We start from the raw sequence: 57,671 nt of genomic DNA, 5'->3' as shown, positions 1-57,671 counted from the left end.
GATCTTTCGAATGGCATCGACTGTCGAAGCACTTTTCCCACTTTGAGAAACAGCGATGACTGTGTCAACTTCTTCTGACAATTTCCCATAATGATTAAAATGATAAGGTTCTTGGATATCCACAGTGATATCTCCATAGCTTTCTAGTGCCGGCTTTGCAGCAAGACAAGCATTATACGAAGAACCTGTCGCCAGAATCAGAACGTGTTGCATGTTTTGATAAGACACATGAAGTGACGAATCATTCTTTTCAAGAATCGCTGATAAAGCTGTTTTTTCTTCATGAATATAATCAAGCATTGTGACCATCTTGTTCTCTCCTTTTCTAAAAGATACCAATCCATGAACCAGCAATCCCAAAAATAGCTAATCCAATCAAAATCATCAATGGTTTGACTTCTTTTTTCAATAAATAAAAGACTGCTCCAAAGGCACCTAAACTTAAAATATGAGGAACGATATCATCAAAAATACTTTGGATCGTGACGGCATTTTCACCTGTTCCGATTTTCAAAAGAATATTGATATCGATCATCGTCGCAGTCATCCCGCCAACTACCATCAATCCAATGATTGAAGCACCTAACGTCAAACTTTCCATCATTCCGTTTGCTTGGATTTTCTTTAAAAATCCAGTACCTAGTCGATAGCCCCAACTTGTTGCCAAGTAACGAAACAAAACATGAGGGATATTGAAAATCAAAAGGAATAAAATTGGTCCTAAGATATTTCCTTGTAGTGCTAGCGAAGTCCCAACACCCGTCGCAATCAAACGCAACGTTCCCCAAAAGAATGAATCGCCTAACCCTGCTAAAGGACCCATTAGTGAGGTCTTGATACTATCGATAGCTGTTACATCAAACTCTGGGTCATTTTTATTTTCTTCTTCCATCGCTGCATTGATCCCTAAGATCAGGGTCACGATATGTGGTGTCGTGTTAAAAAATTCTAAGTGTCGTTTAAGCGCTGCTGACATTTCTTCTTTAGTATGATAGAGCTTTTTCAAGATGGGAATGATGGCAAAGACATAGGCCATATTCATCTGTCTTTCATAGTTCCATGAAAATTCCATTTGAAATGAGCGCCAAAAGACCTGATTCAATTCTTTTTTGGTCACTTTGTGTTCTTCTTGATTAGAAGTCTTCATCCTCTTCTACCTCCCCTGCTGAAGTTTGAACGGATACTTGACGTACGTTCATGATATTGACGACAATGACGGCTAAGATCGCCCCAAAGATGGCAATACCTGTTACTGGAATCTCTAAGTAAGCTGCTACAGCAAAGCCTAAAAAGAAATAAGGTGCTACTTTTTTATTGATCAATAAACGTGCCAGCATGGCAAATCCAAGTGCTGGAATCAACCCAGTTGCAACGGTCAAGCCGTTTTGCACAAAATCTGGTATTTTCGCTAAGAGATTCCCGATCGTTTGACTTCCGACTAAATAAGAAATCATGACTACCAGACCAAGCATCAATGACAAGCCGAAACCAGCTAGTAAGTGCATGTGTTCGACCCCTTTATAATTCCCATCCTCCGCATAACGATCTGCTCTGTGGTTCATGATCGGAATCAATAGTCCTAAATAAACATTTTTTAAAATAAGGGTAAGTGTCGCAATTGGTAAACCTAATAGTAATGCTGTTTCTGTTCCTGCTCCTGCAGTAATGGCAAATGCAGTTCCTAAGATTCCACCGGTCACAACGTCTGGTGGAATCGATGCTCCAACTGAAAATGAACCAATAAAAGCTAATTCCAAAGTTGCTCCCATAATAATACCTGTTTTTACATCTCCCAAAACAATCCCTGTAAATAATCCCGTTACGATCGGACGAGAAAGCAGGGAAGTTCCTAACGCATACTCTGATTGCGCAATAAAGGCAACCAGACCTAAAAGAATTGCTTGTAGGATCATCTTTTATTCTTCCTTTCTCATAAGACTTCCTTTGCTGCTATTTTTTTATCTGCTGGTACTTGACGAATTTCTACTTCTATCCCATCAGCGATCATTTGTTCCAACAATTTTTCTTCTTCAGGTAATACGTTGACCGCTTTACCTAGACTCCGCGTTCCTTCCTTTGCTTTAATCCCACCTAAATTGATTTGCTTGATCTGTGGACAAGCTTTTGCTAATTGATACGCATCTTTCACAGACTCTACTACGATAAATAGTTTATATTTATCCGTTACGCCACTTTGTAATGCAGCGATCGAATCTTCAATCGATTTGATCACTAGTTTCACTCCTTGTGGCTTTGCCAGCTTAATGGTTGTTTTGCGTATTTCATTGTTTGGCACATCATCATTTGCGATCAAAATACAATCTGCCCCAATTGATTGTGTCCAAGAAAAAGCGACTTGACCATGCAATAAACGATGATCGACTCTTGTTAAAATAATCATTTCCAATCCCTCCTAAAATTCTTCTTCTTCCATTTTTTTTTCGATACTTTCATTACAAAATTGGATCATTTCTTTTGAATCATTCAATACCTGATGGATCAATTCAACGATTGAATCAGCTGTCTCAATTTTTGTGGCAATCTCAATCAACAATGGCAGATTCAAACCAGCAATCAAGTAGATATTCGGTCGGTTAATGTACTGCAAAAATTCATTGTTTACACTGCCACCAAATAAGTCAGTGATGATAATCAACTCTTGCCCTTGATGATCGTTGATCAATTGCTGCACTGATTTTGCTAAATCAAACGTTTCAGTTCCATAGCAATCTAACGCTAGGATCGAATGCGTTTTACCAAAAATAAGTTCCAAAGAATCTAAAATCCCTGAAGCAAAACGTCCATGGGAGGCTAGAATAATTGTTCTTTCCATGTTTCCACCTCTTTCTTACTCTCACTACAAATAAAGCAAGATACGTGCCAACATAGTGGCGGTATCTTGCTTACGATTAAAATTCTTCTTCTGAGCCTATTTTATCCTCTACATTTTCGAGAATATCATAAATATAAGCGACTTCTGATGGTGGGATCGTGACACTATAATGTTCTTCGATGACACTAAATGCTTCTTTGATTCGATCCAAGGTTTCTTTTTGACACTGTAACAACTGTTCTTGACCATGGTAACTTTCAATCGGGATCTGCCTGATCAATCGCTCGATCAAACAACTGACATGGACAAAAAGGGCGATCTTTTGTGGCGTCGTGATGTTCTTATCAAAACGCATCTCCAATTCACGCATAAACAACTCGATTTCTGTCATCACTTTTTCTGTATCAAGGATCGTCACCGACTCCAGTACTTTTTCTAATGAAAAATTTCGGACAAATTGCTGATCAAAGTTAGCTTGTTCTTTCAATGAAAAAATAGGAGCCAGCCATTGAACAAGTTCATCCATTTTCTCTCCTGAAATCAATGACTCTAACGAAAGATATGGCATCGTGTCGATTTGAGGATTCGTTGTCCCAATGATGCCAATCACATCGTACATCGAAAAAACCGATTCCGTTAATTTTCTTTGTGTTAATACTTGGTATTCATAAGGGATGATTTTAAGTGCGCTGTTTGCTGGTAAACTTTTTTCAAGTAGTTCACTCATATGGACAGCCGTTCCGATCCCCGTCATGCAAGTGATCAGTAATGCTTTTTGTTTATTTTTTTGAGGGTAAATGATCGTCCACTCTGCTTCCAAGGAGGCCACCGCTTCCTTGACTATTTCTTCCAGATCAGTCATTTTTTGCATTTTTTCTCCAATACTGATAACTAATGGTGTTGTCACATTATTCAAAATAACGATTGGGGCAAAGACCTGATCTTTGAATAGTTGATGGATTTCTTTTAGCGAGCCCATATCAACTAAAATAATCAGTCCATTAGAGATATCATGACGATTACTGTAATCGATCATTTCATCCGCAATTTGTTGGGGTGTCACATCTAAGGGCATATCAAAGGATTCAAACAGATCATTTCCCAACAGTCGATTAGCGACGTTTGCCATACTACTAGCGGTAGCATAACCATGAGCAGCAATGATTGCTTTAGGCACACTTTGTTCTTTTGTCCATTTCGTCCGTCTCAAATAGATCGTTAATAAAATATGATCTAATAAAGTAACTTCTAAATCTAACTTAGCTTGTGTCAATTCCAAGATCCGATGGGCGTAGTGATAGTTTGCTGGATACATTAGTTCTAACTGGCGGTCTAGTTCCTTGATCAATTGTTCGATTTCTCCATCTTCTGGTAACCACTTTACTGTGCTTCTTTGATAGAGATAATAACTTAGCGCATAGACGCTGTTACCATCAAACTTGATCTGATAGGCACTTTCCATTTGTTTTAGCGTTTCTCGAATGGAGTGCAACCAGTAGACTAGTAGTTCATGTTTTTCTTGGCGACTCGTTTCAAAGAGTAAAAAATCAAATAAATAAACGACTTCTTCTTTTAATTTTTCCTCACAGTTACTTACTGTTGCGCCATTTTTCTTAAAGGTCAATAATAGTTGTTCAAAGCAGCGGATCATTCGCTCCTGTTCTGGTTGTCTTTTTTCAACCAAATGAGCTAATTCTTTTTTCTCAGTGATCCACACAGCTGATTGGGCTGGACTGTCTTGATGGGGAACCTTCAAAAGATATCTTTGTAAATGTTGGAGTTTGATCGATAGGCTCTCTTCCTCTTTTTGTTCAGCGAATGCTTTGGCTACAGCTACTTTTACGCTATTTTTCAATTCACCGATGTTTCCCGAAAAACTTTGGTTCGTCAATAATGACAGCACTTGACCACTCACTTTCATTGGTCGCTCGATTTTTCTTTGTTCATTTAAGAAAAAAGAATAAATCAGCTCCAATCGTTCTTCTTTTCCACGAGCACGTAAAGAAGGCAGATCAATCTTAAAAGGAATCCGACGCATAAAAGTGGGCAGAAAATGTTTGGTGACTTCTTCAGTCGTAGCAAAGAAGAGCCGAACATCGACTTTTTTCCCCTGATTCGTTTCTCCCATTCGATAAATAATCCCTTGATCCAGATACGTAAACAATTTTTCTTGTCCTTCAGGGCTAAGTCGATGAACTTCATCTAAAAATAATAATCCCCCATCGGCTGCCTCAAAAGCGCCAACCTTATCTTGTGTCGCACCGGTGTATGCTCCACTGACATGTCCAAATAAATTACTCGTCAACAATTCTGGATTGTCGGCATATTGGGCACAATTTAACGTCACGAAAGGCGCATTTTCTGGTAAGAGATCATGTTCTAAACAGTATTGATAAACGATATTGACTAAGAAGCTTTTCCCTGTACCACTTTCTCCAGTTAATAGCACAGGTAGCCCACCATCTGGATAAAAAAGAGCTGTTTTGATTTGTTCAATGCTTTCTTTCAAGCTTGCTTCGTGACCGATCACTAAAGAAAAAAGATCTTTACTTCTTGAAAAAATAGGCTGTTCAGCCCTAATTTCTTCAGTTGAGGCATAATACGTTTTACTTAAAGCAAAAAATTGCTGTTCAAAAGCCATTTTATGAAAGTAATAGACCGGACGAGAATTGATCTTAACCAAAATGCCAGCTTCATTTAATTGATTAAGATAATGACTGACCGTATTACGTTTCACTTTAAAGTATGCTGCTAAATATTTCGCTGTAAAAACATCACTTAATTGTGCTAAATCGATAAATGCCGTTTGATTTTCTAAATAATCTTGGATTTCTTCTTTTAACATTCTCTCACCTCTTCTCCATCATAGGAAACGCATTCATTTTGTCAATAGCTATTTTTATCTAAAAAGAAGGAGAAACAAACGAGATTCGTCAATGACTTTTTTTGCTAATTCACTTCAAAGTTTCATTTATGAAAAGGCTTATTCACTTTTCATTCTAAATTTCATAAGATACAATGTGAGAGTACCTACTTATACATAGGAAAGTACTCGTTTAAGACAAAGGGTCATCAATGTAAAATAGACAGAAATTTCTTGCAACTGACTCCCCTTTCTCTTAAATCCGTGCCTACCGTTTAAGTAGCTAAGAAAGAAATTCGAGAAAATTTATTTGGCTTTTTCTTAAAAATTCTCTTAGCTAATGGTAAATATATTTTAGGAGGAATCATATGATTCAGTTATTGCGTTATGCAAAAGATTACCGTAAACAAATCATTCTGGGTCCCGTTTTTAAATTCTTAGAAGCTGTCTTTGAATTGATTTTGCCATTATTGATGGCCTCATTGATTGATAACGGTCTAAAGATGAATGATCGTGGTGTGATCATCCAAATGGGGATCTGGATGGTCGTGATGTCAGTTGTTGGATTGATTTGTGCGATTATTTGTCAATATTATGCTTCAATAGCTTCACAAGGATTTGGTACTGAGCTTAGAAATCAACTAATCAAGAAAATCAATTCCTTTTCACATAGTGAATTAAATCATTTTGGTACAGATACATTGATCACTCGAATGACGAACGACATCAACCAACTCCAATTAGCATTAGCCATGGTAATCCGTTTATTGATCCGTGCGCCATTTCTAAGTATCGGTTCAGTCGTCATGGCCTTTGTGATTGACTGGGAAATCGGCTTGTTTTTCTTAGCTATCCTACCGATTTTTTCAATCATTTTATACTTTATCATCAAAAAAACAATTCCACTGTACCAAAAAGTCCAAGAAAAACTGGATCGTTTAAATGAAACGGTTAGTCAAAATCTAAGCGGTGTTCGTGTAATTCGAGCATTCTCCCGCACAAAAACAGAAATTGATACTTTTGATGAGGACACCGATGAATTAGCTAAAAACTACTTACGTGTTTCAAATATCTCAGCTCTCTTATCACCGGCTACCACATTGATCATGAATATCGGTATTATTTGTTTGTTGACTGTTGGTGGGATCAAAGTCAATATCGGACATTTGCAACAAGGTCAAGTCCTTGCGTTGATCAATTACATGAATCAAATGTTACTGGCATTGATCGTCGTTTCTAACTTGGTCGTTATCTTTACCCGGGCCGAAGCTTCAGGTAATCGGGTCAAAGAAGTCCTAGAAACTGAGACCACACTGACAGATGCAGAAGATGCCTTGACACCGAATTTCCAATCCGAAAACATCGTTCAATTTGAACATGTCGACTTTCGTTATACTGAAAAGTCAGGATTATCTTTACAAGACATTACTTTTGCTTTGAAACGAAACACGGTTTTGGGGATCATTGGACCAACCGGTAGCGGAAAAACAACCTTAACTCAATTGATTCCACGTTTCTATGACGTCAACGCAGGTTCCGTCGCTTTTGATGACGTAGATGTTCGCTCATGGAAACTTGATCCTTTAAGAAGCCAAATCTCACAAGTTCCTCAAACCGCTGTTCTATTCACTGGAACCATCCGTGAAAACCTTCAATGGGGAAAAGAAGATGCCACAGATGAAGAATGTTGGGAAGCTCTTAGAATTGCTCAAGCAGAAGATTTTGTTCGACAACTTCCTAAAGGATTAGAAACAAAGGTAATGGAAAACGGAAAAAACTTTTCTGGCGGTCAAAAACAACGGCTAACGATTGCACGTGCGTTAATTGCCAAACCTGAATTATTGATTTTAGATGATTCTTTAAGCGCGTTAGATTATCAAACCGATCTTAACTTAAGAAAAGCATTACAAACCTCACTAGATACGACAGTCATTATTATTTCTCAACGAATCCGCTCGATTCAAGAAGCACATAAGATCCTCGTGATGGATCAAGGAAAGATCGTTGCGCAAGGGAAACATGAAGATTTATTGAAGGATTCCGTTGAGTATCGCGAAATCGTCGCATCACAGGAGGAAGAATAAGATGAAAACAAAAAAATTATCCTGGAAAACCCTCAAACGATTCGTTCCTTACCTTACAGCCTATTCAAAAGATATCTGGTTTGCGATCCTTTTAGGGATCATCAACGGGATCGCTACTGTGGTAATGACTTTACAGATTGGTCAAAGTATTGACCAAATGATCGGCGCAGGTCAAGTTCGATTTGCTCAATTGTTCCACCTCTTATTATTATTTGGCGGGATCGTATTGATCAACGTGATCAGTCAATGGCTGATCCAAGTCTTAAGTAATCGCTTGGCTTATCTTTCCGTAGCAAAATTAAGAAAAGATGCCTTTGCACGTTTGAATAAATTACCGCTTCGTTACTACGATCAAAATTCACACGGGAATATCGTTAGTCGTTTTACCAACGATATGGATAATATTTCCATTGCGATCTCTGCGGCGTTTAACCAAATGTTTGCCGGTGTGGCCATCATCGTCTTGTCTTTTATCTTTATGTTACGCCTTAGCCCGTTATTGACACTCGTCGTGATCTGCTCCACACCGATCATTTTTCTTGTGAGTTGGATCGTTGCCCGTGCATCACAAAACGACTTTGACAATCAACAAAAGATTATCGGGAATATCTCTGGCTTTGTTACCGAACGGATCGGGAATCAGAAAATCGTCAAAGCCTTTCAACAAGAAGAAATGAATCAACGACAATTCCAAGCATTGAACACTGATCTCTATCAAAAAGGACAACGTGCCCAATTTTCTTCTTCTTTGACGAATCCGTCTTCTCGTTTTGTGGATCACTTAGCTTATCTTTCGATTGGATTAGTTGGTGGTTTACTAGCATTAAGAAGTGGCTCAGCCATTACAGTCGGTGTGATCTCTAGTTTCACGATCTATTCTAGTCAGTTTTCTAAACCGTTTATTGAACTTTCTGGAATCACGACACAGATCCAAACCGCTTTTTCTGGATTAGAACGTGCCTTTGAACTCATCGATCAACCCGAAGAAACGCCAGATGAACCTAATGCTTATGCGTTGAATCCAGCAACAATCAAAGGTGAAGTAGCGTTCAATCATGTATCCTTTTCTTATGAACCAAGTCAACGATTGATCGAAAATTTCAGTTTTGTTGCTAAACCAGGGCAAACGATTGCGATTGTAGGTAAGACTGGTGCTGGTAAATCCACGTTAGTTAACCTGTTGATGCGTTTTTATGATGCGACAGGTGGAACCATTACGATCGACGGGTATGATATTCGAGATATCCAAAGAGATAGCTTGCGAAAAAGCTTTGGAATGGTTTTACAAGATACTTGGCTCTTTGACAGTACGTTAAAAGAAAATCTACAGTATGGCAATCCAGATGCTAGTGATGAAGAAATCAATCAAGCACTCAAAGCTTCGTATATGTATGAATTTGTGGAACGCTTGCCTGAAAAGTTAGCAACAAAAATCGGCGGACAAGGTCTGAAAATCTCTGACGGACAAAGACAATTGTTAACGATCGCCCGTACAATGATCAGCAACCCTCCCATGTTGATCCTAGATGAAGCAACTAGTTCAGTCGATACTTTGACGGAAAAGAAAATTCAAGATGCCTTTTTAACAATGATGGAAGGCAAAACGAGCTTTGTGATTGCCCATCGTTTATCGACAATCAAAAATGCCGATCAAATCTTAGTCATGGAGCAAGGCGCCATCGTTGAGATGGGTACTCACGATGAATTACTACAAAAAGACGGGTACTACCATCAACTATATCAAGCGCAGTTTACTAAAAATAGTTAACTCAATCAAAAAGTAGTTGTAATAAATCAGTGTAACTGTCCCTCAAGAGCTAGTTTTTCACTAACTTTTGTGGGACAGTTATTATTTTATTAGAGAAAAGCATTAAAAGAACCTATTCATTCACTCCTAAAACATGAACAACGTCTTTGCGACATGACTCACTTTATATGTAAATGGTTATCAAAACTATACTTCTTCATAAAAAAACAAAAGCAAAACATTTCATCCCTAGCTCATCTTTAAATAGCTTAGCTGCCCAAAACTTCCTTACTACCAACGGTTTTTATTCTATAATTGAAGGTAAAAGAGAAAGACCATAAAGTCTCTCATATTTTTTTAAAGCTAAAAGAAACTCCTCTTCAAGTTGAGTTGCACCAATTAACCTAATCCCCATAAAAAAATCTGTTAATTGCTTAGGATTAGCTGTACGCTCGACCAAGCTATTCAGTAGCAAATCGTCAAACCTTTCGTGTACCTCTGTTTTTTGTGGTGTCACTAGTCTACCTCGAACCATCTTTAATTTTTCTAAATATTCTTTTGAATAGCCGCTTTCTTTTCTTTCTAGCATTAAAAGAAAGAGAACATGATACAACGTGCAAAGTGAAGAGAGAAAATTTTCGTTATCACCCATTCTTTCTACTTTCGAAGCTTGCATTTGAATAAATTCTGTTGTAAAAAGAAAAGCCAGTGAAGTAAATGTGACTATTTCAAAACGACCATATTCTGCTACTTTTTCTAGATGGTTCATGATCGCTTTGATATAAACCTTATCATGTAGGGTAAACTTTCTTTCATCATTCGGTAGTAAATGCCATTGATAGCCTTTAGCTATTAGATAATTCCGCTTATCAACAATGCTTTTTGTTTTTTTGATATCTAATTCTAAATTTCTTAATCGGTCGTCAATTGGTAACTTGACATCTTCCAATTGACTAAGTAGCTGATTTAACTTTTGTCTTGGATGATTTCCGTTTATTTTATTTAAATAAAATAAACATTCGTCTAACTCAATGTTCATCTTTTTTAAAAAAGCTAATAAAGGAATCAATGGAATCTGATTTTTACCACTTTCGTATTTTACTAAAGATTCTCTAGAAGTTATTTTATGTGCTAACTCTTTTTGAGATAACCCCCTTTCCTTTCGAAATTTACGTAGTAATTCATGAATTTCCATTCGTCGTTCACTTCCTTTTTTAAATTCAATGTGACTATTGATACCATATAAAATAATTTACTCGTTTTCATTCTATACTATGGATACAAGCAATAAAAGCGCTTTAAATAATAGTAAAGGAGAAAATATCAGGAGATTTGTGAATATAGTTATTTGGTGATTATGTTTTATTCACTAAATTGTTATAAAGTGCTTATTTTTACTGCAAAGTACAAAAAAGAAATGTTATGTAAGAATTCACACGACTAAGAGTAACTATTTTTTACTTAAACTGGATCATCGAAAGGAATTAAAAAAATATGTTAAAAAACAAATTCATTATAAGTCTTATTGCTGTTATAACTCTAGCTTCCTTTATCATTCCTAACTTTTCTATGATTGTCAATGCAGAGATGATTCAAGAGACTGACTATGTGCCAATGACACAAACGATTAGTACCTATTTTGAAAGTAATCCAGTGACGGTTCCTGGTATAAATTCGAAAGAAGCTACATCAATCGTTAAAAATATGGTCATTTTGTCTGAAACAGCAAAAGAAATTAGCTCGAAAGAAAAAAACAAACTAATGGACGTATTTTCATCTAAACTTGACTCTACTATTCAATTACATGTTTCAGAAAAATATTTAACATTGGACAATGCTACAGCGTTACAAATTATAAGTGAAAATGGAGAAAATAAAGATTATTATTCATTGACTGTACCAATCACAAATGAACACTATAATCTATTCAGCAGTGTTACGGTAATCTTTGATATGATGTACAACATTAAGGGAGTCCAAGAATCTTTGATCACTCAATCAGAAAAAGATACTTTCGAGATTAGAACATTTTCCAATGGCGAAGAAATGACTCACCAAATTCTTGAAGATAAATTTATACCAAATAATGAATTGAAAAAACAGTTACAAGAAGTTCAAAGTGAGTTTCTTCATTTGAAGCAAGCCCGTGGAATGGCTGAAAAAGCAGCCTGTCTAGCAATTGTTTTAGGAATAAGCCGTGCAGTTGCTAACATCATTGCCCCTACATGTGCTGCTGCTTGTCTTGCAGTTCCATTAGTATGTGCTGCTTGTATAACAGGTTTTGTCGCTCTTGCTGGTGGTGCCATCGGTGGAGTAGTCGCATGTTTTAAATTATAAACTGGTTGTGTTTATGATAAATATTAATCCAAAAAAATTGATGTGTTTCATTTTAATTATTTTTAGTTTACCTACTATTTTATATGTCTATACTCAAATGGCAACATCTAAAGAAGGTTTATATGAAGTGGATAGTATTTCTTTAGAAAAAATAATGAATGGAAAGGATACTTTATTTGTTTATGTAGGGAGACCTACATGCCCCCAATGTAAAGAATTTGAGCCTATTTTGCGAAAAGTACTAAACAACCAGCACCAATCTATGGGATATTATAATACAGATAACGCTCGTAAAGAGAATGAGGATAAGTTGGAAATAATGGCTGACAGCTTAGGAATTAATTCTATCCCGGCCATAATAAAAATTGTGGATGGGAAAGTTATTGATCGAATAATTGGCCTAAAAAATGAAAAAGCAATCGAGGAGTTTATCCTAAATGGCTAAAAAGAATTGGTACAAAGAATTGTTAAAGATATCACTGTGTATAAATATTATTATGACACTTTTCCCTAATTTTAGATCTGGAAGTGCTGTTTTCTACTTCAATCTTCAAATTGGGCTTGCCTATTACTATCTTTCATTAACAAAGCCCTCTAAAAGTGTCACAGTCCTTTTGACCATCATCAGTAGTATTCTAGGTGGTATGGCCATATATCATCTCTTTCAATCGTTGTTCACTATTTTATAGAAATAAACGTCTCCTTTCTTACAATAAATAAGCAAAAGAAGCAACCTTCTGGGATGGGAAGGTTGCTTCTTTGGTTTCTGAGTTGACTATTTTGCGTGAAGAATCATACTTCTTAAAATCTTTTTGTATGGAATACTACGTCCGACGTAATACATCGCAATGGTTTGAATAGGAATCCAAACGACTGTTTTTAATAACCTTGGTGCCCAGACGATCCAACTAAATAATGGAACATGATACATCATCGCTAGCCACAAAGGGGTCAATAGCAAATTAATGATCAGCGTGACCGAAAGTGTAGCTAATAGCGAATTTTTCCAAGTAATCTCTTTTCGATAAAAAAAGAAACCATAAATTGCTCCTTCAATAAAGGCATTCAAAGTAAAACCAATGAAGAAAGCTGTTTTTGAAAATAACGCCATTCCTACTAAGTCAGCTAATACACCCCCAATTCCAGACCAAAACGGGCCAAATAAAATCCCCATGATCATTTGTGGAATAAATGTGACACTGATCTTCACAAAAGGGGTTTCGATCGATACCAAACGGGATAAAGTGACCATCAAAGCAATCAACAATCCCATGATAGCGATCATGCGTGCGTCTAATCGATTTTTCTTCATTTCTTAGCATCTCCTTTAAGAGCTGCTACATCCTACATGCAGCGAATGCGAAAATAAAACCGCGAACAACTTGTCCTTCGTCAAAGAGGCAACATCCCATCCTCTCAGCACTTAACGCTTTATTTTCTACTCTGTTTATTTTTGGGAAGTCATTCCCAGCAAAACTATAGCATAGATCACACACGACTGTAAATAAAAAAACATACATTCCCGAATAAAAAGTAATTCATGTTCGTGAAAAATCACACATTCAACGAACATAAATGGACGATCAATAGCAAATAACGAATTTTATTCCAGAGACAACGGTCGATTCTCTAACTCATGAACTACAGTACGGAAATCCAGAAAGCCAGCTTCTAGTCCTCGCAACAGTACTTCTGCTGTTCCAATATTAGTTGCTAAAGGAATTTCGTAAACATCCGATAAGCGGATCAGTGCAGTCACATCCGGTTCATGAGGCTGTGCAGCCAACGGATCTCGCAGAAAAATCACGAGGTCTAATTGATTCTTCTGAGATCATTGCACCAATTTGTTGGTCACCACCTAAAGGACCGGATTTAAAGCGATGGACTTTTAAGCCAGTTGCTTCGGTGATTTTACCACCTGTTGTCCCAGTTGCGAATAATTCATGTTTTTCCAGGATTGCCTTATAGGCGGTTGTCAACTTGATCATCAAGGGCTTTTTGCGGTCATGAGCAATTAAAGCAATTTTCATATTGATCATCCTTTCCTCTCTCAACATCTTGTTCCTACTCTATTCTACCTCAAGGTGTAGCATATTGCCCAAAAAGACAATCAATTCTTGTTCAAGTTGCCATTGAGCATAGATAACGCTTTCATTTATACTTAATTCAACATTAAAACTAAACAGAAAGCGTGGAATGAATCATGGTAGAAATGGCACTGAAACATGTATACAAACAATATGACAACGCAGAAAATTATTCCGTAACGGATTTTAACTTAGCAATCGATGATCGTGAATTTATTGTCTTTGTTGGACCTTCTGGTTGTGGAAAATCAACTACATTAAGAATGATTGCTGGGCTAGAAGATATTTCGGAAGGAGAATTAAGCATCGGCGGTAAAGTAATGAACGATGTAGCACCAAAAGATCGTGATATCGCTATGGTATTCCAGAACTATGCGTTATACCCACACATGACTGTATTTGACAATATGGCTTTTGGGTTGAAGTTGAGAAAGTATGACAAAGCAGACATCAAAAAACGGGTAGAAAATGCTGCTGAGATTTTAGGGCTTACTGAATATTTGAAACGTAAACCTGCTGCTCTCTCAGGTGGCCAACGTCAACGGGTTGCTTTAGGACGTGCCATCGTTCGTGACGCAAAAGTTTTCTTGATGGATGAACCATTATCAAACTTAGATGCAAAATTACGGGTAGCGATGCGTGCTGAGATCGCCAAACTCCATCAACGTTTAGAAACAACAACCATCTATGTAACTCACGACCAAACAGAAGCAATGACGATGGCAGATCGTATCGTTATCATGAAAGATGGCTTTATCCAACAGATCGGTACGCCAAAAGAAGTGTATGACACACCAGTCAATATGTTCGTCGCAGGATTTATCGGTTCACCCGCAATGAACTTCTTCAACGTTACTTTAAACAATGGAGTAATCAGTGACGGTCATGGCTTAAAATTAAAAATCCCTGAAGGAAAAAACAAAGTCTTAGTTGAAAAAGGATATGAAGGGAAAGAAGTTGTTTTTGGTATTCGCCCTGAAGATATCCACAGTGAACAAGTGGTGTTAGAAGCACAACCCGAAGCAGTTGTTCATTCAGAAGTTGTTGTATCAGAATTGTTAGGTGCAGAAACCATGCTTTATACCCGAACAGGTACAACTGAATTTATTTCAAAAGTCGATGCACGTGACTTCCATAAACCAGGGGAAATGGTCGACTTAGCATTCAATATCAGCAAAGGACATTTCTTTGACAAATCAACTGAAGAAGTGATCGGATTGCCATAAAAATTAAAAAATCAGCTTTTGATGTAAATTTTGGCAGAAACTATGCCAAAAGCTAGAACTATAAAAAATAAGCCGAAAGTGCTGTGTTCATACACAGCACTTTCGGCTTATTCATTTTAAAGGAGTTATCTCTAGTTAAAGAGGAAAAACTGATTGATAATGGTACTTTTTTCAAGCCATTTTCTTGATTGATTTCGTTGAAGGTGTCTTCTGACTTACTTGCTTAGCTTTAGTGAAAACTGGAATATCAAAGTATTTGCTCAATGTTCCGGCTACAAAATAAGCAATATTGTAATCGACTAAACTATGGATCAACCCACCAATCCCCATTAGGATAAAGACTGTATAAAAATAGCCTTCAGAATAATAAGTTTCTGGCATGTTCCCTACAAAGAAAAAGACACTAACCACTAACATTTCCGCAATCGAATGAATGATACCTATCACAAAATTGAAACTTTGGAAGCGCCAGTTGGCTAAAGTAAATTGGCCATTTTTTAAAACGATTTCTGGTTTCTTTTGCAAATACCAAGAACCAATCACTGCAAAAATCAAATGAGATAATGCACGCAGCGCAATAATTACTGGTGTGGTCAAAAAGAAGCCAAATGTTGTACCCAAAGCAACGGTAATCGCAATTCCTGGTGAAAAAAACATCGCAATAAATATGGGTACATGAGAAGCCAAAGTAAAAGAAGCAGGTGGAATCATGATTTTTGGCATAACCATTGGAATAATAACCCCCATAGCTATCAACAAGGCAGAAATAGTCAGGGATCGTACTGATTTTTTTTTCATTTTTTTCTCTCCTAATGTGTCTTGACACCTTTATGATGTCTTATTTTAACTTTAACAACAAGATGTGTCAAGACACATCAATCAGAAAAATGTTGAATGAGCCTTTTTCATGTATTCAATTATCCGACACCAGATAAAGTAAATTTTGAATGAAGCTTATACAAGAAATATGTTTTAAACTACAGTCTCTGCTAGCTACATCATCTCCTTTTATTTTTGTCTATATAGATGAAAGACAAATACAAAAAAGAAGTACGCTCTATGTACATGTCAACAACAATATTTCCTGGAACCCTATTTAGCCCCAGTATCATTCTAATTCCCTACCCTAAGGTATACACTAAAACAACGAGATACACTGGGCTCACCCTCTTGAAGTATAGTCCATTTTAATGGTTGCTGATTTTAATACAAAAATAAACCCGTCCACCCTCACTGAAGTTTATGACAGGTTTATTTTTGGTTGTTTTACTTCAATCAAAAAAATTTTTTTCTTTTTTATAAGGATAGCTCCACCAAAACAACAGTATAAACACGATAAAAAAAATTACTTTTAGATAGGCAGGAACATCCCTGAAATAAACTCTTACTGTTTTTCCAAAATCATCATGAATGAATAATCTAATGAAATTAGATACACAAAAAAATAGTGTCAGTCCCCAAAAAATCAATCTCTTTGTTCCTTTCATTTTCTTACACTCATCCTATAAGAAAATGAAGCTAGCAGTCTTAACAGTCCAATGAGCTGCGGTTCTATTCCACCCATGATTCACTAACCAATTTTCTGCACCTTGTTCTAAATTATCTTGCCATTCGAATAAGTAATTAGTAACATCACTTACCGTTTTTTCACCTGTTTTAGCTACTAACCATTTGACAATCTTTTTAATGACGGCAATTTTCCAGCGAGGAGTTGGTTGTCTATCGGACTCGTATTTTTCTTTTAATATTTGTAATTGCTCCACTTGGGATAAGTGAGCACCGGATACTAATCGTTCAAATTCTGCTTTCTTTTCATTTGATAAATCGTTGTAGTATTTATCAAATTCGTTTGTGGCGGTAAAGTTCGTAGCTTTTTCTGAAGCAAATACATTGGTAACAGGGGCAATTGATCCGCCAACGGTAATCAATGTTAACCCCAAAACAATCGATTGGTTCATTTTGTTCATTAACTCACCCTTCTTTCTCCTTAGTAATCAAAATCAGTTCTAAAAATTCATCGTGTTCATTTATGATTATAGTATCGTTTTATTCTAAAAAAATTTATTTTCATAAGAAACTATTTTTCGGTCTAAACCGTTAGCCATTCTTAAATACATGAACGATTATGATCTTAAACTGAGATTACAGGAATCGGGTTACAGTAGTCATTTACTTATTTTTCAATTAGTGATGACCATCCAACTCATTTTATTGGACTTAGATAAACAAAACGCCTAAAAGCTAGCATGCTAGACTTTTAGGCGTTTTGCTTTCTTTATTGAATTAGATTAGAACTTAGTTTTTCTCGCTCAGCTCTTCCATTGCATTACTTAATGCAGCAAATTCGGCTAATGAGAGAGTTTCTCCACGACGTTTAGGATCGATGTTAGCTTTTTCTAAACTAGTCGTTAACCAAGCTTTCGTTGCTTCATCTTTGCCATATGAAGATTGTAAGTTATTCCATAATGTTTTTCTTCGTTGCTGAAACGCTGCTTTTGTCAATCGGAAAAATGCCTTTTCATCAGTAACCGCTACAGCTGGTTGCTTTCTTCTGGTTAGTTTCAAGATAGCTGAATCGACATTCGGTTGTGGAACAAAAACAGTCTTAGGTACGATGAAAGCAACAGATGCTTCCATAAAATACTGTACAGCGATTGATAATGAGCCATATGCTTTTGTACCAGGCTTAGCAGAAATACGGTCAGCGACTTCTTTTTGCATCATCACAACCATTTCTTCTACTTGCAGATCTGATTCTAAAAAATGCATCATGATCGGTGTCGTAATATAATAAGGTAAATTTGCAACAACTTTGATCGGTAAAGCTTGTTCAAAATAGGTTGTTGCTGCCTGATCTAAATTGGTTTTTAAAATATCTTGATGAACAACAGTCACATTAGGATAAGGAGCTAACGTATCTTTTAACACAGGAATCAAGCGATCATCGATTTCAAAGGCAACGACTTGATTGGCATTACGTGCTAGTTGTTCCGTCAACGCTCCAATACCTGGACCAACTTCGATGACATTTGTTTGTTGATCGATTTCGCCAGTTTCCACGATTTTTCTTAAGATATTTGGCTCTGTCAAAAAATTTTGACCTAAACTTTTTTTAAATGAAAATCCATGTTTCAATAAGATTTCTTTTGTTCTAGAAGGTGTCGCAATATCACGCTGTTCACTCATGTTGTTCCTCCACTTTTTTCATTGCTTGGGCAAATTCCTCTGGTGTGATTCGAAACATTTTCAAACGCTTCTCCAGTTGTTTCCCATTGGTATAACCAATTCTTAATTCGTCCCCTAGTTTTTCACGTTTTTCTTTTGCTTGCGCTCCCGCTATTAAACCATGAGAAATCAACACTTGTCTAGTAATTTCCGTTTCGTCTTCCTCAAAAGATGGGGTGATTACTTTTTTCAATGCTTCTAAGATGGCCTCATCACTAGCATGTTCAACGCCAAGACTTCCTTGTTTTTTGGGACGTGCTTGTTGACGAGGTAAGAAAGCATGTTTTGCCTGAGGAACGACTTCCATGATCGTCTTGCGGATTTTCTCACCCGAAAAATCAGGATCAGTAAAAATGATTACACCACGTGTTTCCTGCGCATGTTCAATCTGCATGAGTATTTCATCATTGATCGCTGAACCAATCGTTTCGATCGTGTCGACGTCGACTACTTCTTGGAGTCTTCTAGTATCGTCTTTTCCCTCAACGACTACAATTTCTTGGATTTTTAATTTAGTCATTTTCAGCGATCCTAAATAGACGATGAGCATTTTTCCAAGTTTGGAGCGCCACTTCTTCTACCGGAAGATTACGTAATTCGGCAATTTTTTCAACTGTATAACGGGTATAACCTGGCTCGTTTCGTTTCCCACGATAAGGTACTGGAGCTAAGTAAGGCGCATCCGTTTCTACTAGCAATCGATCGAGTGGAACATGAGTGGCTGCTTCTTGAACATCTTGCGCTTTTTTGAAAGTCACGACCCCACTAAATGAAATGTGCATTCCTAAATCAAGAAATCGTTTGGCCCATTCAAAATCGCCACTAAAACTGTGCATGATTCCACCAATATCACGAATATCTTCTTCTTTTAAAATTTGATAAGTATCTGCTAACGCTTCTCTGGTATGGATACTGATCGGCAGATTCATTTCTTTCGCAATCGCAATTTGTCTACGAAAAACTTCAGCTTGCACTTCTTTCGGATCTTCCATCCAGTAATAATCTAAGCCGATTTCACCTAACGCTACCACTTTTGGCATCGTTAATTGCTCTTGTAATTTTTTCTCAATGTCTTTAGTATAACTTCCTGCTTCAGTAGGATGCCAACCAATAATACTATATATGTTTGAATAATCGTGACTAAGCTGTAATGATTTTTCGATCGTTGGGGTATCGAAACCTACTACCGCCATTTTTGTCACGCCCAACTCTTTGGCCCGTTCAATAGTTTCAGGAATATCATCATTAAATTGTTCCGCATTCAAATGGGTATGAGAATCAAATATCATTTTTTATCGCTCCTTTTCTTCATTACTTTAGCATATAAGTGGCTATGGCAGAAGTAGGAAAGACAAAAATCAGGTCAAATTTATTGAAATGCAAATTTCTAGTTGTAAATAAAAGGACTTAAGCAAGTTTCCTCTCTTAAGTCCTTTTACATGACTATTAAATTAACGCGCTTCTTGTTTTTTCTTGTAATAATACACTGGGATACCTAGTAATGTGACAACGATCCCGATCATTGCCAAAGCTGTTTGAGTAAATAAAGTCATCCCTAAAATAAAGACAGCGCCAAAGATTGCAATCAATGGAATCACTGGATACAAAGGTACTTTGTATGGTCTTGGTAAGTCTGGTTGTTTTTTTCTTAAAACAAATACACCGATAAATATCAATAAGCTAAACAGCCACATAACAAAAATTAGCATATCAGTTAAAAAGTCGAATGAACCTAAACTCATCATAATGCACGCAATCACTAATTGAAAAAGTGCTGGAACATATGGCACTGTGAATTTTTTTGATAATTTCGTTAACTGTTTACTAAAAGGTAACTCACCTTCCAAAGCCATCGCATAAGGAATACGGATTCCGGTCAACGTGTACCCATTCAGTGCCCCATAAACAGAAATCAAGATACCGATCGTCACGATCTTTCCACCGATATTTCCAAAAATAACCGCTGATGCATCAGATGCTGCATTAAGGTTACCTGCAATCTGATCAATTGGCAGAGTTTTTAAGAAAACAAAGTTGATCAATAAGTAAACCACTGTTACAAAACTTAACCCTAAAATAATTGCTTTAGGTAAATCTTTTTCGGGACGTTTCATTTCCCCCGCCATTGCGCCGACACCAAGCCAGCCATCATAAGCGAATAAAGTTGCTAGTAAAGCACTACTTAAGCCTTCTGCAAAAGACACATCTTTCCCTGCTTCGAATGGGAATAGTTGGATCGTTCCACTACCTGGTGTCAACAGTCCCCAAATAACGATGACAGCTAATGGAATCAATTTGATAATCAGTGTCGCAGACTGGACAGTCGTACCCACTTTTGTTCCTAGTAAATTCAAACCAGTAACAGAAATAGCAGTAATAATCGCAATTAATAGAAGATAATCCGTAGATATTTGTAATAAGTTCGTCATTTGTGTCGCAAAAATAATCGAAAGCGCCGCAATATTCGCTGGAAAATAAATCAAGCTTTGGGACCAACCCAGTAAAAAGCTCGGTAATTTTCCATAAGCGGCTTCAATATATTTGACTGCACCACCCGTTTCTGGGATTGCAGTTGCCAACTCAGCTACCGTTAGACCAGCACAGATCGTTAAAAATCCTCCTAATAGCCATGCCAATAAGGTCAAACTAGTCGATTGTGTACTTGCCGTAACAGCCGCTGTTTTAAAGAAAACTCCTGCCCCAATTACAGTTCCCATAACAGTTGCTAATGCGCCAAATAAGTTGATCTCTCGTTTTAACTTGCCTTTCATTCACATTCCCCTTTTCCCCGCAGTTTTTAATATAATTTTCAGTATAACGGAGAATATTTTGTTTTACCATCATTTTTTTCAGTAAATTTATTGAAAGATACCACCTTAGACCTATGAATCCTCCATTCACCTCAATTATAATTAATGTAGGTTAGATAAAGGAGGACCAATTATGGAATTTAATCGTTCTTACCCAAAACTGGCATCTTTCCTAAAGGATCATTTTGCCATTTCCAGAAAATCACCACAACAATCACTTTGGCATTGGTTCACGCTGATTTTGTTCGGGACATTTATTCTTGCTACTTTCACTCAACAGTTGCTTTTGTTGTTTAGCTTGATTCTGTTAGTTGCACTGATCAAAGGTCCCGGAATGATTCTATGGGGAGCCATTTATGCTTTTTTAATCAGCCTTTTCCCTCCTCTAGGTATCATTTTATCTGCGCTTTTCTTTCTATTGAATCTCAGTACTTTCACCAAAAATTGGCGAGTCACTTTAGTTGCTGGTTTCTTTTATTTTTACCCTGCAATGATCATATCGTTAAGGACGCTCTCACAGCTCGATAATCCTTGGTTCCTTTATAGTAGTTTATTCGTTGGATTAGTGCTACTCCATTTGATGTTGCAAAAACTTTACCAACGCTATGGGATTGGCCGAACGATTTTTTGGTACATTGTATCGGTACCTTTTACTCTTTTAAGTTTCTTGTTACCAACTCGTTTAAAAGAGCGATTCAAAAAAATACCCTCAAAAAAATAGTGTCAATTTGTATAGCGACCACCTAAAGTTAGATTTTTTGCTCTAACTTTAGGTGGTCGCTTTAATGTATCTATTCCAGGCAAAACATACTAAGATTAATATTTACGTTTGTTACATTTAGTAAACTGATGGGATGCTATTTACACAGTAAACTCATCATACTCTAAAAAATAGGAATTCTTAAATTTGTTGTGAAAGAGAAATCATCTCAATTAACCCTTGCGCAGCTTCACTGCCTTTATTCCCTGCTTTCGTCCCTGCTCGTTCAATTGCTTGTTCAATGGATTCCGTGGTTAATACCCCGAACATCACTGGAATATTGGACTCCAGGTTAATATGTGCGACTCCTTTGGCTACCTCATTGGAAACCAATTCATAATGAGTAGTTGCACCTCTGATAACTGTCCCCAACGTAATCAACCCATCGTAACTGTCCTTTTTGCTGAGCTTTTTGGTAATAAAAGGAATTTCAAAAGCTCCTGGTACCCAATAAATATCAATTTGTTCTTCTTTCACACCGTGCCTTTTTAAATTATCCAATGCTCCTTGTAATAATTTTTGATTGATAAATTCATTAAAACGCGCGACTACAATTCCGATTCGAAGATCCTTTGGAGAATAATTTCCTTCAAAAATTGTCATTTTCTTGCTCCTTTATTTTTATACTGATAAGTAATGGTGAAACTTATCTTTTTTTGTTTTTAAATAGGCTTGGTTTTCCTTTTTCGGAACGGTTTCAATTGGTACCCTATCGACAATCGTAATTCCATCTTGTTGTAACTCTATTACTTTATCGGGATTGTTTGTAAGTAAACGAATGGACGTTACACCAATTGATTTTAAAATTTCTGCTGCAAAGTGATAATCCCGTTCATCCGGAGCAAAGCCCAATTCAGTATTTGCTTCATAAGTATCCAATCCTTTTTCCTGCAATTGATACGCTTTTAACTTATTCCTCAATCCGATTCCGCGACCTTCTTGACGAAGATAAAGAATAGCTCCAGTCCCCTCTTCCTCGATCATTCTCATCGCTTCATGTAACTGTTCCCCACAATCGCAACGCTGAGACCCGAAGACATCACCAGTTAGACATTCCGAATGAACTCGGACTAATGTAGGAAACTGACTATTTTGAATATCTCCCTTTGTTAACAATAGATGCTCCCGTTTTTCTTCGTCTTCATAAATAGTCAATTTGAAATCACCATAATCTGTTGGTAAATTTACGGTTATATGACTATTTTCTTCTAAATAATTTACCAACTCATCAATCGTAATTAAGGGTAATTGCCATTCTTCAGATAAACGGGTCAGATCTTTCATTCTTGCCATCGTTCCATCTTCTTTCAGAATCTCACAAATATAAGCAGCCTCTACACTATTAGCTAATTTGGCTAAATCAATTGCAGCTTCGGTGTGTCCTCGACGTATAAGCGTTCCGCCATCTACACTAATCAAAGGAAAAATATGTCCTGGTCTAAGAAAATCACTTGATTTCGAATGAGGATCAGCCAATGCTTTAATAGAAGTAGCTCGATCAAATACTGAAATACCAGTCTTCGTATGTTTATGATCCACACTAATCGTAAAAGCTGTACCAAACGCATCAGTATTATGAGTTGTCATTTCTCCTAAAGATAAGCGTTGCGCAATGTCATTAGAAATCGGCACACAGATTAATCCTCGACCAAATTTGGTCATGAAATTTACTGCCTCAGGTGTCACATATTCGGCTAAACCAACCAAATCTCCTTCTGATTCTCTATCTTCATCATCAGCTACAATGATTAATCCGCCCTTTTTCAAGGTCTTTATTGCTTCAGTAATATTCCTCATAATAAGTCCTTCTCCTTGTACATCTCAAATTTATTTCTCTGTGCCTTTACATATTTCCCAACGATATCCGTTTCTATATTCACAAGATGTCCTACACCTAAATTCCCCAGATTTGTTAAGGATTTAGAATGTGGAATCAGGCTAACAGAAAAGCTTGCTGTTGTTGTTTCCGTAACCGTTAAACTTACTCCATTAATTGCAATTGATCCTTGCGGAATGATTTCACCTGCATATTTGGTTGGATAAGCAAACGTCAAAATTAATGCGTTTTGATTCTCTATTTTCTTGATCAACCTTGTAACAGTATCAATATGTCCCGAAACAAAATGTCCTTCAAAGCGTTGTGTCATCAAAACTGCTCGTTCTAGATTTACCCTCTCTCCAACTTTTACGGTGGAGAAAGTAGTCCGTTTAAAAGTTTCAGGCATTATTTCAGCTTTAAAAAATGTGCTTGAAACCTCAATAGCAGTTAAACACACGCCATTGACTGCCATGCTATCTCCAATTTTGTAATCACTTAGTATACTGTTTGAAGCTTGGAAAGTGAGTTGGATCATTTGTTGGTTTCGTCTAATTTCTTTGACTTTTCCTTGCTCGGCGATTAATCCTGTGAACATTGCTTTCGTTTCCCCCTAACTCGAATGTCTTTTCCAAGCTGTTCAACTTCCAAAAATACTAATTGTTGTTCTTTAGAAACTAAACGTTCACTATGAAAGGACATCGGACTTTTTCCACCAAAAAGTTTGGGCGCAATATAACTGATGACTTCATCCCAGAGATTTTCTGCTAAAAAAGCATCATGAATTTTCGCTCCACCTTCTATATACAGCGACTGAACACCTCTTTTTCTCATGGTCTCAATAAAGAAGGTAAAAGAAAACTTAGGCGTATAAAAAATAGTTACATGGGGAAACAGTTCCTTTAGCTTAGGGTTTTCCGTAAATATCCAGACTGGATTTGTTGTCGTTTGAAAAAGATTGAGTTTAGGATTTTTAAGAATCCGCCCTCTACGATCCAAAACAATGCGCACTGGTGGAAAGTTAGTTACGATATCAGGCAACAAAATAGGGTTATCAACTAGAACGGTTTCGCTTCCCACTACGATTCCTTGATATTCTCCTCGCTCTTTCCGTACTCTTGAGATTGCCTCTGTACCTGTTATTGAGTACCGCGAACCTTCCTTTAAAGAAATCTTTCCATCTAGTGTAATAGCTTGTTTTAATGTGATATAGGGACGATCCCTTTCAAAAAAATGGTTATAAAAAGGGTTCAGTGCTCTACATTTCTCTTCTTCTACACCTACAATTACTTTGATCCTATGATTTTGTAAAAATTCTTTCCCTTTTCCTGCTACTAAAGGATTTGGGTCAAGCTGACCTATGACTACCGTTGAGATACCAGACTGAATAATAGCTTGCGTACAAGGCGGCTGTTTCCCTTGGTGGTTACAAGGTTCTAAGGTAACATATAGAGTTGAATTAAACAGTTCTTCGGGGGAATCACAATTTTGAATAGCATTTACTTCAGCGTGGGACTCGCCATATTGTAAATGGGCACCTAGTGAGAGTAGCTTTCCTTCTTTTACAATCGCTGCTCCAACTAATGGATTGGTAAAGGTATTTCCCTTTCCTTTTTTTGCCTCTTCAATCGCAGCCATCATGAAAGACTGGTGCATATCAATTCCCCCTTTCAACAAAAAAAGCCCTGCGAAATTAATCACAGGGCATAACTAAATAAACCTAAAGATAATCGATTTTAATACAAATAAAACCGATCTTCAGTCGATTTTTCTTCTCCCATCCAGACTTTAACTGTCGGTGCCAGATTCTCACTGGCTCAACCACAAAAATGTGGGTCACGGACTTCGAGTAAACTCGTCACCGTCGGTCGGGAATTACACCCTGCCCCGAAGAAATATTCAATTCGTTTAGAGTATATTCTTAAAACTTAATGGTGTCAACCTAAAAAATAGAGAGAAAATGGCGTATGGACGTCCTCGTTTATTTAATGCTAATCATATGATTAGAACAAGTATTACATATTTATAAAATAGTCTCCTAAAAATTGATTCATTTTACCTAAATATCAGCTTTGTTATTTTACGTCTTTTGAAATCGTTTACAAAAACTTAGTTATCTCGATTGTATGAAGTCACAATCTGTGACATCATGATAATAGTCATATTCCACAATTTCTGACTAATTGTACCTCTTTTTATGTTTAACTATAATTAAAAAGGAAAAAGAAATATAGGAGGTTTTTATGGAATTTGGAAAACTGTTAAAACAAGAAAGGAAGAAAATGAATTTGACCCAAGCGGATTTGGCTGAACAGTTAAATGTAAGTCGTTCAGCGATTTCAAATTGGGAAATTGGTAGAAATTATCCCGATATTCAAACAATTATTGATATATCTAATGTTTTAGGTGTATCTCTTGATTATCTTTTGAATGAAGATCAAAAAATAATGGAAGCTGTGGATAATGATTTAACAAAGAAAAAAAAGATAAAAAAGATCTCTGTTATTTTGGCTGGATTACTATTAGTGGCTATTGGGACTATCATTTTTCTTTTATATCAAAAAAAACCTACGATAAGTTTTGTTAAGGATGTTCTTCCAAAAAATTCTGAAATTTCCACCTTAAAGAAACATGAAATAAAGGAAGTTTTTCTTGAAGACCATCAATTAAAAATTATTTTACATATCACAGGAAATGAAGCTGGGTATTATGTAGAAAGTGGTGCTGACGAAATGACAGTTAGCCTCTATATAACAAAAAATAAATCTTTGAAATCAAATAAACTTATCCCATACGATGGAGTGTTTACTATCGATTTAATCGAATACCCTCGCTTAAAAAATATTTATATCGCTTATTCTCCTAATTAATTTATTATTAATTTCGTCAGTTTAAAATCAAGTTAATAAGTCCTAATTTTGATAAATACTGTCAATAGTCATTCAAAAATGTCGGTGTGTCCAAAACGACATTCTTGAATGACTATCGGCAATCTCATCTTTCAACTCCCACAATTTTAAAAATATAAAATTTTTTTCTTCTGCTTGATTGCTTACCCTATTTAAACATTCAGTTTTTCCAGATCCCCAAGTTCCATTTAAAAAAAATGTCTTTTTTTCTTTAATTAATTTTGAAAAAATTTTTACTGCTTCTGTAGTATCAATTCTTTCTAACTCTATTTGCTTTATGACAATCCCCTCCTAAGAAATAAATTTCCCAAGTGTATCTTTTTTAATATATTTCAGTTCATTAGAATTATATATAGTAAAAATAGTTTGCGATTCACATAGCTGCCAAATAAGAATTTAGCACAATTTGGTACTAATACTAACTAGCAATTTATTTCCTATTGCTCAACTTAGTTATGGTACTATACGTTCTAAAGTTACATTATTTATCAGCTTAATCTCTTCGTTTCTCAATTTTCAATTTTAATCATGCTTTTCATTAGGTGCTCAATTTCGTTGACTGTATCTGTAAATGAAATGGATTTCGCAAACGTGTTAACTGAACGATATTTTTCCCACTGTTCTTCCAAGTAGTCATTTCCTCTGATCTTTTCCATTTCTCTTTCATAATAAAAAGACAAAGATTCGGTATCTCCACGTTTTGTGAATGTATTTCGAACACTTTTATATAACTCTTTCGTATCAATATTTTCTAATTTTGGTATGGTAAATAAGTCCTAGTAATCTTTTACTCTCGAATTATCTGTACCAAAGCTGAACGTAGCACTTAGCTTTTCTGCAATAATTTGTTCTGTTGGATAAGCTGGAATCTCCACTTTTTTATCTTCAAACATTAATTGGTGATAGTGTGTATCTACTTCAGGATAAATAGAATCTCCTGTTGTCACGTCCATTTTAAACGGCACACGCACTTTCTCTAAATTAGCCACCAATTTAATTTGAAATCCAGGATAAAAATCGGCTTCTCTTGTTTCCTTCATTCCTTGAATAGAGAAAACAATACCTTCTTTCGTGGGCTTCCTAATCAAATCATTAAAAATATTCTTCAATTTTTCTTCAGTTAATTTGCTATTTCTAAATGTCGTGTCGATATCAATTGTTGTCCTTCTATCGATTCCATATTTTGATCCTAATAAAAAGCCACCTTTCAAAATGAAGTCATTTTTGTACTTTGATTCAGAAATTTGTTCAATTAAACGATCCATCATAAAATGCCGTTGTACTAACTGTGCATTTAGCCCTGTACTCTTTGCTAAATTTCTGGTTTTTGATGCAAATTGTGTCGGTGTCATCTTTTCCCTCCATTAATATAAGCTTTGCATGTGGTATTTCATTTCTTTTTCTACATGTAGTTTTGTCATATAATCTCTTAATTTGCTCGGATCTCTCAATGGCTCTTCCATGTACTCTTTTAATGCTGCTAATTTCATTTCGTATTCAATTTCATATCTCGGATTCCAAATATCACAAAGTGTACGCTCTTTATCATACATAGTAATAGGATTCCCTTGGAAGGAAGTTCCCTCTACTTTTCCTAGCTCATAAACTTCTTTCTTCACGAAATGAAATTGTAACTGCTGCTCTTTTGTAATTGAACGATCAACATTGTATCCATGGGGAAAAGTTAAATGAATGAATTTCGGCATATTCGTAGAAAGCTGGTAAATATCTAAAGTCGTTTCATGAGAAAAGATTCCCCTGGAAAATCGTTGCTGAAGCCAAAATAAATCATCTATTCCATGACCATCCTCTACATAATAACCACGATCAACTTTGATCAATTTTCCTTTATTCACCAATCTTTGTACAGTAGTTGCTGCGATTCCAAATTTTCTGGCTTCCTTCATAGATAAATTTCCATCGCGAATAGCCAACAATTCTTTCAATTTATCTTGCATTTACTTACCTCTTCTTTCGTTACAAATACACTACTTTAATTATATCATGGTAGTTTAATTGTAACAAGATGAACTTTGATGTCGATGAAATTCGCCAACATCTTTTTTATGATGTAAAAGGGTAAAAAAGACACCTGGAATCCTTTAGAATTAATTTGACGAATCAATTCATAGGAGGATTCAAAATGTCTTATACTCAGCTTATCGAAGGATTTTAAATATTCTAAACCTAACTATCTATTCCGAGGAAAATGATTTAAACAAAAAAATATAATGGCAAATTTAATTGATTGGCAAAGATACTCTTCAATACACGCCCGAAGAATATCCACATTGTTATTTGTCGTCTCCTCTAGGATCATTTATTAGAAGGACAATTATTGCGACGATTTATGATTCGTCCTATTAAAACCAACCAAATAAAAAAGACAGAAAGAAGTATTTCTTCTTTCTGTCCAAATTATTCTAAGATTATTCTTTACCAACATCATTTGACTGCACTACTTTTTATGATGATTGGCTCACCATTCACGCTTACTGATTATTGACCTAAATCATATGGATGTTCATCTTACCCAATTTCTGAACCATTTGGCATTGATTTTGGCGCTTCGACTACTTGTAACGTGCCATCGGGTGCTTCTGCAGAAAGAATCATCCCTTGACTGATTTGTCCACGCATCTTACGTGGTTTCAAATTCGCTACGATCACTAGTTTTTTGCCGATCAATTCACTTGGATCAGGATAAAATTCAGCGATACCTGATAAAATTTGACGGTCTTGGTTATCTCCCGCATCTAAACGGAATTGCAATAGCTTATCTGCTCCTTCAACTTTTTGACAGTTGATGACTTCAGCTACTTTTAATTCCACTTTTTCAAATACATCAAATTTGATTTGTTTGTCTTTAGTTGAAACAAGCTCAGTTTCTTCGGGGTCCCATTTCACTGATTCTTCATTCGTTTGGGTTCCTTCAGACATTTTCGCTTGGATATAGCTGATTTCTTCTTCCATGTCCAACCGTGGGAAAATTGGTGTACCTTTAGCAACCACTTTTGTTCCAGAAGGAAATTCGCCAAAGTGCAAGCCTTGAAGATTCATCGTTTCTGGGTCTAGTCCTAATTGATTAAAGATTTTAATTGGCGTTTCTGTCATGATCGGTTGCAATAAGATCGCAGTGATCCGTAATGATTCTGCTAGATGGATCATTACACTCGCTAATTCTTTTTTCTTGTCCTCGTCTTTGACTAAAACCCATGGCTCTGTTTCATCGATATATTTATTTGCACGAGAAATCAAGACCCAAATTTCAGCTAATGCCGTATTGAACTCCATTTTTTCCATCGCATCATGATATCGTCCGACGACATTTGCAGCTGTTGTTGATAATTCACTATCAAAAGGCGTCACTAAAGAAGCATAGTCAGGAACGATCCCATCACAATATTTATTGATCATTGCAACGGTACGATTCAATAGGTTTCCAAGATCGTTCGCCAAGTCATAGTTGACCCGAGAAACAAAATCTTCTGGTGTAAATACGCCATCTGAACCAAATGGAACAGCACGAAGTAAATAGTAACGTAACGCATCGAGACCATAACGTTCAACTAGCATCTCTGGATAAACCACGTTTCCTTTTGACTTAGACATTTTTCCGTCTTTCATCAACAACCAACCGTGACCAAAGACTTTTTTCGGTAACGGTAAATCTAATGCCATCAACATGATTGGCCAATAGATCGTATGGAAACGGACAATTTCTTTTCCAACCATATGGACATCTGCCGGCCAATATTTTTGGAATAAGCTATCATCATCAGAACCGTAACCTAATGCAGTAATATAGTTGGATAACGCATCGATCCAAACATAAACGACATGTTTAGGGTCGTCTTTCACAGGGATCCCCCAACTAAATGTCGTTCTGGAAACAGCAAGATCTTCTAACCCTGGTTTGATAAAGTTATTGATCATTTCTTTCTTACGAGATTCTGGTTGGATAAATTCAGGATGCTCTTGGTAATACTCTAAAAGACGATCAGCATATTTGCTCATACGGAAGAAATAAGATTCTTCTTTGACTAATTCGACTTCATGCCCACTTGGAGCTTTCCCACCGATTACATTTCCTTCTTCGTCTTTATAAACTTCTGCTAATTGTGTTTCAGTGAAAAATTCTTCATCCGAAACAGAATACCAGCCTTCATATTCGCCAAGATAAATATCGCCTTGTTCAACTAGACGATCAAAGATTTTTTGAACAGCCGCTTTATGATAATCATCCGTTGTTCGAATGAATTTGTCATAACTGATATCCAGCGTTTTCCAAAGTTTTTTCACATCCGCAGCCATCTTATCGACATAGGCTTGTGGTTCAACACCTAATTCTGCTGCTTTTTTTTCTATTTTTTGACCGTGTTCATCCACCCCAGTTAGATAAAACACATCAAAGCCCATCAATCGCTTATAACGTGCAACTGCATCACAGGCAATCGTTGTATACGAATTACCAATATGCAGTTTGCCACTTGGATAATAGATTGGCGTCGTAATATAAAAAGTTTCCTTTTCTGCCATGGGGCTCTTCCTCCTTTATCGCATGATGCGAATTCATTTCCTTGCTAGTATACCATAAATCAAAAAGACTGCGACGATTTTTTCGCTACCCTCTAACAAATGCCTTTCCTCTTTATTATTTTCCTAGTAAAACATGCTATAATAATTAATAGTGTGTGAGAAGAAACCTAGGAATCAGTAAGTTTCGTTTTTAGTAAGCAGCATGTTTACATGTAGGTTATCTCTCACAATGTCACGGAATCTTGTAGCAGTTCCGTTGTTTTATTTTGACGAAACATAGCTTCGACTTAATAGCTGCTTATAGGAAGAATACATCGTTCTCCCTTCTAAATAAACCTTTTTATAACAACCCAAAAGCAAGTGGATCTGAAATAGGTTGTTTATGTTTACGACTAATAGACAGTTCATTGTCCAAGAAAGGCTGAAATTTTATGCAAAAAAAACATCTTTATTTTACAATCAGTATTGCACTGCTTTCAGTGTTACACTGGCTGTTCAGCTATTTTTATATACGATTATATGGTTATTTTAACCTCCAAGGAAGCTTGAATCAGTTTCTTTTATTTACCCAAGTTTTTCGTTTTGTTCTCAATTTTTATATCATTTTTTGTGGGTATGTAACGCTTCGTGAAGAAAATAGAAAACTGTTACTGATCTATTTACTTTTCTTCTTGTTCAATTTACTCCTACCGTTTTTATTCCCTATCTAAGTATAGAAGTCTTTCTCCAAGGAAAACTTTGGTTTTTTTTTGGAGTCTGCTAAAATAAGATAAAAGTATATTTAAACAAGAACGTCATCAGGAGGTTAAAAGATGAAACAATTTGCTTCTAAAGAAGAGGAAAAGTTATATTATGAACATGAAGCAAGTGAAGCTGATTTTCTTGACTGGTATCAAAAGCAAGAACGCCCAGAATATGACAAACCTTCTTTGACTGTTGATATCGTGTTGATGTGTTACAACAAGGAAGAAGATCAGTTAAAAATTTTACTGATCCAAAGAAAAGGGCATCCCTACCGAAATTCATGGGCTTTACCAGGTGGTTTTGTCCAAAAGAATGAATCCACTGGTGAAAGTGTCTTACGTGAAACCAAAGAGGAAACGGGTGTCGTGATTTCTCAGGAAAATATTGAGCAGCTACACACCTTCAGCACACCGAACCGAGACCCTCGAGGCTGGGTCGTGACTGTCAGTTACTTGGCTTTTATTGGTGAAGAACCGTTGATTGCTGGTGACGATGCAGAAGAAGTCCGATGGTTTACCTTGACACGCCAAGGAAACAAAATCCATCTAACGAGTGATGAAGTTGCTATTTCTTTAGATTTACTGACAAGTGAATCTTCTGGCAAAGATACTTTAGCATTTGACCATAGTGAGATCATTACGAAAGCATTTAATCGAGTGACAAATAAAATGGAACATGAACCACAAGTCTTACAAGTATTAGGTAAAGATTTTACGATCACAGAAGCCCGAAAAGTATTTGCAAAATTTTTAGGGATCGATTTTAAAATGATTGATCATTCAAATTTCAAAAAAGCGATGCTGCAATATTTTGATGAAATTGGTGAACGACCAGTAGGAATTGGTCGTCCATCCAAGATTTATCAGTTGAAGCCTGGAAACTATGAATAAGGTGAAGATTTCAGAAAGCTGAAATACCAAAGATTTTTATTCGATTTTTCTGCAATCAGCAAATACCTGATCAGTCACCCATTAATGACCATCTGATGGATAAATACTTCTCATAAATAAATAAGCCGAAGAATTACACAAAAGCAATGCTTTTGGTATTCTTCGGCTTATTTTAGAGGTTAGCCAGAAAGGTCATTACCTCCTTGTTTGGTTTATCATAATTAGTGAGCTTTTCTTGAGAAGAAAATTCCTAGAAACAAAAACAGCAAGTGTTTTTTATCAACAAGGCGATCCCTAGCGCTCCTACCAGTTCATTTATTCAAAAATCACTTGTTTCCCGATTTTTTCTAGTTCTAGACTTTTTTTAATCACTAAAGGATCGGTTTGTTCATTCATATTGATCAAAATCAACGTTTTATTATACCAGTTTGCTTTATACCTCAGCTTAGTCACTAATTTATACCAATCTTGAAGTGAGAAGTCTGACAAGAAAGTTTCATTAGGGACAGCTTCTACAAACAAATAGTCATAATAACGAATCAATTTGCCAGATAACTGTTCCAAATAATTTTCTTTTTGAAATTTTTGTTTTAAATAAAGATCCATTACTTTACGCTTTTGTTTTTGATAGTTCTTCGATCGTTCCAAACGAGCTTTTCGTTTCTGAGCTGCCCGTCCCTTAATCCCTAATTTTCTCTTAGCCAGCTGCATTTCTTTTTCAGTTTTTTTCAACAACGGTAATGGTACATCAACTGGAGAGGATGTCTCGATTAGTTTTTGCGGATCATAAGCCACACCAATCCAACGACGAGACTCTGTTATTTCTTTCGCTGAAACCTCACAGAGTAAAGAAACATAAAAAGCTTCATTATAACGTGAGGAGATCGTCGCTGAACGAATCTCTCCTTCGATTGGTCGATGGAGGTTTACCTGAATGAGTTCTTTCTGTTTTGGCAGTTTTAGATACTTATCTTTCAAATAAATTGTGCCTTTTTGATTATTTGTTGTATAAGACTGCCACATACTTTTTTTATTTTTCAATTTTGGAAAGCTGGCACGTTTTTTAAAATAATTACGAAACGCACGATCTAGATTTAGTTGTGCATTCGCAAGCGCTAAGCTGTCTGCTTTTTTTAAAAAATCATATTGCTTTTTTAAAGAAGCAGGAGTCAGTGTATAATCGATGACACCTGTTTTAGCGTAGCTTTCCTGACGGGCTTTTAGTAAGTGGTTATACGTAAAACGAACACAGCCAAAATTTTGAACAAACCATTGCTTTTGTGAAGCCGTGGGATAAATTCGGAATTTAAAGGCTTTTAGCATCAGCACTTACCTCCTAAGACGTCACAAGTAAGCTCGCTTCTTTTTGCCGTTTCAATTTTTTTGCGTAATAAGCCACTTCTTGCTCTGTCGCATAGACAAAATGCTCTGGGGCAATTTCTCTTAATGTCCGTTTTTGCCCATCTTCTGGTTCTGGTTGATACTTGATTCTTTTCCGCTGTCTTTCATGATCGGGATCTGGTAGTGGAATTGCAGATAATAAACTTTCCGTATAAGGATGAACGCCATGATGGTAAATCTCATCACTTGTTCCCATTTCCAATAAACGACCGTTGTGCATAACACCGATCCGATCACTGATATGTTTGACCATGGATAAATCATGAGCAATGAATAAGTACGTTAGTTGTTGTTGTTTTTGCAGATCCTGTAATAAATTGACCACTTGCGCTTGAATCGATACGTCTAAAGCCGAAATCGGCTCATCACAAATAATAAAACGCGGGTTAACTGCTAAGGCACGTGCAATACCGATCCGTTGTCGTTGTCCTCCTGAAAATTCATGAGGGTAACGTGTACCATGGCTCGGATTCAATCCTACCGTTCGAAGAAGCTCATCTACTTTTTCTGAACGTTCTTCAGGAGACTTGACCAATCCATTGACATCGATCCCTTCTGCAATGATGTCACGAACTTTCATTCGGGGATTCAATGATGCATAAGGGTCTTGGAAGATCATCTGAACCTCACGGCGAAACTTAGCCATTTCTTGTTTTCCTTTTAGCTTGGTGACATCTTTTCCATCAAAGAAAATCTCGCCATCGGTCGGTTCATTTAAGCGAATGACTGTCCGCCCAGTGGTTGATTTACCACTGCCTGATTCACCAACTAAGCCAAAGGTTTCCCCTTCATAAATATGAAAGCTAATATCATTGACTGCGTGAACTTCATTTTTCTTTCCAATATTGAAATATTGTTTTAGACCATTAACCTCTAGCAGTTTTTTTGGCATTCGTCATCCCTCCATTCGCTTTTTGCTTTTCTTCAAAAATCGCCCAACGACGTTTGATTTCTTCAGGTGGCTCTACTTTTGGTGCTTGAGGTGCTAAAAGCCAAGTTGCTGCTTGATGTGTTTTTGATAATTCAAAAAATGGTGGTTCTTCTTCTGCATCAATCTGCAAGGCATATTCATTCCGTGGATAAAAGGCATCGCCTTTAGGTGGATTCAATAAATCAGGTGGTGAACCTGGGATCGCATAGAGTCGTTCATTCGCACTATCTAAGGTCGGCATCGAACCTAACAAGCCCCAAGTGTAAGGATGTTGCGGATGATAAAAAATTTCTTCCGAGGTACCCACTTCAATGATCTTTCCGCCATACATCACCGCTACCCGATCCGCTACATTTGCTACTACACCTAAGTCATGTGTGATAAAGATAATCGAGGTATCGATTTTCGTTTGGATTTCTTTTAGCAGTTCTAAAATCTGGGCTTGAATCGTAACATCTAATGCAGTTGTTGGTTCATCAGCGATCAAGATCTCCGGGTAACAGATCAACGCAATCGCAATGACGATCCGTTGCCGTTGTCCTCCTGAAAATTGGTGAGGATAACTGTTGATCCGTTTTTCAGCCTCAGGAATCCCGACTAAGTTTAGTAATTCCAATGCTGCTTTTTGTCCTTCTTTTTTCGAAACTTTATTGTGTTTTCTCAAGGATTCAGCCACTTGTTTACCAATCGTCATCGTAGGATCGAGAGAAGTCATTGGGTCTTGGAAAATCATTGCGATTTCTTTCCCACGAATTTTTTGCATGGCTTTTTCTGATTGATCGACAATATTTTTTCCTTTGAATAAAATCTCGCCCGAATCGATCGTAGCATTACTTGATAACAATCTCATGATACTTCTGGTAGTGACTGATTTCCCACTACCAGATTCTCCAACAATTGCTAGAGTCTCGCCTTTGTTTAAATGAAAATTGACACCGCGGATCGCTCGGACTTTCCCAGCGTACGTATCAAATGAGATTTGCAAATTTTTAACTTCAAGAACTTTTGTCATATTCCTCACTCTTTCATTTTAGGGTCAAAGGCATCACGTAATCCGTCAGCTAGTAAATTGAAGCCGATCATGATAACAGACAACGTTGCCGCAGGGATCCATAATAGATATGGCAGGTACAAGAAAGTTTTATAGCCATCACTCAGCATTGTTCCCAATGAAGCAGATGGTGGCGTTAGCCCCAATCCAATGAAACTTAAAAAGGCTTCAAAGAAAATTGCCGATGGAATACTAAACATCATTTGAATAATGATTACACTGGAAATGTTCGGTAAAATATGTTTGAAGGCAATTTTCAATTTCGATTCACCTAATGTCATACCAGCTAACACATATTCTTGATCTTTCAGTTTCAGGGTTTGCGCTCGAACGATACGAGCCATCGGAATCCAGTTCGTGATCGCCATTGCTGCCACGATGGAAAAAATACCTGGTTCAAAAACAACCAACATTAAAATCATAACTACCAGATTAGGAATCCCAGATAAGATCTCTAAGAAACGTTGCATTCCGTTGTCGATTCGTCCGCCTAGCAGACCAGAAATCAGCCCATAAGCAACACCGATCGTCACATCTAATAATGCAGCAATAAAAGCGATCAGTAAGGAAATTCGTGTTCCCATGAATAGCCGACTTAATACATCACGTCCTAGACCATCCGTTCCTAAAAAGAAATTCACATTTGCTGGAACATTTGCTTGGGCATATTTATCGACTAACTCACCACCAACCATCGCTTTTCCATTCAATCCATCGATATTTAACCCTGGAATACGTGGGGGTAGATTGATGTAATCAATATTTTGTGCCGTTGGGTTGTGTGGCGAAACAAAGATCGTAACGATCGAGATCAAAATGATCACTGATAGTAAAATCATCGAAACGACTGCGGCTTTGTTTTTCTTTAAACGTCGCCAAGAATCTTGAATGAAATTTAGCGATGGAGCTGCAATTTGTTCTCGTTCTTCTTCAGTGTTTTTTTGTAGCGGAAGAAATTTATCTGCAGGAATATCTGCTATTGTTTCATAACGTTTTGGTATCAGTTCCATCTAGCTTCGACTCCCTTCTGAAACACGGATTCTTGGATCAACTAAACCATACAGCAGGTCAACGACTAAAATCACAAAGATCAACATAAATGAGTAAAGGATCGTTACTGCCATGATCGTTGGATAATCATTCGTCGTGATCGATTTAACGAATTGCTCACCAATACCAGGGATGGCAAAAATATTTTCGACTACTAACGAACCAGTCATCAAAGCAACTGCTAACGGTCCTAACAATGTCATTAACGGGATCAAACTATTACGAAGACCATGTTTAAAGGCGATCTCCCAACGGCTTAATCCTTTGGCTCTCGCTAGTTCCACGTAATCGCTGTGTAATACTTCGACCATTTCTGTTCGGATAAAACGAGCTGAATCGGCTAAAGGTGACATAGCCAATGCAATGGTTGGAAGGATCGTATAAATGAAGCCGTCCCATTTAGCAATCGGCAGTACATGCAAGCGGATAGCAAAAATATATTGTAATAAGACTGCAAAAACAAAGTTAGGGATCGAGCGACCCAAAATAGCAACCAGCGTGGAAGAAGTGTCTGCCCAAGTGTTTTGCTTCATTGCTGAAATCGTTCCTAAGATCGTACCGATCACTGTTCCAAAAATAATCGCTTGTAGTCCTAGTTGTAATGAAGGACCTACTCTACCAGCTAATAAATGAGCAACAGGCTGATTTTTAAATTGGAAAGAGATACCGAAATCTCCTTGAAGTAAATTTGACAAGTAAATACCATATTGGACGATCACAGGTTTATCCAGTCCAACTTGTTGATTCAACATAGCGATCGTTTCAGGACTCAAACGCTCTTGGTTGGTATAAGGTGTGCCTGGTAATAATTGCATTAAGAAGAACGTGATTGTGGCAATCAACCAAAGCGTAATGGCCATAAAGAAGACACGTTTCAATACATATTTTAGATAACTATTCACTAATGTTTCCCCCTAGCTTTTGACTTCTGACAAATGTTTCGCTACATTATTAATGAATGAACCAAAGATAAAGGAGCAAACTGATGAAAAAGAAGTCTCTTCCCTACCTGATTGCTGGTGTCTTGATTCTCCTGATTATTGTAAAAAATAGTTTGAATCATCAACTAACACTCACTCAATTATCAAATGATTTATTTTTATGTGCGATGCCGTTTTTGATTATCGGCGGATTTTTATGGGTTTTTTCCTCGGGTTTCTTTGATCATTTTCAACGATCGATCTATTTAGCCCGAACAAGAAACCGCAAGAAAAAACCAGAATTTTCTTCACTCTCGTCTGCCAGCTATGGTATGTATACCTTTTGGCTGATCATTGCCGGAATCTTGCTTGCTCTTTCTATCGTGCTGGTGATTTTTTCGTTTCTATGATACGTAACCTTTAAAAAGTGGAGAGAGATTAAGACAACTGCCTTAATCTCTAGTCCGCTTTTTTTGTCTTAATGTTTGCCTATTCTTCTACATAAGTCCATTTGTAATCCCATGAAGCTCCTGCAGCGTGATGGACAATTCCTTTGATTTTTTCATTGACTAAGTGTCCTTCAGCTTTTTGATAAACTGGGATCACACCCATATCATCTGCCATGATTTTAGTTGCTTCTTGTAGATCCGCCCAACGTGCTTGCTCATCGCCCGCATCTTTATTCCCTGAGTCATCTACTACTTTGTCGTAGTCCGCATTACTCCATTGCCCACGGTTATAAGAGTTACCTGCAACAAATAGGTCCGTAAAGCTGCTTGGATCAGCATAGTCCGCTGCCCAACCGCCTAATACAGTATCAAAATCACCTGAAGACGAACGGTCTAAACGAACGGAGAATGGGACTGGTGTTGGTTTAACTTTTACGCCATCTAAATTTTCTTGGATTGAGTTTTGGATATACTCGATCACTTTTTTCGATGCATCATCATCTGAAGCCATCAAATTGAATTCAAGAGAATCAATGCCAAGTTCTTTTTTCGCTTTTTCCCAATATTCTTTTGCTTTGTCTTTATCGTAAGAAACAAGTTTGCCTGCTTCTTTCGCAAAATCTTCATTTGTTTCTGGATTTTTAGACATGTCCGCTGGGATCAAGCCAGTTGACACAACCGAGCCATCTCCTAGAACTTGTTTCACTAACGCATCACGATTGATTGAGTATGAAATAGCTTTTCTTAAGTTGACATTTTTAAATGGTGAATCAGCTTCACGTTGGTTCAACTCAATATAGCTCGTACGTGCTTCTTTGACTGACGTATATGCTGGATCATTCGCATTTTGTTGAGCGAGTTCCCCTGAAAGGATGACGTCATCTGCTTGTCCGTCTTTAAAGAGATTCAACGCTGTAGAAGATTCTTTGACCACGCTAACTTTGATTTCAGATAACTTCACTGCATCTTTATCCCAATAATTATCATTTTTCTTGTATGACCATTCAGTATCTGTCCCTGGTCCGTCAAAATCTGTTAAGGTAAACGGTCCATTGTATACTGCTTTATCGCTTGCTGAAGCGTAAGCATCACCGTTTTCTTCCACCACTGATTGTTTTTGCGGGAAGAATGATGGGAAAGCAAGTAAATATTGGAAGTATGGCGTTTGTTTCGTTAATGTGATTTCTAATTCATGATCGCCTACTGCTTTGATTCCTAATTCTGATTTATCTTTTTTGCCTGCTGTGATTTCTTCTGCATTCGCTACTGGAGCAAAAAGATACGCATATTCAGAAGCTGTGGCAGCATCCACTGTACGTTGCCAACCATAGACATAATCAGCCGCAACTACTGGATCACCATTGGACCATTTAGCGTCTTCACGCAATTTGATCTTGTAAGTCAACCCATCTTCACTAACTTCTGCCAGTTCACTCGCTCCAGCTGGTTGTGGTTTACTATCCTTATCTAAACGATAGATTCCCTCATACACATTATTTAGTGCAGTGAAACTAATTGTATCCGTTGCTAACGATAAATCTGCTGTTGGCATTTCTTGAGGTACGACTAAATTGAATACTCCGCCTCCATCTGTAGAGTTGCCACTCGCTGAATTACTACTTTTTGTATTTGCACTTCCGCCATAACAGCCTGCAAGTACCAGCCCACTCAAGGCTACAAAACTAAATGCCCATTTCTTTTTCATTTCCCGTACCCCTTTTGTCGAAATTTTCAGAATAATTAGTTTTTTCTGAGTTGTTTAAGAGTTTAATGAATAATTATTAAAAAAGCAATACTTTTTTCTCGGTTTTTTTTAAAATAATGTCATTATAGTGAAATATTTATTGTTCTTTTCTGAAAATACACTTATTTTATAAGGTTTTATTTCTACTTGATAAAAAAATAAAATAATTTTCATCAAAAAAAAATAAATCGTAAAAACAGCTATAATGTTCGGATTTAGCTCATAAAAAGATTATAATTTTTTATTCTAACAAAAAAACACTAATACTAGAGAACAAAATGGATCGTTCATTTCTCTAATATTAGTGTCTTAATTTATTCCGTTGGCTCCTTTTTGGCCACTCGTTTTGCTAACCAAATATCAGGCTGGTTCCACCCATTCGCATCTGGGATCACACCGATGATCTGATAGCCAAGTTTCTCATAAAATGTATAGGGATGATGATTGATATTTTTGATTTCTTGTAACTTTGCAAAGGTATCTTCAAATAAATCCGTTTCAACTAAATTTGTTTGTCCTTCAACATCATCTGTCCCTAGATAGATGACCAAGCCACCATATGAAGCGACTTCTTTTTCCAGGTAGGAAACCAATCGTGTCCCGATTTGTTGTTTGCGATGTGTGCTTGCTACTACCAAAGGATGTAACTCCCACCCTGTTTTGCCATATTGAGGGATCGCTCCAACAAAACCGACCAATTCCTCCCCTTCAATCGCCGATACAGCAATCCGTTCTGGAGCCATCAACTGTTCGACTTCTTTCATCGGCTCTGTTCCATACTCATCAGGCCAAGTCAATCTTAAAAGATCTGCAAGCTGATCTCGCAAGACAATATTCTCACGATCAAACTCACTGATAATCATCGCTATCCCTCCCTTTTCTGCCTATTTTAGCAGTACTAGAAAGAAAAAAGAAAAGTTTATGCTTAAGGTCGTGAAAAGAAAGGTCGTGAAAACATCGGGTAGCTCCGATGACAATAAGAAAGAATTTTTCGAAACTGCTGAGATAACTGCCATTTCAAGAATAAATTGATGAACTATCATTTCTTATAAAAATTGTTAATTTACTAATAGACTCCAATCGTTAACAAATAGCTTTTTCATCCATGGCTAAATAAATAGTATTATGATTAGGATCAATAACAACCCTTTACAAACAATCATGCAACGAATCACTAACGAATGGGACAGATTAGGAACATTAGTTTCCATTCAATCCCCTCACTTGCATAAAAAAGGATTCAATGATTAAACGCATCAGAATGTATGCAGAATTACTAAATAATGGAGGAGTCTTATGAAGGATCGGAAACTGTTACTATTTTTATCATTATCAATCATCTCAAGTCTCGCTGTCTTGAACGTGACAAAAGATATTCTGTATGCATTATCCTGTTTTGTTCTCTCATGGATATTGTATGGCATTGGGATGAACCGCAAGAACAAACAGTAAATTGAGGTTCTAAGAAAACTCAGCAAAAGACGACAAAGCATAAGGCTTTGTCGTCTTTGTTGTTTCTTCTCCATAGATGCTGGATATTAGCTAATGCTATTTAGTCGTTGCTTTTTCTTTTTTCATTTGTTTACTCCGTAATTGACCACACGCAGCGTCGATATCTGTACCGTGTTCTTTACGGATCACGCAATTGATGCCATTCTTTTTCAATACATCATAAAATTTCAGCACATCTGCTTTAGGACTGCGAGAGTATTGGTCATGTTCACTGACTGGATTATAAGGGATCAAATTCACATACGTTAATTTCTTTTTGTCTTTTAATAGATCCGCTAATTGTTGTGCATGCTCCGGACGATCATTGACTTGATTCAACATGATGTATTCAAACGTGATTCGTCGATTGGTTTTTTCAAGATATTCATCTACTGCAGCCATCAATTTCTCAATTGGGAAACTCCGATTGATCCGCATGATGGAGGTCCGAATCTCGTTATTTGGTGCATGTAATGAGATCGCTAAATTGACTTGCAACCCATTATCAGCAAATTCTTTGATCTTATTTGCCAAACCACTTGTTGAAACAGTAATGTGTCGTGCGCCAATTGCCAACCCTTTGGCATCATTGATGATGTGTAAGAAGTTCATGACATTATCATAATTGTCGAACGGTTCGCCAATGCCCATCACAACCACATGGGACACTCTTTCTCCTTCTTGTCGTTCATCAAAATAGTGTTGAACCATCATGATCTGTGCCACGATTTCTCCAGCTGTCAAATCTCGATTCTTTTTTAACAGACCACTTGCACAAAAAGTACAACCAATATTACAGCCGACTTGTGTCGTCACACATACAGATAATCCATATTCTTGTCTCATCAAGACTGTTTCGATCATATTTTTATCTGGTAATTCAAATAGATATTTGACTGTGCCATCCGTTGCTTCTTGAACCACTATTTGTTTTAACGGATTGATCACAAACTGATCCGTTAACTTTGTTATCAAGTTTTTTGACAAGTTGGTCATTTCGGAGAAGTCTTTGACACGCTTTTGATAAAGCCATTCCCACACTTGGGCGGCACGGAATTTTTTTTCGCCGTTTTCTAAAAACCAATTGGTTAATTCTTCGATTGTTAAACCATAAATGGATTGTTTTTCCAAAATCGTTTCCCTCTTTTTTTCAAAGTATCGCTACATACTATAACTGATTCTCACAACTAATGCAATAGTTCACAAAACAAAGATACCAAATCTTAGGCTGTTTATGGATGCTCCTCCTTTTTTAGCTATCGTTTTTTTGATTTTTATGAATAGGTGATCAATCTCATAAAAAAACCGAAGAACACCCAAAGTTATTTTTGGCGTTTCTTCGGTTTCATTGTTAGAACTGACAAGCACATACGCACTTTTTCTATGTTTCGTGATCCGTTGGCATCATATCCATTGGTTCTTCGACTTGCTCAATGAAGACTTTTCTTGGCTTACTTCCTTCTGAAGGTCCTACTACGCCATGTGCTTCTAATTCATCGACTAAGCGTGCTGCCCGATTATAACCAATTCTAAATCTTCTTTGCAATAATGAAATACTTGCTGTCTGCATTTCAATGACAAGTGCTTTAGCTTCTTCAAATAATTCATCTTGTGGTTGTTCTGCGGTACCGCCTGATTCTACTTCATCAGAAGGCATCATTTTTTCTTCATAATGTGCTTCTTGTTGATCTGTTACAAAGTTGACCACTCGTTCTACTTCGTGGTCAGAAATAAACGCACCTTGAACCCGTATCGGTTTGTTTTCACCCATTGGCAAGAAGAGCATATCGCCACGTCCGAGAAGCTTTTCCGCACCGTTGGAGTCAATGATCGTACGTGAGTCCGTTCCACTAGAGACTGCAAATGCCATACGAGAAGGAACATTTGCTTTGATGATCCCTGTGATAACATCTACACTTGGACGTTGGGTCGCTAAAATCATATGGATTCCCGCTGCCCGTGCCATTTGGGCCAAACGAATAATAGCATCTTCGACTTCATTGCTGGCAACCATCATCAAGTCAGCTAATTCATCCACGATCACCACGATAAATGGTAAGGTAGGATGTTTCGTTCCATTTTCCAAGTTTTTTTGTTGGACAAATTCATTATAACCAGTAATATTTCTAACACCAGTAGCAGCGAATTTTTCATAACGTTCTTCCATTTCTTGAACGACTTTCTGCAACGCTTGAGCAGCTTTTCTCGGGTTAGTCACAACTGGCGTCAAAAGATGAGGAATCCCATTGTACATGTTCAATTCCACCATTTTGGGGTCGATCATCATCAATTTGACTTCATGGGGTTTTGCTCGCATCAAAATGCTGGTAATGATCCCATTGATAGCTACCGATTTCCCACTACCTGTCGATCCGGCTACTAATAAGTGAGGCATTTTAGAAAGGTCTGCGGTTTGGACTCGCCCAGAAACATCTCTTCCTAATGGTACTTCTAACAGCTTATCTGGATGGTTGGGTTGTGCTTCGATGATTTCTCTAAATGACACCATGCTGATCTTGCTATTCGGTACTTCGATTCCGATCAATGATTTACCTGGGATCGGTGCTTCCATCCGAACATCTTTAGCCGCTAATGCTAATGCAATGTCATCCGTTAAACTGACGATTTTACTTACTTTGACACCCACTGCTGGTTGGACTTCAAATTTTGTCACAGAGGGTCCTAAACTTGCTTTGACGACTTTCGCATCTACGCCAAAACTTTGAAAAGTTTGTTCCAAGACTCCGATATTTTTCTCGATTTTTTTATACTCGTCACTTTGATCCGTCGTTTTTACCGAGTCCAGTAAATCGATTGACGGTAATTCATAATCTTGATTTTCCTGCTCTGCTTCGATTTCAAATTCTAATGCTGTCCCATCATCTTCTAAGCTCTCTGCTTCTAACGGTTCAGATGCAGTAGGCGTTGTGACCGTTGGCTCTGCTTTTGGCATATCCATTGTCGCAGATGGGACAGTTCCTTGAAAACTATCGATCGGTACAAAACTGAGTTGTTCTGGTTCATCATCTGCTATTTTTTCATAAGAAGGCGCAGATTTTGCTTGTTGTTCAGCGGAACGACGTTTTTCCAGCTCAGCAATCTCAGCTTCTGCCGCTTCTTTTGCTGCTAATTTTTTCTCTTCTCGTGCTTTCGCTCGTTGCTTTTGCCGTTCTTCTTTCGCCGCTTGTTTCTTCGCTTGCTTTGCAGGATCTCCTTCCAGCAGTTCTTGCATTCGTTCTCCCATCACTTGCAAGCTATTGACTAATTGATAGCCTTCGATATTGCTAAATAAAATTGCACCACTTATTAATAATAAAATGGCAACAAAGTAACTACCAGGTTGAGCAATCAAGAAATACGTAAAATTATAGAGTGCTGCTCCAACCATCCCACCACCAACATTACTGCTGACTCGAGCATGCTGGATGTCACTTGCTAACAGATCCCAAGTGGTTCCTAGAATGTTTGGTTCGCCACTATGGAGTTTTCCGAATAGATGGGCATGTAAAAAGAGAAGAATTCCTAAGTAAAAAAGAATGCCTCCAAACCACCGACGGCTTTTTCCGATTTTAAAATCGGTATTTTTTACAACGATCCAAAAACCTAAAATAGCTAATAATATACAGAGAAGCTGATAAGTGTTCCCTGCAATGATCCGAAAACCATTTGCCACTAAAATACCTAAAAAACCTAGTTTTAAAAAGCCAAATACGGCAAATAAGATCAATGCAAATCCGATACTGATCGCAAGAAGTTGTTCCTGCTGCTGTTGTTGCTTTTTCGTCTTTTTCTTTTTCTTTGCAGGACGTTTTTTCTTTGCCATTTTTATCCCTCATTTCATCAAGTTCCATTATACAAAAAAAAGCGAGGGAACAAAAGTTTTGTTTCTAAGTTTAAAGTTTTTCTTTTCGAACACTGTATTTATGCCAAATACTTTAAGAAACTTTTTCAAGAAACCAATGGCTAGATCATGAAACCCTAGCGAGAAACTATGATAAAAAAACCGAAATTCCACAAAAATCAAGAAAGTTTTTGGGAATTTCGGTTCATTCAATTCATTTGGTTCATTCAGTGAACTCAATGAAGCTGGAAAGTTTTATCCTCACTGCTTCTATTTTTAGATAAAAGCGATCACGCTTTATTTCCCTGAACGTTTACTATCAAAAAGGTCAGATCGTTGAGCCATTTTCTTTGATCACTTGTTGGTACCAATAGTAACTATCTTTCTTGTAGCGATCCAATGATCCTGCTTGAGTTTCATCTTGATCGACATAAACAAATCCATAGCGTTTTTGGTAGCCATTCAACCAACTTAACAGATCAGTGTAAGACCACGTACAATAGCCAAGGACTTCAGCACCATCTGAGATCGCTTCTTTAATCGCTTTGACATGACTTGAAAGGTAAGCGATACGATACTCATCATGGATCTTTTTATCCTCTGTCAATTCATCGTATTCCCCTAAACCATTTTCAGTAATCAATACAGGCATCCGGTAGCGACTCGTAATCCTTCTTAAAGCGATTCTCAATCCTTCTGGGTCGATCTCCCAATCCCAATTCGTACGTTCAACGAAAGGATTGTCGACTTTTTTGTACATCCCTGGGACGCCTGTTTCTTCAGAAGATCCTTTTTTCCCAGTGGTATTCATTTTGCCAGCTCCTACACCATCCAACGGATTAAAGGCATTAGTCGCTGTTTGATAATAGTTGATCCCCAAGAAGTCTGGTTTAGCAGATTCAAGCAGTTCTGCGTCTCCTTCAACCATTTCAGGTGCCCAGCCACGTTCTTCTAAAAATTTCATAGCGGCGATCGGGTACTTGCCCCACATGTAGACATCCATCCAGTAATGAGCCATCAAATCTTCCGCATTTTCTGCAGCTAAAATATTTTTAGGATCGCTGTTGATCGGATAATTAGGTGTGTAAGCAAAACTTGGACCGATTTTACCTGGCATTCCTAATTCATGAAACTTATTGATCACTGCTGCATTTGCTAAGTTAGCAATATGGTTCACTTGATACATCCGTTTCGGATCAGTAACACCTGGTGGATGAGCAGCTAATAAATAGCCTAGTGAAGTAAAAATATTTTGTTCATTCAAGCTGATCCAATAATGGACTTTTCCTCGAAAAGCATTAAATAATGTTTCAGCATAATTAGTGAAATCTTCAATGATTTGGCGTGATTCCCAACCTGCATACTCATCTTGCAAGGCTTGTGGAAGATCCCAATGATACAATGTCAACATTGGTTCAATCCCGTTTTCAATCAACTCATCGATCAGCTCTTCATAAAAAGCTAACCCTGTTTGATTGATTTCCCCACGACCATTAGGAAAAATGCGAGTCCAAGCAACTGAAAAACGATACGCTTTCAATCCTTGTTCTTTCATTAAAGCAATATCTTCTTTAAAGCGATGATAGTGATCAACCGCTAGATCGCCGTTTGTTCCTTTAAAAGTTTTCCCTGGAATACGGACAAAACGATCCCAGACCGATTCTCCTTTGCCGTCTTCTTGCCAGGCTCCTTCAACTTGATAAGCCGCTGAGGCTGATCCCCAAAGAAAGTCTTGGGGAAATTCAGTTAATTTTTGGTGTTCCATCAATCTCTTCCTTTCTTGCTTCAATCCTTACTAAAAAAGGATAACACGAAACCCCTTTCAATACAAAAGGAGAAATCAATCATTGAACAATTTTATGATCATTGGAATTTTTCAGACAAAAAATAAGCAAGAATTTTTTAAAATATGTGTTTCAAAAATTCTTGCTTATTCATTTGGCGCAGGTTAATTTCATAGGTTTTATCGTGTGAACTAAGAGACACTCAATGATGTTAGATTGCCTGTTTACTTCTGAACGGGTGTCACGTCTTCACCAAACCATTTGTCTGAGATTTGTTGGAATTCTCCTGTTTTTTCTAATTCCGCAATCCCTTCATTGATTTTCTTCACTAATTCCTTGTCTTTCTTTCGGGCACCCACGACAAAATCTTCGCTTTGATAATCCCCTTTGATCATATTGAACTGATCCAACTCATTTTTTTGCTTCAAGTAATAACCAGCATATACTTTATCCATCAATAACCCATCGATCCGTCCACTCTTCAAATCGATCAATGCTTCATTAAAGCTATCATATAAAACAGCATCCTGATTTTTTACAATATCTTTTAATATTTTTGGTTGTTTGATAAAGGCATCATAACCAGAAGAACCATTTTGAGCTCCTAGGATTTTGTCCTTCATTTGAGCAAAGCTGGTGATCCCTGATTTTTTCGTAGTGATCAGGACTTGTTCGTTTTGCATATAAGGTTTTGAAAATTGGACTTTTTTTGCTCTTTCAGCTGTTTTAGTATACCCATTCCAAATGAGATCAATCGTCCCATTATTCAATTCAAACTCTTTCATGGACCAGTCAATGGGTTGGAAAACGACTTTGATGTCATATTCTCTAAAAACTGCTCTAGCAAGGTCAATATCAAAACCTGTTAGTTTTCCTTCTTTATCACGAAACCCCATCGGTACAAAGGTGTCATCTAACCCGATGATGATCTTTTTTTCTGATTGAATCGTTGACCAATTGTCTTTATCTGTCTTTTCATTCCTACAACCAGAAAGAAAGACGATCCCTGCAACTATCGCAAGTAGCAAACTGATTTTTTTCATCAAGTGTCCCTCCTTCTTACTTGTTTGGGATGACCTTCACGAGTTGATCTCCCACATTTTCCGCAAACACCAAATCATGGGTTACGATGATTTGTGTCACACCTTCTGCCTTCAATGAGACGATCAAGTTTTCTACTTGTTGTCGCAGCTCAGGGTCTAAGGCACTTGTCGGTTCATCATAAGCAAGAACTCGAGGATTCATTGCCAAGGCACGTGCGATCGCTACCCGTTGTTTTTGACCGCCAGATAACTGATAAGGATAATTGTTGAGTAAATCACTGATCCCAAGTGAATCGGCTAATTCCTGTGCTTTTTTCGTATACGTTTCTTTCGATTGCTTCAACACCATTTTAGGCGCTAAAGTGATATTGTCGAAAATACTTAAGTGTGGGAACAGTTGAAAATCTTGGAAAACAACACCTACGACTTGCTCTTTCGTTTTCAATTCAAATGGGTCAAAGGCTACACCATCCAGATAAAATTCCCCACTGTCTGCTTTTTCCAATCCTGCTAAGATTCTCAAAAGTGTCGTTTTCCCTCCACCAGAAGGACCGACGATCGCCATGGTTTGACCATCTGGAATGACTAGATCTAACGCGTTGATTACTTTCTTTTCTCCAAATGCTTTACTTACTTTCTTTAATTCAATCATGTCCATTCCTCCTAGCGATAATAGTTTAATTTTCCTTCTACTTGTTTCATGATGATCGTTAAGATACCGGTTAGTGCTAGATAGATGAAAGCCACACCTAGTAATGGTAGCAATGTTGCATCACGTTCCATCGCAATCTTCCCTGCTCGCATAACGTCTCCTAGTCCTAAGATATAGATCAATGAAGAGTCTTTCACTAAGTTAATCACTTCGTTCCCAACCGATGGTAAAACGATTTTTGTCACTTGTGGGATAATGATTTTTGTGACGGTTTGAAAAGGACTCAACTGTAACACTTGCGCAGCTTCATATTGTCCTTGGGGAATCGATTGAATCCCCCCGCGAAAAATCTCAGCAAAATAAGCGGCATAATTTAAAACAAAAGCCAATAATGCTGCTTCAAAACGGTCAAAGACGATCCCGATCGTTGGCAATCCATAAAATACAAAAATCAATTGTAGTAATAACGGTGTACCACGCATGACCCAGACATAGGTCTGCAAGATATAACGAATTGGTTTAAAATGTAAAGACAACCCTAATGCTAAAATGATCCCTAATGGCAATGAACCAATCAAGGTAAAAATAAATAATTTCAACGTTGTAAGAGCCCCTACTAATAGTTGTGGCATGACTTCCAGCAAATAATTCATTTCTTTCTTCCTCCTTTTAAATAAAAAAATCCCCTTGACTCTCGTCAAGAGGACGCATCACACGTGTTCCCACCTCTGTTTGTTTCTTTTTCACAAAAGAAACCTCACGCAGTCATTCCAGAAAATGAGATAAAACAAAAGTAATTGTTGTTGGACATTTACTTCACACGAAAATAAAAAAAACGTCCTTCGGTCAAATGACCAAAGGACGTAAATTACGTGGTTCCACCTTTTTTTGTTAGTCCCTCACGGAAACTAACCTTATCTGGTCATCGAACAATGACCGCAGCTGTAACGGGCTTCCCGGATTTTCCTACTGTATTTCAGAAAATCGACTCCAAGATGTGTTTCACCATTAACTGCTATCTCTTTCCACCTGCCAGAGACTCTCTTCAAACATTTAATCGCTACTCTTCTTTTCGATGTCATTGATTTTAACTTACGTGTAATTTACACGATTATTTTTCTTTTGTCAATTATTTTTTTATAATGAATGAAAGAAAAAGAAAGGAAGCGATCAATCGATGGTTTTGGCTACTGAAAAAGAAGCCTATCAATTACTTGATTTACTAGACATTCCCTATCAAAAGGTGGATCATCCACCGATTACTTCTGTCAAAAATCTGCCTTTTACACTACCAGGACCTCAAGTGAAGAATCTCGTGTTAAAAGCAAAAAAAGGGAAACAGATCTATCTTGTTATCTTACCTGATGAAAAGCAGGCAAATTTGAAACAACTTGCAGAACAGCTGAATGAGAAGCGTTTGTCTTTTCTTTCAGAAGAACAGCTCCTTGATTTATTAGGGGTAGCTCCCGGTACTGTTACACCTTTTGCGTTGATGCATGATCAAGAAAAAGCGATTCAAGTAGTCATTGACTCAGCCATTGATCAAACCTCTACCGTAGGATTTCATCCAAATGTCAACACGACAACATTGATCTTATCGTTTTTAGATTTCATCAAGATTTTAGAATATCTTGAACATCCACCTATCTACGAAGATTTATAAGCACGGCTATTTGTGATAAAAAGCCCAACATACAAAAAATGAGGTTCCTCCTAAAAATTGTACGTAAAAACAACAATTTATAAGAGGAACCTCATGACTTATGTCTCAGACTAAGCTTCTTTCACACTCTAAACCATGTTACATAAACAGCAATCACTTGAAACCAATCACCATTTTTAACATACAATAGTGGTCTCAAAAACCATTACTGATTTTCACCGAATGACACATTACTTCTTCATTGCAGCTTTTAAAGCTGCAGCAAGCGGGCTTTCTTCCGATTCTTCTGCTTGCGTGTACTTTTTCAATAAACGACGTTCTTCGTGCTTCGTCATTTTTTTCTTTTGTTCTTTTTTATCTAACATTTTTTCGGTCGTCCCATCATATTTACAACGGAAATAAGCGCCATTTTTGCCTTCGATGATCTCCATTTTCCGATGACATTGCGGACAACGGTGGTTCGAGACTTTTGGATCTTTTCTTCTACGGTAATGACAATCTTGATTCGTGCAGACATAGATTTTGCCATCTCGAGTATTTTTTTCTCTAAGATTGGAACCGCAGTCTGGACATTTTTTCTGTGTGATCGAGAAATCTTGGTAAGATTGTTTACTTGTTTTGATTTCTTGTACCAATCGTTTTGTTTCTTTTTCAATGCCCCTTAAAAATTGGCTAGCTTGTTTTTGCCCCGCTGCAATTGCTTCTAAGTCTTTCTCCCAGCTTTCTGTTAAATCAGGGGTCACTAAGGAAGGATTGACTAATTCCAATAATTGCTTTCCTTTTGGTGAGACTTGCAAGCCTTGCGGTGTTCGTTCCATCAATTCCGATTTGATCAACTTTTCAATGATTTCAGCACGAGTTGCCGGTGTTCCTAAACTATGTTTTTCCATAAGTCCTAGTAAACTCGCCTCTGTCAAAGGCTTAGGCGGTGCCGATAGTTCTTTCTTGATCGTAAATTCTGGTTGGATACGCATTCCCTCCACCCAGTCCACTTCATTGCTCTCCTTTTGACTGACATCTTTCCAGCCAGCTTGAAGGACTTGATTTTGATGGAACACAAATTGTTCTTTGCCAAATGTCACAGTCACTTTTGTTTGACTGATTTTGTGTGGTTCAGCGAATAATCCTAAGAATCGAGTAACAATCATTTGATAGATTTTTTGTTCTTCGTTGCTAAGTTTCTCATAGCGTGGACGATTTTCAGTTGGTAATAACGCATGGTGATCAGTGACTTTACTGTCTTGGAAGACTTTTGTTTGTCGAACAACTGCCCCATTTTTTAAATACGGTTTCACTTCTGGAGAAAAATCGCTGACCGCCTGTAAACGCTCTTTCATCGTACTTTTCATATCACTCGTCAGATATTTGCTATCTGTACGAGGGTACGTCACGATTTTATGCGTTTCATATAAACTTTGGACCAGTCCCAAAGTTTTTTTAGCAGAGTAGCCATAACGTTGGTTTGCTTCTCGCTGGATCTCCGTTAGATCATAAGGTAATGGTGCCGGCTCCACTTTTACTTTTTCTTGGATGGCTGTCACAGTCCCTTTATTTTTAGCTAACTCTTTCACTAATGATTGAGCTTCTTCATGAGATTTCAATGCGAATTGATTTTTTTGAACCATCTTTGCTTGTTGTTTTTGCACATCTAATAAAATTGAAAAATAGGTTTGTGGTCTAAATGTCTCAATTTTCCGTTCTTGTGTTCTAACCAATGCGAGTGTTGGAGTTTGAACTCGACCAGCAGATAGATTATCTTGATACTTCACAGTCAGCGCCCGTGTCACGTTCAATCCTACTAACCAGTCAGCCTTTGCTCTAGCTAGCGCCGAATAGTAAAGTGCATCATAGTCTTTTGCGGGCTTCAATTGTTTGAATCCTGTCTTGATTGCTTTATCTGTTTGGGAAGAAATCCAAAGACGTTTCACTGGTTTATTGAAGCTGACATATTCCAAGATCCACCGAGCAACCAATTCCCCTTCTCTTCCGGCATCCGTAGCGATCACAGCCTCTGACACATCTTTACGTTGCGCCAATTGCTTGATTGTTTTTAATTGGTGACCTGTTTTAGGCAGTGGTTTGATTCCTAAATTTTTAGGAATCATCGGCAACGTTTCCATTTGCCAACTTTGCCATTCTTTATTGAGGTCTTCAGGCATTTTCAGCCCTAACAAATGACCAAGGGCCCAAGTAACGATCACCTTGGGTCCTTCGTAATAATTTTTGTGTTTTTGATTAGCACCAAGCACCTTGCTTAGGTCTTTCGCAACGCTTGGTTTTTCCGCTAGAATTAGTTGTTTCATAAAATTCCTTTCTGCTTTCTAAAGTGATTGGCTGATGATTTTTCAATAAGGCTAACCCTTTATATTGTTGAAGATCATCATCACATTCTTCACACCAGCGCTCGTCTCCGTCATTCCAGAAGGCACTTAGAAAGTTGCTTTTTGCATGGATATATTCGTATTTATTTTTGATTGCAAGCCATTTTTGTTCATAATTAACCTGTGCTTCTTCAAAAGAATCAAATGTTTCTTCTACTTCGATATCCTCTTCCCAATTCTCAAAGAACCACCAAGGCTCATTATCTCCGAACATTGTCACTACTTGATACATACTCGTGCTCCTTCTCTACGATTTTACTAGACTCATCTTAGACACTTTTCAAGAAAGTTGCAAGAAATTTCTCTTATAAAAGGGACATTTTATGAATTTGTCTATTTTAAAGAAACGTACTACTTATTTACTTGGTAAAGTGGCAATAAAGTCATTGATCATCCAAGAATAACTCTCTTCAGGAGACACAGTTGCTTCCTTTGTGAAATAACCTAAAAATCGTAAAGACAAATAGCCATGGATGATACTTCGCAATTCTCTGCTGCGATGCGTTTTTTCTTTTCGGGTCAAGTCAAAGGCATCAAATAATTGTAGAATGATCTGGTTCGTTTCATAGATTCCTTCTAACAAAATCTCCTCGTTGGTGTGAGGGACACTGATCAACAACTCGTAAACGGCCTGGTTCGCAAAAGCAAAAGACTGATAGACTTGTGCATAGACACGCAGCGCCTCTGCTCCGCTTTTTCCAACCAAAGAACGACGCAACGCATCGTTTAACTCTTGTAATAATTTTGCAGTTAATGCGGTCTTTACATCACGCATATTTTTAAAATGATTATAGAGGGAAGGAGACTTGACGTCTAGCGCCTTAGCCAGGTGTTGAAAAGTGACTTGTTGAACATCCATCTCTTCCGCTAGTCCACGAAAGCAAGCGATGATTTTTTCTTGAGATAGATTTCTTTTTTTCATTTCGTTGTTCCTCTCGTATGTTAACTACTTAACAACTTTAGTTTACCATGAAAAACGAACTTAAAAAAGAGGCTTCCATTGATAAACTACACATTGTAGTTTATAATAAGCGAATGTAAATGAAAATTTTCAGAAAGAAGGACATAACAGTGACCACACGCATCAAAGAAAAATTATTTAGGAAAAGAGAAACTTGGGAACAAAACTTATTTGTCTTATGGTTTGGGACTTTTATGGCAGGAATTGGGTTTAGCTTAGTTATGCCGTTTATGTCACTATACATAGATACGTTAGGTAACTATAGTACGTCGCAATTGAATTTTTGGAGTGGGTTGACCTTTTCTTCTACGTTCTTCGTCACCACATTGATTTCTCCTTGGTGGGGCAAATTAGCCGATCAGAAAGGCAGAAAATTGATGCTCTTGCGTGCTTCCTTAGGGATGGCTGTCGTTATTGCCTTGATGGGTTGTGTGACCAGTGTGTATCAACTCGTTGCACTTCGGTTGTTACAAGGGATCTTTTCTGGTTACATCAGTAATGCTACTGCCCTTGTCGCTACTGGTACGCCGAAAGAAAAAAGTGGTCAAGTCCTAGGAACATTGGCTACTGGTTCCGTCACAGGAACGTTGCTTGGTCCTTTACTTGGGGGGATTTCAGCCTCAGCATTTGGTTATCGTCCAACTTTCTTCATCACAGGAATCATTTTATTTTTCGTCTTTTTATTAAGTCTTTTCTTTGTTCATGAAACATTTGTACCTATTAAAAAGGAAAATATGGCTTCTGCCAAACAAATATTCAAAGAATTGAAATATCCCCATGTCGTGATTGGTATGTTCGTCACAACAATGATTATTCAAGCTTCGAATAATTCTATTAGCCCAATCATTAGTTTATATATTCGTCAATTACTAAATGGACATGGCAGTGTCACGCTGATTAGTGGGATCATTGCTTCGATCCCAGGAATTGCCACATTGATCGCCGCTCCTCGTTTTGGTCGCTTAGGCGATAAAATCGGGAGTGAACGTATTTTAGCCATTGGCTTAGGATTTGCAATTTTAGTTTATATCCCAATGGCCTTTGTGACGAATGTCTGGGAACTGGCTGCGTTGCGTTTTTTGATCGGTATTTCAGATGCTTGTTTGCTTCCAGCTGTCCAAGCTTTGATCACCAAATATTCCCCACATCACGCCGCCGGTCGGATTTTTAGCTACAATCAATCCTTCCAAGCAACTGGGAATGTCGTTGGTCCAATGATTGGTTCGAGCGTTTCAAGCGTGTTTGGTTACCGAGGAGTCTTTCTTTCCACTTCTTTACTTGTTTTAGTGAACTTCTTACTAGTACGTCGTAACACACAAGAAATCCATGACAATGAGCTTGTTGACTCATCAGAAACATCCGATACACCTGTCCTTTCTTCAGACAAACACACACAACCTCATGGACATTGATTGCTTACTAATAGTCAATCTGGATAAACAAGAACTATCGTCATATTCCAGATTGAAGAGGCCCCCAAAAGCTCAATTGGCGTTCCATTGCTTTTATTTACATTTGGAAACAAGGAGCAACGATTGATATCGATTTAGATTGATAAAATTTGGAAAATAAAGGACAAGGTGTCAATAATAGGAAAGATAAGTCTAATTTTGATGTTATAAATCAAAATTAGACTTATCTTCTTTTTGAGAAAGGATTATTGTTCCACACTCATAAATTTTATATTTTCTAAGTTATAAATGAATGATCATTTTACATATTACTGTCAATCCAAGCAGTATCATTACCTACTCGAAGATAAAGGTACATTGACTTAGTGAGCCCATTGCTAGACAAGGCACCTTTTACTCCACCATATGCTGAATAACCTGCTTGTTCTTTTTTTCTAAATATCCCACTAGAAATCGGAGACCAAGAGCCAAAACCAGCAAAGTTTACACCATAGATTCTATCAATTTGATCATATCCACCTTGCACACTTGTATAATCAGCTTTAAAAACTAATTCAAACCCAAATGAAAATCCATGGATAGCTGTCCCTTTACAAATAGAATACCCAGATCCGCTAGTCCAACTTCCACCTTCTCTCCAAGTACTACGTTTTTGATTTGTATTTTGAGAGTCTTCAATATCCTTTGCGATATTTTCTATTACACTATTTTTATTGACTATACTTCCCTCTTCATCATAAAATACTGCATCCGTAAAATCTACCTGAATCTTTTCAAATGTGCTTGTCGTTCTGTTATTAGTATAATTTTTTGTTTCAAACACATATTTGCTTATTCTTGAAGTTTTTTGTTCCAAATTATAAACATTATCAAGACTTAATTCTAATGGTTCATTGGCTTGTGATGAAATTATATCTGAAGCATGAACATTAGTAACACCATTAAAACATGTTAAAGCTGTAACACTTAATATTCCTAATCCAACCATCTTCCTAAAAAACATTTGCATTCCTCCTATAGTATATGATATTATTTTCCACAAGGTTATAATAACACTTATTAAAAAATATACAAAAAAACGCTCTCTTGTAGTAAAATAAAGCTTTTTATAAAAAGGAGAATAATTAAAATGGGGAATTTAATTATAAAACTTGTGTTATCTTTTAGACTTATTTTTACATTTTTAGTTATTATTTTAGTAGTCCTCTCTATCACTTATATTATAAAAAATTTGAAGAACAAAAAATAAAAAAGAGCGTGTTTGGCAATATCCAAAATAATTATTTTATTCCTAACAAAATTGATAAAAACACACCTTAAATTAAAGAGACCTCCAAAAGATAGACCAAAAAATCTAACGTTTGGAGATCTCTTCAATTTCTCAAGCTTTGTTATTTCCACGTTCTTTTAGATATTCTGAAAGTAACGCTAACCCTTTTTCTAATGTTTCTTTCTTACAACAATACCCTAAGCGCGCATGCTGAGGCACCCCATAGGCACTACCAGGGACCAGTAAGACACCAGTTTCTCTCAGAAGATCAATACAAAATTGCTCATCATCTTCTGTTATGTTCAAGCGAATGAATGACGTTGATACATGATTCGGTAACACTAATTGGACATTTGGTTCATCAGCCAGCCATTTTTCAACGATGGCCAAATTATCCGAAACGATTTTTTTATTTCGTGCAAGGATCTTTTCTTTATTCCTCAGTGCGTGAACCGCTAATGCATCTGACAAAACACCACCGCTAAGTACTAAATAGGTATGGTATTTTCTTAAACGCTCAATGATTTCTTGATTCGCTGCTACCCAGCCGATGCGTATACCAGGAACAGAATAAGTCTTTGACAATGAATTAGTCGTAATCCCCTTGTCATACAGATCCACGATTGAGACAAAATCTCCCCCTGCTAATGGGGCATACACCTCATCCATCAAAATATACGCATCGACTTTTTCGGCAATTTCGATAATTTCTTCCAATGTTTGGCGATCCAACAATGTACCTGTTGGATTATTGGCA

Annotated in this window: 53 protein-coding genes, 2 pseudogenes, 2 riboswitches and 1 other annotated feature (2 of these 58 running past the window's edge); of the genes and pseudogenes, 14 read left to right on the top strand and 41 right to left on the bottom strand. The window is 37.2% G+C overall.

The window, feature by feature from the left end; all coding sequences use genetic code 11:
• From AB3H90_RS10385 to AB3H90_RS10360, 6 genes are all read right to left on the bottom strand, one after another.
• A protein-coding gene (locus AB3H90_RS10385; protein ID WP_368016681.1) for an SIS domain-containing protein crosses the window boundary here: on the bottom strand, positions 1-309 show its 5' end (the start). It extends 741 nt beyond the left edge of the window; 309 of the gene's 1,050 nt are visible here — the first part of the coding sequence; the start codon lies at positions 307-309; its stop codon lies beyond the left edge, outside the window.
• A 16-nt stretch (positions 310-325) separates the two neighbouring features.
• The gene (locus AB3H90_RS10380; RefSeq protein ID WP_368016680.1) at positions 326-1,147 is read right to left on the bottom strand and encodes a PTS system mannose/fructose/sorbose family transporter subunit IID; all 822 of its coding nucleotides are present in this window, start codon (positions 1,145-1,147) and stop codon (positions 326-328) included.
• Positions 1,134-1,913 carry a PTS mannose/fructose/sorbose/N-acetylgalactosamine transporter subunit IIC gene (locus AB3H90_RS10375; protein ID WP_010720757.1) on the bottom strand — a complete coding sequence of 260 codons (780 nt, stop codon included), beginning with the start codon at positions 1,911-1,913 and terminating at the stop codon, positions 1,134-1,136. Before AB3H90_RS10375 ends, AB3H90_RS10380 begins: the two co-directional genes overlap by 14 nt.
• Positions 1,914-1,930: 17 nt before the next feature.
• Positions 1,931-2,401 (bottom strand): PTS sugar transporter subunit IIB, encoded by a 471-nt coding sequence (locus AB3H90_RS10370; protein ID WP_010720758.1) that lies wholly within the window; start codon positions 2,399-2,401, stop codon positions 1,931-1,933.
• A 12-nt stretch (positions 2,402-2,413) separates the two neighbouring features.
• Positions 2,414-2,833 carry a PTS sugar transporter subunit IIA gene (locus AB3H90_RS10365; protein ID WP_010720759.1) on the bottom strand — a complete coding sequence of 140 codons (420 nt, stop codon included), beginning with the start codon at positions 2,831-2,833 and terminating at the stop codon, positions 2,414-2,416.
• Between the two features lie 76 nt (positions 2,834-2,909).
• On the bottom strand, positions 2,910-5,678 hold the full coding sequence (locus tag AB3H90_RS10360; RefSeq protein WP_088745473.1) for a sigma 54-interacting transcriptional regulator: 2,769 nt from the start codon (positions 5,676-5,678) through the stop codon (positions 2,910-2,912).
• A 386-nt stretch (positions 5,679-6,064) separates the two neighbouring features.
• On the opposite strand from AB3H90_RS10360, the gene AB3H90_RS10355 reads away from it, so the two are divergent.
• Together AB3H90_RS10355 and AB3H90_RS10350 are read left to right on the top strand one after the other, a co-directional pair.
• Complete coding sequence (locus tag AB3H90_RS10355; protein WP_094940098.1) at positions 6,065-7,780, top strand: ABC transporter ATP-binding protein; 1,716 nt, start codon at positions 6,065-6,067, stop codon at positions 7,778-7,780.
• A gap of 1 nt (position 7,781) precedes the next feature.
• Positions 7,782-9,548 carry an ABC transporter ATP-binding protein gene (locus AB3H90_RS10350; protein WP_010737174.1) on the top strand — a complete coding sequence of 589 codons (1,767 nt, stop codon included), beginning with the start codon at positions 7,782-7,784 and terminating at the stop codon, positions 9,546-9,548.
• Positions 9,549-9,831: 283 nt separating this feature from the next.
• On the opposite strand, the gene AB3H90_RS10345 is transcribed toward AB3H90_RS10350, so the two are convergent.
• Positions 9,832-10,722, bottom strand: a complete 891-nt coding sequence (locus AB3H90_RS10345) for a helix-turn-helix domain-containing protein (protein ID WP_081128522.1) — start codon at positions 10,720-10,722, stop codon at positions 9,832-9,834.
• A gap of 299 nt (positions 10,723-11,021) precedes the next feature.
• Between AB3H90_RS10345 and AB3H90_RS10340 the strand changes: the two genes are divergently transcribed.
• The gene (locus tag AB3H90_RS10340) at positions 11,022-11,864 is read left to right on the top strand and encodes a hypothetical protein (protein WP_096709997.1); all 843 of its coding nucleotides are present in this window, start codon (positions 11,022-11,024) and stop codon (positions 11,862-11,864) included.
• Positions 11,865-11,877: 13 nt separating this feature from the next.
• The gene (locus AB3H90_RS10335) at positions 11,878-12,309 is read left to right on the top strand and encodes a thioredoxin family protein (RefSeq protein WP_094940096.1); all 432 of its coding nucleotides are present in this window, start codon (positions 11,878-11,880) and stop codon (positions 12,307-12,309) included.
• A gap of 330 nt (positions 12,310-12,639) precedes the next feature.
• Here the strand turns inward: AB3H90_RS10335 and AB3H90_RS10330 are convergent, their stop codons facing one another.
• Together AB3H90_RS10330 and mgsA are read right to left on the bottom strand one after the other, a co-directional pair.
• Entirely contained in the window at positions 12,640-13,176 is a 537-nt protein-coding gene (locus AB3H90_RS10330; protein ID WP_368016679.1) for a folate family ECF transporter S component, read from the bottom strand.
• Between the two features lie 37 nt (positions 13,177-13,213).
• Positions 13,214-13,312: riboswitch (THF riboswitch) on the bottom strand.
• 155 nt (positions 13,313-13,467) lie between these two features.
• Positions 13,468-13,894, bottom strand: a pseudogene (gene mgsA / locus AB3H90_RS10325) (methylglyoxal synthase).
• 173 nt (positions 13,895-14,067) lie between these two features.
• On the opposite strand from mgsA, the gene AB3H90_RS10320 reads away from it, so the two are divergent.
• Complete coding sequence (locus AB3H90_RS10320) at positions 14,068-15,177, top strand: ABC transporter ATP-binding protein (RefSeq protein ID WP_010720765.1); 1,110 nt, start codon at positions 14,068-14,070, stop codon at positions 15,175-15,177.
• A gap of 171 nt (positions 15,178-15,348) precedes the next feature.
• On the opposite strand, the gene AB3H90_RS10315 is transcribed toward AB3H90_RS10320, so the two are convergent.
• The 6 genes from AB3H90_RS10315 to AB3H90_RS10290 all read right to left on the bottom strand — a co-directional run bounded on the left by AB3H90_RS10315 (position 15,349) and on the right by AB3H90_RS10290 (position 21,173).
• Complete coding sequence (locus tag AB3H90_RS10315; RefSeq protein ID WP_010720766.1) at positions 15,349-15,975, bottom strand: hypothetical protein; 627 nt, start codon at positions 15,973-15,975, stop codon at positions 15,349-15,351.
• 704 nt (positions 15,976-16,679) lie between these two features.
• Positions 16,680-17,144 carry a hypothetical protein gene (locus AB3H90_RS10310; protein ID WP_368016678.1) on the bottom strand — a complete coding sequence of 155 codons (465 nt, stop codon included), beginning with the start codon at positions 17,142-17,144 and terminating at the stop codon, positions 16,680-16,682.
• Positions 17,145-17,472: 328 nt separating this feature from the next.
• Positions 17,473-18,363, bottom strand: coding sequence for a 16S rRNA (adenine(1518)-N(6)/adenine(1519)-N(6))-dimethyltransferase RsmA (gene rsmA / locus AB3H90_RS10305; protein ID WP_010737167.1), 891 nt, complete (start codon positions 18,361-18,363; stop codon positions 17,473-17,475).
• Positions 18,356-18,922: a ribonuclease M5 gene (gene rnmV, locus AB3H90_RS10300; RefSeq protein ID WP_010720769.1), complete on the bottom strand. Its 567-nt coding sequence runs from the start codon at positions 18,920-18,922 to the stop codon at positions 18,356-18,358. The genes rsmA and rnmV overlap by 8 nt, the downstream gene beginning before the upstream one ends.
• Positions 18,915-19,691, bottom strand: a complete 777-nt coding sequence (locus AB3H90_RS10295) for a TatD family hydrolase (protein WP_053766325.1) — start codon at positions 19,689-19,691, stop codon at positions 18,915-18,917. The genes rnmV and AB3H90_RS10295 overlap by 8 nt, the downstream gene beginning before the upstream one ends.
• Positions 19,692-19,853: 162 nt before the next feature.
• A complete protein-coding gene (locus AB3H90_RS10290) occupies positions 19,854-21,173 on the bottom strand; it encodes an APC family permease (protein ID WP_034700612.1) in 1,320 nt (439 codons plus the stop codon).
• A gap of 172 nt (positions 21,174-21,345) precedes the next feature.
• Between AB3H90_RS10290 and AB3H90_RS10285 the strand changes: the two genes are divergently transcribed.
• The gene (locus AB3H90_RS10285; protein WP_368016677.1) at positions 21,346-21,933 is read left to right on the top strand and encodes a hypothetical protein; all 588 of its coding nucleotides are present in this window, start codon (positions 21,346-21,348) and stop codon (positions 21,931-21,933) included.
• Positions 21,934-22,113: 180 nt separating this feature from the next.
• Here AB3H90_RS10285 and ribE (AB3H90_RS10280) read toward each other — a convergent pair whose 3' ends face one another.
• Genes ribE (AB3H90_RS10280) through ribD form a run of 4 tightly spaced genes read right to left on the bottom strand, consistent with a single transcriptional unit; the run spans position 22,114 to position 25,444 of the window.
• Entirely contained in the window at positions 22,114-22,575 is a 462-nt protein-coding gene (ribE, locus tag AB3H90_RS10280) for a 6,7-dimethyl-8-ribityllumazine synthase (protein WP_010720773.1), read from the bottom strand.
• Between the two features lie 18 nt (positions 22,576-22,593).
• The gene (gene ribA / locus AB3H90_RS10275) at positions 22,594-23,769 is read right to left on the bottom strand and encodes a GTP cyclohydrolase II (protein ID WP_094940092.1); all 1,176 of its coding nucleotides are present in this window, start codon (positions 23,767-23,769) and stop codon (positions 22,594-22,596) included.
• On the bottom strand, positions 23,766-24,386 hold the full coding sequence (ribE, locus tag AB3H90_RS10270; RefSeq protein ID WP_053766321.1) for a riboflavin synthase: 621 nt from the start codon (positions 24,384-24,386) through the stop codon (positions 23,766-23,768). The genes ribA and ribE (AB3H90_RS10270) overlap by 4 nt, the downstream gene beginning before the upstream one ends.
• Positions 24,371-25,444: a bifunctional diaminohydroxyphosphoribosylaminopyrimidine deaminase/5-amino-6-(5-phosphoribosylamino)uracil reductase RibD gene (gene ribD, locus AB3H90_RS10265; RefSeq protein ID WP_368016676.1), complete on the bottom strand. Its 1,074-nt coding sequence runs from the start codon at positions 25,442-25,444 to the stop codon at positions 24,371-24,373. The genes ribE (AB3H90_RS10270) and ribD overlap by 16 nt, the downstream gene beginning before the upstream one ends.
• A 109-nt stretch (positions 25,445-25,553) precedes the next feature.
• Positions 25,554-25,687: riboswitch (FMN riboswitch) on the bottom strand.
• 344 nt (positions 25,688-26,031) lie between these two features.
• Between ribD and AB3H90_RS10260 the strand changes: the two genes are divergently transcribed.
• Positions 26,032-26,658 (top strand): helix-turn-helix domain-containing protein, encoded by a 627-nt coding sequence (locus AB3H90_RS10260; protein ID WP_368016675.1) that lies wholly within the window; start codon positions 26,032-26,034, stop codon positions 26,656-26,658.
• 72 nt (positions 26,659-26,730) lie between these two features.
• Here AB3H90_RS10260 and AB3H90_RS10255 read toward each other — a convergent pair whose 3' ends face one another.
• The 3 genes and pseudogenes from AB3H90_RS10255 to AB3H90_RS10245 form a co-directional block, all read right to left on the bottom strand.
• Positions 26,731-26,913 (bottom strand): P-loop NTPase fold protein, encoded by a 183-nt coding sequence (locus AB3H90_RS10255; RefSeq protein WP_368016695.1) that lies wholly within the window; start codon positions 26,911-26,913, stop codon positions 26,731-26,733.
• 293 nt (positions 26,914-27,206) lie between these two features.
• Positions 27,207-28,049, bottom strand: a pseudogene (locus AB3H90_RS10250) (nucleotidyl transferase AbiEii/AbiGii toxin family protein).
• Between the two features lie 12 nt (positions 28,050-28,061).
• A complete protein-coding gene (locus tag AB3H90_RS10245) occupies positions 28,062-28,655 on the bottom strand; it encodes a type IV toxin-antitoxin system AbiEi family antitoxin domain-containing protein (protein WP_368016674.1) in 594 nt (197 codons plus the stop codon).
• Positions 28,656-29,035: 380 nt separating this feature from the next.
• On the opposite strand from AB3H90_RS10245, the gene AB3H90_RS10240 reads away from it, so the two are divergent.
• Positions 29,036-29,203, top strand: a complete 168-nt coding sequence (locus AB3H90_RS10240; protein WP_368016673.1) for a hypothetical protein — start codon at positions 29,036-29,038, stop codon at positions 29,201-29,203.
• A gap of 23 nt (positions 29,204-29,226) precedes the next feature.
• On the opposite strand, the gene metG is transcribed toward AB3H90_RS10240, so the two are convergent.
• Positions 29,227-31,236 (bottom strand): methionine--tRNA ligase, encoded by a 2,010-nt coding sequence (gene metG / locus AB3H90_RS10235; protein ID WP_010720780.1) that lies wholly within the window; start codon positions 31,234-31,236, stop codon positions 29,227-29,229.
• Positions 31,237-31,667: 431 nt separating this feature from the next.
• Here metG and AB3H90_RS10230 point away from each other — a divergent pair, with 431 nt between their 5' ends.
• Positions 31,668-31,946 (top strand): hypothetical protein, encoded by a 279-nt coding sequence (locus AB3H90_RS10230; RefSeq protein WP_010720781.1) that lies wholly within the window; start codon positions 31,668-31,670, stop codon positions 31,944-31,946.
• A 102-nt stretch (positions 31,947-32,048) separates the two neighbouring features.
• Positions 32,049-32,870: an NUDIX hydrolase gene (locus AB3H90_RS10225; RefSeq protein WP_010737158.1), complete on the top strand. Its 822-nt coding sequence runs from the start codon at positions 32,049-32,051 to the stop codon at positions 32,868-32,870.
• Positions 32,871-33,185: 315 nt separating this feature from the next.
• On the opposite strand, the gene AB3H90_RS10220 is transcribed toward AB3H90_RS10225, so the two are convergent.
• From AB3H90_RS10220 to opp3b, 5 genes are read right to left on the bottom strand one after another with little or no spacing between them, the layout of a single operon-like run.
• On the bottom strand, positions 33,186-34,193 hold the full coding sequence (locus tag AB3H90_RS10220) for an RNA-guided endonuclease TnpB family protein (RefSeq protein WP_034700625.1): 1,008 nt from the start codon (positions 34,191-34,193) through the stop codon (positions 33,186-33,188).
• A gap of 13 nt (positions 34,194-34,206) precedes the next feature.
• Positions 34,207-35,163: an ABC transporter ATP-binding protein gene (locus AB3H90_RS10215; RefSeq protein ID WP_010720784.1), complete on the bottom strand. Its 957-nt coding sequence runs from the start codon at positions 35,161-35,163 to the stop codon at positions 34,207-34,209.
• Complete coding sequence (locus AB3H90_RS10210) at positions 35,138-36,214, bottom strand: ABC transporter ATP-binding protein (protein WP_010720785.1); 1,077 nt, start codon at positions 36,212-36,214, stop codon at positions 35,138-35,140. Before AB3H90_RS10210 ends, AB3H90_RS10215 begins: the two co-directional genes overlap by 26 nt.
• A gap of 5 nt (positions 36,215-36,219) precedes the next feature.
• Positions 36,220-37,263, bottom strand: a complete 1,044-nt coding sequence (locus AB3H90_RS10205; RefSeq protein ID WP_010737155.1) for an ABC transporter permease — start codon at positions 37,261-37,263, stop codon at positions 36,220-36,222.
• Positions 37,264-38,205, bottom strand: a complete 942-nt coding sequence (gene opp3b, locus AB3H90_RS10200; protein WP_010720787.1) for an oligopeptide ABC transporter permease — start codon at positions 38,203-38,205, stop codon at positions 37,264-37,266.
• Between the two features lie 83 nt (positions 38,206-38,288).
• Between opp3b and AB3H90_RS10195 the strand changes: the two genes are divergently transcribed.
• On the top strand, positions 38,289-38,633 hold the full coding sequence (locus AB3H90_RS10195) for a DUF3899 domain-containing protein (protein WP_010720788.1): 345 nt from the start codon (positions 38,289-38,291) through the stop codon (positions 38,631-38,633).
• A gap of 79 nt (positions 38,634-38,712) precedes the next feature.
• Here AB3H90_RS10195 and AB3H90_RS10190 read toward each other — a convergent pair whose 3' ends face one another.
• Both AB3H90_RS10190 and aac(6') read right to left on the bottom strand, forming a co-directional pair.
• Positions 38,713-40,377: a peptide ABC transporter substrate-binding protein gene (locus tag AB3H90_RS10190; RefSeq protein ID WP_368016672.1), complete on the bottom strand. Its 1,665-nt coding sequence runs from the start codon at positions 40,375-40,377 to the stop codon at positions 38,713-38,715.
• Between the two features lie 353 nt (positions 40,378-40,730).
• The gene (aac(6'), locus tag AB3H90_RS10185; protein ID WP_207496339.1) at positions 40,731-41,279 is read right to left on the bottom strand and encodes an aminoglycoside N-acetyltransferase AAC(6')-Ii; all 549 of its coding nucleotides are present in this window, start codon (positions 41,277-41,279) and stop codon (positions 40,731-40,733) included.
• Between the two features lie 433 nt (positions 41,280-41,712).
• On the opposite strand from aac(6'), the gene AB3H90_RS10180 reads away from it, so the two are divergent.
• Entirely contained in the window at positions 41,713-41,868 is a 156-nt protein-coding gene (locus AB3H90_RS10180; protein WP_010720791.1) for a hypothetical protein, read from the top strand.
• A gap of 96 nt (positions 41,869-41,964) precedes the next feature.
• On the opposite strand, the gene rlmN is transcribed toward AB3H90_RS10180, so the two are convergent.
• From rlmN to AB3H90_RS10150, 6 genes are all read right to left on the bottom strand, one after another.
• Entirely contained in the window at positions 41,965-43,038 is a 1,074-nt protein-coding gene (gene rlmN, locus AB3H90_RS10175; RefSeq protein WP_010737151.1) for a 23S rRNA (adenine(2503)-C(2))-methyltransferase RlmN, read from the bottom strand.
• A gap of 250 nt (positions 43,039-43,288) precedes the next feature.
• Positions 43,289-45,730, bottom strand: coding sequence for a DNA translocase FtsK (locus AB3H90_RS10170; RefSeq protein ID WP_368016671.1), 2,442 nt, complete (start codon positions 45,728-45,730; stop codon positions 43,289-43,291).
• 346 nt (positions 45,731-46,076) lie between these two features.
• Complete coding sequence (locus AB3H90_RS10165) at positions 46,077-47,513, bottom strand: glycoside hydrolase family 1 protein (protein ID WP_368016670.1); 1,437 nt, start codon at positions 47,511-47,513, stop codon at positions 46,077-46,079.
• Positions 47,514-47,756: 243 nt separating this feature from the next.
• Complete coding sequence (locus tag AB3H90_RS10160; protein ID WP_010720795.1) at positions 47,757-48,575, bottom strand: amino acid ABC transporter substrate-binding protein; 819 nt, start codon at positions 48,573-48,575, stop codon at positions 47,757-47,759.
• Positions 48,576-48,591: 16 nt separating this feature from the next.
• A complete protein-coding gene (locus AB3H90_RS10155; RefSeq protein ID WP_010720796.1) occupies positions 48,592-49,227 on the bottom strand; it encodes an amino acid ABC transporter ATP-binding protein in 636 nt (211 codons plus the stop codon).
• An 11-nt stretch (positions 49,228-49,238) separates the two neighbouring features.
• Positions 49,239-49,880 carry an amino acid ABC transporter permease gene (locus AB3H90_RS10150; protein ID WP_010720797.1) on the bottom strand — a complete coding sequence of 214 codons (642 nt, stop codon included), beginning with the start codon at positions 49,878-49,880 and terminating at the stop codon, positions 49,239-49,241.
• 201 nt (positions 49,881-50,081) lie between these two features.
• Positions 50,082-50,312: a binding site (T-box leader), on the bottom strand.
• Positions 50,313-50,404: 92 nt separating this feature from the next.
• Here AB3H90_RS10150 and AB3H90_RS10145 point away from each other — a divergent pair.
• Complete coding sequence (locus tag AB3H90_RS10145; protein WP_010720798.1) at positions 50,405-50,890, top strand: prolyl-tRNA synthetase associated domain-containing protein; 486 nt, start codon at positions 50,405-50,407, stop codon at positions 50,888-50,890.
• Positions 50,891-51,120: 230 nt separating this feature from the next.
• Here the strand turns inward: AB3H90_RS10145 and AB3H90_RS10140 are convergent, their stop codons facing one another.
• The 3 genes from AB3H90_RS10140 to AB3H90_RS10130 form a co-directional block, all read right to left on the bottom strand.
• Positions 51,121-53,193 carry a DNA topoisomerase III gene (locus AB3H90_RS10140; protein WP_368016669.1) on the bottom strand — a complete coding sequence of 691 codons (2,073 nt, stop codon included), beginning with the start codon at positions 53,191-53,193 and terminating at the stop codon, positions 51,121-51,123.
• A complete protein-coding gene (locus AB3H90_RS10135) occupies positions 53,126-53,503 on the bottom strand; it encodes a DUF1033 family protein (RefSeq protein ID WP_010720800.1) in 378 nt (125 codons plus the stop codon). The genes AB3H90_RS10140 and AB3H90_RS10135 overlap by 68 nt, the downstream gene beginning before the upstream one ends.
• A 123-nt stretch (positions 53,504-53,626) precedes the next feature.
• Positions 53,627-54,193, bottom strand: coding sequence for a TetR/AcrR family transcriptional regulator (locus tag AB3H90_RS10130; RefSeq protein WP_034700638.1), 567 nt, complete (start codon positions 54,191-54,193; stop codon positions 53,627-53,629).
• A 149-nt stretch (positions 54,194-54,342) separates the two neighbouring features.
• On the opposite strand from AB3H90_RS10130, the gene AB3H90_RS10125 reads away from it, so the two are divergent.
• Entirely contained in the window at positions 54,343-55,644 is a 1,302-nt protein-coding gene (locus AB3H90_RS10125) for a multidrug efflux MFS transporter (RefSeq protein ID WP_010737145.1), read from the top strand.
• Positions 55,645-55,945: 301 nt separating this feature from the next.
• Here the strand turns inward: AB3H90_RS10125 and AB3H90_RS10120 are convergent, their stop codons facing one another.
• Both AB3H90_RS10120 and AB3H90_RS10115 read right to left on the bottom strand, forming a co-directional pair.
• Entirely contained in the window at positions 55,946-56,647 is a 702-nt protein-coding gene (locus tag AB3H90_RS10120; RefSeq protein WP_368016668.1) for a hypothetical protein, read from the bottom strand.
• A gap of 378 nt (positions 56,648-57,025) precedes the next feature.
• Positions 57,026-57,671 carry the 3' portion of an aminotransferase gene (locus tag AB3H90_RS10115; protein ID WP_094940990.1) on the bottom strand. It continues 482 nt past the right edge of the window, so only the last 646 of its 1,128 coding nucleotides appear in the window; its start codon lies beyond the right edge, outside the window; the stop codon is at positions 57,026-57,028.

It is taken from the genome of Enterococcus sp. C63, from assembly GCF_040887215.1.
Classification (GTDB): domain Bacteria; phylum Bacillota; class Bacilli; order Lactobacillales; family Enterococcaceae; genus Enterococcus_B; species Enterococcus_B hirae.
The sequence above is the reverse complement of the archived record's forward strand: the minus strand, read 5'-3'. Positions and strand labels throughout refer to the sequence as shown.

Bases quoted from the DNA above. Each gene is read 5' to 3' on its own strand.
- rnmV (WP_010720769.1), bottom strand. From the start codon at position 18,922: ATGACTAAATTAAAAATCCAAGAAATTGTAGTCGTTGAGGGAAAAGAC.
- AB3H90_RS10290 (WP_034700612.1), bottom strand. From the start codon at position 21,173: ATGAAAGGCAAGTTAAAACGAGAGATCAACTTATTTGGCGCATTAGCA.
- AB3H90_RS10295 (WP_053766325.1), bottom strand. From the start codon at position 19,691: ATGATATTTGATTCTCATACCCATTTGAATGCGGAACAATTTAATGAT.
- AB3H90_RS10220 (WP_034700625.1), bottom strand. From the start codon at position 34,193: ATGCTAAAAGCCTTTAAATTCCGAATTTATCCCACGGCTTCACAAAAG.
- ribD (WP_368016676.1), bottom strand. From the start codon at position 25,444: ATGCACCAGTCTTTCATGATGGCTGCGATTGAAGAGGCAAAAAAAGGA.
- AB3H90_RS10150 (WP_010720797.1), bottom strand. From the start codon at position 49,880: ATGAATTATTTGCTGGAAGTCATGCCACAACTATTAGTAGGGGCTCTT.
- metG (WP_010720780.1), bottom strand. From the start codon at position 31,236: ATGGCAGAAAAGGAAACTTTTTATATTACGACGCCAATCTATTATCCA.
- AB3H90_RS10345 (WP_081128522.1), bottom strand. From the start codon at position 10,722: ATGGAAATTCATGAATTACTACGTAAATTTCGAAAGGAAAGGGGGTTA.
- AB3H90_RS10140 (WP_368016669.1), bottom strand. From the start codon at position 53,193: ATGAAACAACTAATTCTAGCGGAAAAACCAAGCGTTGCGAAAGACCTA.
- AB3H90_RS10350 (WP_010737174.1), top strand. From the start codon at position 7,782: ATGAAAACAAAAAAATTATCCTGGAAAACCCTCAAACGATTCGTTCCT.
- AB3H90_RS10170 (WP_368016671.1), bottom strand. From the start codon at position 45,730: ATGGCAAAGAAAAAACGTCCTGCAAAGAAAAAGAAAAAGACGAAAAAG.
- AB3H90_RS10155 (WP_010720796.1), bottom strand. From the start codon at position 49,227: ATGATTGAATTAAAGAAAGTAAGTAAAGCATTTGGAGAAAAGAAAGTA.
- AB3H90_RS10245 (WP_368016674.1), bottom strand. From the start codon at position 28,655: ATGCAAGATAAATTGAAAGAATTGTTGGCTATTCGCGATGGAAATTTA.
- AB3H90_RS10215 (WP_010720784.1), bottom strand. From the start codon at position 35,163: ATGCCAAAAAAACTGCTAGAGGTTAATGGTCTAAAACAATATTTCAAT.
- AB3H90_RS10225 (WP_010737158.1), top strand. From the start codon at position 32,049: ATGAAACAATTTGCTTCTAAAGAAGAGGAAAAGTTATATTATGAACAT.
- AB3H90_RS10135 (WP_010720800.1), bottom strand. From the start codon at position 53,503: ATGTATCAAGTAGTGACAATGTTCGGAGATAATGAGCCTTGGTGGTTC.
- AB3H90_RS10195 (WP_010720788.1), top strand. From the start codon at position 38,289: ATGAAAAAGAAGTCTCTTCCCTACCTGATTGCTGGTGTCTTGATTCTC.
- AB3H90_RS10145 (WP_010720798.1), top strand. From the start codon at position 50,405: ATGGTTTTGGCTACTGAAAAAGAAGCCTATCAATTACTTGATTTACTA.
- AB3H90_RS10230 (WP_010720781.1), top strand. From the start codon at position 31,668: ATGCAAAAAAAACATCTTTATTTTACAATCAGTATTGCACTGCTTTCA.
- AB3H90_RS10165 (WP_368016670.1), bottom strand. From the start codon at position 47,513: ATGGAACACCAAAAATTAACTGAATTTCCCCAAGACTTTCTTTGGGGA.
- AB3H90_RS10180 (WP_010720791.1), top strand. From the start codon at position 41,713: ATGAAGGATCGGAAACTGTTACTATTTTTATCATTATCAATCATCTCA.
- AB3H90_RS10285 (WP_368016677.1), top strand. From the start codon at position 21,346: ATGGAATTTAATCGTTCTTACCCAAAACTGGCATCTTTCCTAAAGGAT.
- AB3H90_RS10120 (WP_368016668.1), bottom strand. From the start codon at position 56,647: ATGTTTTTTAGGAAGATGGTTGGATTAGGAATATTAAGTGTTACAGCT.
- AB3H90_RS10160 (WP_010720795.1), bottom strand. From the start codon at position 48,575: ATGAAAAAAATCAGTTTGCTACTTGCGATAGTTGCAGGGATCGTCTTT.
- AB3H90_RS10320 (WP_010720765.1), top strand. From the start codon at position 14,068: ATGGTAGAAATGGCACTGAAACATGTATACAAACAATATGACAACGCA.
- AB3H90_RS10205 (WP_010737155.1), bottom strand. From the start codon at position 37,263: ATGGAACTGATACCAAAACGTTATGAAACAATAGCAGATATTCCTGCA.
- AB3H90_RS10375 (WP_010720757.1), bottom strand. From the start codon at position 1,913: ATGATCCTACAAGCAATTCTTTTAGGTCTGGTTGCCTTTATTGCGCAA.
- ribE (WP_053766321.1), bottom strand. From the start codon at position 24,386: ATGTTCACAGGATTAATCGCCGAGCAAGGAAAAGTCAAAGAAATTAGA.
- AB3H90_RS10315 (WP_010720766.1), bottom strand. From the start codon at position 15,975: ATGAAAAAAAAATCAGTACGATCCCTGACTATTTCTGCCTTGTTGATA.
- AB3H90_RS10310 (WP_368016678.1), bottom strand. From the start codon at position 17,144: ATGAACAAAATGAACCAATCGATTGTTTTGGGGTTAACATTGATTACC.
- AB3H90_RS10365 (WP_010720759.1), bottom strand. From the start codon at position 2,833: ATGGAAAGAACAATTATTCTAGCCTCCCATGGACGTTTTGCTTCAGGG.
- AB3H90_RS10210 (WP_010720785.1), bottom strand. From the start codon at position 36,214: ATGACAAAAGTTCTTGAAGTTAAAAATTTGCAAATCTCATTTGATACG.
- rsmA (WP_010737167.1), bottom strand. From the start codon at position 18,363: ATGAGTGAACAGCGTGATATTGCGACACCTTCTAGAACAAAAGAAATC.
- AB3H90_RS10130 (WP_034700638.1), bottom strand. From the start codon at position 54,193: ATGAAAAAAAGAAATCTATCTCAAGAAAAAATCATCGCTTGCTTTCGT.
- AB3H90_RS10360 (WP_088745473.1), bottom strand. From the start codon at position 5,678: ATGTTAAAAGAAGAAATCCAAGATTATTTAGAAAATCAAACGGCATTT.
- AB3H90_RS10260 (WP_368016675.1), top strand. From the start codon at position 26,032: ATGGAATTTGGAAAACTGTTAAAACAAGAAAGGAAGAAAATGAATTTG.
- AB3H90_RS10355 (WP_094940098.1), top strand. From the start codon at position 6,065: ATGATTCAGTTATTGCGTTATGCAAAAGATTACCGTAAACAAATCATT.
- AB3H90_RS10340 (WP_096709997.1), top strand. From the start codon at position 11,022: ATGTTAAAAAACAAATTCATTATAAGTCTTATTGCTGTTATAACTCTA.
- AB3H90_RS10370 (WP_010720758.1), bottom strand. From the start codon at position 2,401: ATGATTATTTTAACAAGAGTCGATCATCGTTTATTGCATGGTCAAGTC.
- AB3H90_RS10330 (WP_368016679.1), bottom strand. From the start codon at position 13,176: ATGAAGAAAAATCGATTAGACGCACGCATGATCGCTATCATGGGATTG.
- AB3H90_RS10380 (WP_368016680.1), bottom strand. From the start codon at position 1,147: ATGAAGACTTCTAATCAAGAAGAACACAAAGTGACCAAAAAAGAATTG.
- AB3H90_RS10190 (WP_368016672.1), bottom strand. From the start codon at position 40,377: ATGAAAAAGAAATGGGCATTTAGTTTTGTAGCCTTGAGTGGGCTGGTA.
- AB3H90_RS10335 (WP_094940096.1), top strand. From the start codon at position 11,878: ATGATAAATATTAATCCAAAAAAATTGATGTGTTTCATTTTAATTATT.
- ribE (WP_010720773.1), bottom strand. From the start codon at position 22,575: ATGACAATTTTTGAAGGAAATTATTCTCCAAAGGATCTTCGAATCGGA.
- ribA (WP_094940092.1), bottom strand. From the start codon at position 23,769: ATGAGGAATATTACTGAAGCAATAAAGACCTTGAAAAAGGGCGGATTA.